This window comes from Bradyrhizobium sp. USDA 4454 (assembly GCF_054822705.1).
The window spans coordinates 8,412,875-8,468,268 of sequence record NZ_JBTRCN010000001.1 but is presented as its reverse complement, the minus strand read 5'-3'; the positions used below and the strand labels follow the sequence as shown (position 1 = coordinate 8,468,268).

Sequence of the window (55,394 nt, the reverse complement as noted above, 5' to 3'; positions counted from 1 at the left end):
GGCCAACGCGGCCGAGGACAAGAAGCGGCGTGAGGCCGTCGACGCCAAGAACCATGCCGATGGCCTGGTTCATTCGACCGAGAAGGCTCTCGCCGAACACGGCTCGAAGATCCCGGATACCGATCGCCGGGCGATCGAAGACGCCGTCAGCGACCTCAAGGAAGCGCTGAAGGGCGACGACGCCGAGGCGATCAAGGCCAAGACCAACACGCTGGCGCAGGCTTCGATGAAGCTCGGCGAGGCCATGTACAAGCAGCAGGCCGAGGCCGATGCGGCCAAGGACGCTGCCAAGGATGACGTTGTCGACGCGGAATTCACCGAGGTCGACGACGACAAGAACAACAAGAAGTCTGCTTAAGCGGATTTGCGATCATGACCCTCACACCAATGAGCACGCCAGGCGTCTCGGAGGAGTGGGGGTCATTTTTCTTTAAGGCGATCGCGGCATCTTCCAGACATGCGCGATCCTTGACGCAATCGTTGGCAATCGCGACGAACTTCGGACGGAATTGAAGGATGTCCACCAAGCGCTGCTATTACGAGACCCTTGAGGTCGATCGCAATGCGGACGAGACCAAACTGAAGTCGGCTTTCCGCAAGCTCGCAATGAAGTGGCACCCGGATCGCAATCCCGGCGATTCCCAGAGCGAGATGCGGTTCAAGGAAATCAACGAAGCCTATGAGGTGCTGAAGGACGGCGACAAGCGCGCTGCCTATGACCGCTTCGGCCATGCCGCCTTCGAGCAGGGCATGGGCGGCGGCGGCCCGGGCTTCGGTGCCGGCTTCGCTTCGTCGTTCTCCGACATCTTCGAGGATCTGTTCGGCATGGCCGGGCAGCGCCGCAGCGGCGGCCGCGAGCGCGGCGCCGACCTGCGCTACAACATGGAGATCACGCTCGAGGAGGCCTTCCAGGGCAAGACCGCGCAGATCGAGATCCCGGTCTCGGTCACCTGCGAATCCTGCTCGGGCACCGGCGCCAAGGCCGGCACCAAGCCGAAGACCTGCTCGCATTGCGGCGGCGCTGGCCGGATCCGGCAGGCCCAGGGCTTCTTCACGCTGGAGCGAACCTGCCCCGGCTGTCAGGGCCGCGGCCAGATGATCGAGGATGCCTGCGCCTCCTGCGCCGGTTCTGGGCGGGTGACGCGCGAGCGCACGCTGTCGGTCAACATCCCTCCGGGAGTCGAGGACGGCACCCGCATCCGTCTCGCCGGCGAAGGCGAGGCCGGCGTCCGCGGCGGGCCGCCCGGCGATCTCTACATCTTCCTGTCGCTGACCACGCACCAGTTCTTCCAGCGCGACGGCGCCGACCTGCATTGCCGCGTGCCGATCTCGATGGTCACCGCAGCCCTCGGCGGCGAATTCGAGGTGCCGACCATCGACCAGGGCAAGACCAAGGTGAAGGTGCCGGCCGGCACTCAGTCCAGCCGACGATTCCGCATTGCATCAAAAGGCATGCCGGTGCTCCGCTCGCGCCAGACCGGCGACATGTATGTCCAGGTGGTGGTCGAAACCCCGCAGAATCTGACCAAGAAGCAGCAAGAATTGCTGATGGAGTTCGAAAAACTGTCGTCCGGCGCAACCCAGCCGGAGGCAGCGGGTTTCTTCTCTAAGGTCAAGGACTTCTTCGGAAGCCGCTCCGTCTAGCCGCAGTCGTTCTGCTTGACCGTAACGACTTCGATCTATACGTGTTTATGACTGTTTTCTGACAACCGCTCGATCGTGCGCGCGGTCCCGCCTGGTAGCGACATGCCTCTGCAATCGTCCGTGCGTGCGTCGAAGAAGCCCCTCCGTCTCGACGACGAGGTTCGTTTTCTCCGTTCATGGATCGAGAAGCCGCTGCACATGGGCGCAGTGATGCCATCCGGCCGGCTGCTTGCGCGCACCATGGCGCAATATGTCGATGCTGACGCCGAAGGTCCTGTCGTCGAACTTGGACCCGGCACCGGTGCGATCACCAACGCGCTGATCGAGCACGGCGTCGATCAGAAGCGGCTCGTGCTGGTCGAATACAATCCCGGCTTCTGCGCCCTGCTGCGCGAGCGCTATCCGCAGGCCAAGGTGGTCCAAGGTGACGCCTACCGGCTGCGCGATACGCTGTGGGATGTCATGAAGTCTCCGGCCTCCGCCATGGTCTCGGGCCTGCCGCTGGTCACCAAGCCGATGCTGACCCGCCTGAAGCTGATCCGCGACGCATTCCTGGCGCTCGCGCCGGGCGCGCCCTTCGTCCAGTTCACCTATTCGGTGGCGCCCCCGATTCCGAAGTCGCTGCCGGGCGTGTCCACAGAGGCCTCCGAGCGGATCTGGATGAACCTTCCGCCCGCGCGGGTCTGGGTGTATCGCAAGGGCTGACGCGTATTCCGCAAAAGCGGGTACCGGTTTTGCGCATGGAATACGCGCAGAATCTTAGCTAAGAGCATTTTCAAGGAAAATGCTCGCCGGCGCCGTCGCGCTGGGTGCGCCCTCCACCTGCGATGTCGAAATGTCCGCGCTGAAAATCCTCGTGATCCCGGGATCGCTTCGATCAGGCTCGCTCAATGCGAAGCTGGCGGCCGTGCTGACGCATGAATTGGCGCAGTTGGGCGCCGACGTCAGTCGCATCTCGCTCGGCGATTTTCCGCTGCCGATCTATGACGGCGACCTGCAGGCGAAATCGGGCGTGCCGCAGCACGCCGTCAACCTGAAGCGGATGATCGGCGCCCATCATGGCGTGCTGATCGTGACGCCTGAATATAATTCCTCGGTGCCGGCCTTGGTGAAGAACACCATCGACTGGGTCAGCCGCGTGCAGGACCCGCAGGAAGCCCGCGGCCAGGTGTTCCACGGCCGCGCCTTCGCGATCGCAGCCGCATCCGGCAACCGGCTCGGCGGCACGCGCGTGCTCGCGGCGCTGCGCCTGATCCTGACGGCGTGCCACGCCACCGTGATACCGAACCAGCTCGCGCTGTCATTCGCCGAGCAGGCCTATGACGATATGGATCGTCTGAAGCACCAGGGCGATATCGACGCGATGCGCGCGCTGGTGCGGCAGCTGATCGACCATTCCCAACGCATGATGTGAGGTGACATGCAGCCGGCCAAGATCGCACCCAGAGACCGGTTGATCGCGGCGCTCGATTTGCCGTCGGTCGCGAGCGCCGAGGCGATGATCGACAGGCTCGGCGACAGCGTCACCTTCTACAAGATCGGCTACCAGCTCGGTTATGCCGGCGGCCTAACGCTCGCAAAGCGGCTTGCCGGCGATGGCAAGAAGGTCTTCCTTGACCTGAAGATGCATGACATCGGCAACACGGTCGCGCGCGGCGTCGAGAGCGTCGCCGGTCTCGGCGCGACCTTCCTCACCGTGCATGCCTATCCGCAGACCATGAAGGCAGCGGTCGAGGCCCGCGCCGGCTCCGGTCTGAAAATCCTCGCGGTGACCGTGCTGACCTCCTACGACGACGCAGATCTTCATGCCGCAGGCTATCGCCTCAGCGTCTCCGAGCTCGTCGAGGCGCGCGCCAGGCAGGCCCAGGCACTCGGCGTCGACGGCCTCGTCAGCTCGCCCGAGGAAGCCGCAGCGCTACGCAAGATCGTCGGCGAGCAGATGAGCCTGGTGACCCCGGGCATCCGCCCGGCGGGCTCGGCGACCGGCGACCAGAAGCGCATCATGACGCCGGCCCGCGCCATTGCCGCCGGTGCCGACTATCTGGTGGTCGGCCGTCCGGTGATGGAGGCCGCCGATCCGAAGGCGGCGGCCGAAGCCATTCACGCCGAGATCGCCCAGGCGCTCGCCTGAACCAACAACAAGGGAGGACAGAGATGGCGAAGGGATACTGGATTGGACGCGTCGACGTACATAACGAGGAGGGCTACAAGCCCTACATGGCGGCCAATCCGGCCATCTTCCAGAAGTTCGGCGGCAAATTCATTGTCCGCGGCGGCAAATTCGCCGGCGTGGAAGGTCAGAGCCGCTCGCGTAACGTCGTGATCGAATTCCCGGACTACGACACCGCGCTCGCCTGCTACAACTCGCCGGAATACCAGGCCAACATCAAGGTGCGGCAGCCGCACTCGATCGCCGACCTCATCATCATCGAGGGCTATGACGGCCCGCAGCCCTGATCGGCGACGGCCGGTTCAGTCGCTGGAACAGCCGCCAATGGCCGCTATTTGAGCATGATCCCGCGCCGGAAATCCGGTTTCCCCTTTGCCGGATCATGCTTTATACGGCGGTGAGAGGTGAGCCATGGCTGACATGCGTCTGATTGTTGCGGGAGCCGGCGGCCGGATGGGCCGCACGCTGACGCGGGTGATTTCCGAAACGCCGGGGGCGGTGCTGGTCGGTGCGCTGGAAGCGCCGGGCTCGGAACTGCTCGGCAAGGACGCCGGCGTGCTCGCCGGCCTGCCCGAAAATGGCGTCAAGCTGTCGGCCGATCTGTGGTCGATGTCGGCCAATGCCGACGGTATCCTTGATTTCACCGTGCCGGCCGCGACCATCGCCAATGTCGCAATCGCGGCCGAGCGCGGCCTCGTTCATGTCATCGGCACCACCGGCCTGTCACCGTCCGACGATGCGGTGATCCGCAGCGTCACCGATCGCGCCATCGTGGTGAAGTCGGGCAATATGAGCCTCGGCGTCAATCTGCTTGCTGCACTGGTCAAGCGCGTCGCGCAGTCGCTCGACCAGAGCTTTGACATCGAAATTCTCGAGCTGCACCACAAGTCCAAGATCGATGCGCCGTCCGGCACCGCCTTGATGCTCGGCGAAGCGGCGGCCGCGGGACGCGGAATCGCGCTCGATCAGCATTCGGCACGCGGCCGCGATGGCCTGACCGGCGCGCGGCGCGCGGGCGATATCGGCTTTGCCTCGCTGCGCGGCGGCACCGCGGCCGGCGATCACAGCGTGATCTTTGCTGGGCCCTCGGAGCGCATCACACTGTCGCACCATGCCGAGGATCGCGCGCTGTTTGCGCAGGGCGCGCTGAAGGCGGCGCTGTGGGCGCATGGCAAGAAGCCCGGCATGTATTCGATGACCGACGTCCTCGGCCTGAGCGACTGAGACCGCTCGACGAGATCAAATCCAGCCAAGCGAAAACGGAATCTGAAATGAGTGATCGTCTTCTTGTGCTCGTTCGTCACGGCCAGAGCGAATGGAATCTGAAGAACCTGTTCACCGGATGGAAAGACCCCGATCTCACCGAGCAGGGCATCGCCGAGGCCAACGAGGCCGGCCGCAAGCTGAAGGCGCAGGGCCTGTCGTTCGATGTCGCCTTCACCTCCGATCTGACGCGCGCGCAGCACACGCTGAAGTTGATGCTGGAGCAGATCGGCCAGACCGGACTGCCGACCACGAAGAATCTGGCGCTCAACGAACGCGACTACGGCGATCTCTCCGGCCTCAACAAGGACGACGCCCGCAAGAAGTGGGGCGAGGATCAGGTCCTGATCTGGCGCCGTTCGTACGACGTACCGCCGCCCGGCGGCGAAAGCCTGAAGGACACGCTGGCGCGCACGCTGCCCTATTACGTGCAGGAGATCCTGCCCGGCGTGCTGCGCGGCCAGCGCACCCTGATCGCCGCCCACGGCAATTCGCTGCGCGCGCTGATCATGGTGCTGGAAAAGCTGACCCCGGAGCAGATCCTCAAGCGCGAGCTCGCGACCGGCGCGCCGGTGGTCTACCGGCTCAACGCCGATTCCACTGTGGCATCGAAGGTCGATCTGGCGGCTTAAAGAATGCTCAACCCGTCATCCTGAGGAGCGCGAAGCGCGTCTCGAAGGATGAATCGGCCACCAGCCGGGCCGTCGACCCTTCGGGACGCCGCTGCGCGGCTCCTCAGGGTGACGGGTCCGCTTTTAATGCAATCCGATCTGGCCTGCTTCCCAGCCAAGCATCGCCTGCTTGCGGGTGATGCCCCAGTGATAGCCGGTCAGCGCGCCGCTCTTGCCGAGTGCGCGGTGGCAGGGCACCACGAACGACACCGGATTGCGGCCGACCGCGGCGCCGACGGCGCGCGAAGCCTTTGGATTGCTGATCTTGCAGGCGATGTCGGAATAGCTCACCGCACGTCCCATCGGGATCTTGAGCAGCGTCTCCCAGACCCGCACCTCGAAGTCGGTGCCGATCAGCACGACGCGCAGCGGCTGGTCCGCCCGCCACAGCTTCGTGTCGAACACGCGCTGCGCCAATGCGGTGGTGCCGTCGGTGTCCTCGACATAGGTCGCGTTCGGCCAGCGCCGCTTCATGTCGGCGAATGCGGTCTGCTCGCCGCCAGGATCGGCGAAGGCTAGTCCTGCGAGTCCGCGATCGGTTGCGATCACGATCGCGGTGCCGAACGGCGAGGGGTGGAAGCCGTAGCGCAGCGTCATGCCGCCGCCACCGGCCTTCCATTCGCCCGGCGACATCGCCTCGTGGGTGACGAACAGATCGTGCAGCCGTCCCGGCCCCGAGAGGCCGGAGTCGAGTGCCGCGTCGAGCACGCTGGCGGAATCGCGCAACAGGTTCTTGGCGTGATCAAGCGTCAGCGCCTGCATGAAAGCCTTAGGCGTCAACCCGGCCCAGCGCCGGAACAGGTGGTGCAGTTCATCCGGCGTGACGGCGGCGGCATCGGCCATCGCTTCGATGGTCGGCTGTGTGCGCCAATGCTCCGAGATGAACGCGATGGCGCGCCGCACCGAGTCGTAGTCGCGCAGGGCGGCGCTCTGGAAGCCCGGCTTGGCCAGGCGCTGGTCATGGATCGCGAGTGTCATCATGGTGTCTGATTTAGGAGCCATGGCGCGTCCAAACCACCCGATTTCCGACAAGCTGGCCTAAGGGATTGGGTTGTAGGTCGGGCCTCGTTTCGCGGCGTTGAGCGCCGCGGTCAAGGCCTTGGAAAAACTGGCCTTTTCGTCCGGTCCCAGGAAGCTGCCGACGCTGACCCGGTGGCCCCGGGACACCAGGTAAAGCCGCTCGATGCCGAACTCCTCATGCGCGATCTGCTCGAACCGGACCCAGAGCGGATTGAGCACCCATTCCGTGACATGGCCGCGGTGGCTGACACGGCGGATCCTCAGTTCCGACGGCGTCACGGTGATCTCCTCGCTCGCTTTGGCGGTACGGAAATTGACCTTGAACGCCCAGTAGATCACCAGCACGTCGAGTCCGAAGAAACCGAAGATCGGCCAGGCGCCGAGCCACCAGAACACCGCGCCGGCAATGAAGCTGATCACGGTGACGAGCGACATCAGCACGATGAAGCCGGTGCGGTTCAGCGAGCGGTGCGGCGTCAGCAGCGCCGAGAACAGCTTTGGCTCGGCCTCGGCGTCATCAGCCTCGAGCTCCTTCTCGAGCTCCTTTTCGAGCTCCTTGGCCCTGAGGTCGTCGCTCGGATCAAAGTCGTTGCCTGCGGTCATGACGTATCAGTATATCCCGTTCATGGCCAAAATCATCCGCTCACAACGCGCCAGCGCGCCTAGCGTTCGGTCCGCGCCCAAGAAGAAGGCCGCGAAAGCGGCAAAGCCGCTGCCCAAACGCGCGGCAAAGAAGCCGGCGACCAAGGCCGCCAGGAAGGTCGCAAAGCCAAAACCATGGACCGCCGAGGAGGTCTACGAGGCCTTCGACCGGTTCCGCAAAGCCAATCCCGAGCCGAAGGGCGAGCTCGAGCATCTCAACCCCTACACGCTGCTGGTTGCGGTGGTGCTATCGGCACAGGCGACCGACGCCGGCGTCAACAAGGCGACGCGGGCATTGTTCGCGGTCGCCGACAGTCCGGCGAAGATGCTTGAGCTCGGCGAAGACAAGGTGCGCGAGTACATCAAGACCATCGGGCTCTATCGCAACAAGGCCAGGAATGTCATCGCGCTCTCCGAAAAGCTGATTGCCGAATTCGGCGGCGAGGTGCCGCGCACCCGCGCCGAAATCGAATCATTGCCCGGCGCCGGTCGCAAGACCGCGAATGTCGTGCTCAACATGGCGTTCGGCGAGCACACGATGGCGGTCGACACCCATGTTTTTCGCGTCGGCAACCGCACGGGCCTGGCGCCTGGCAAAACACCGATCGAGGTCGAGCTCGGGTTGGAGAAGGTGATCCCGACCGAGTTTAAGCTGCACGCCCATCACTGGCTGATCCTGCATGGCCGTTATACCTGCCTCGCCCGCGGGCCGCGTTGCGAAGTATGTCTGATCAATGATCTCTGCCGGTGGCCGGAGAAGACGGTCTGAGCCATGATCGTCATCATGTGCTACTAGGTTCGTCCGGCATTTCGGAGTGTGGGTAAGGGGAGTGTGGCTTGGCAGAGCAGGTTCAAGACGGTCCGTCGCCCGCCAATCAGACTGCTCCTGCTCCAGCGGCAACGCCGGCCAAGCCACAGTCCGCGGCAAGCGGCTTCTGGGGCCGCTTCGCGATCCCGCTGTTTGCCGTGCTCGTCGCGCTGGTGTTCGTTGCGATCGCGACCGGCCGTTGGAACGCATGGGTCGGCGGCGCCACGATCCAGGCCACCGATGATGCCTATGTGCGCGCCGAGCTGACCCAGCTCTCAAGCCGCGTCTCCGGTGAAGTGCTGACAGTCGCCGTCTCCGATTTCCAGCGCGTCAAGGCCGGCGATCTCCTGGTGCAGATCGATCCGGCCGACTACCAGGCGCAGGTCGCCCAGGCCGAGGCCGGCGTGGCCGGCGCGCAGGCCGCGCTCGATAACCTCAACAACCAGGTCGAGCTGCAATATGCGACCATCGCGCAGGCCGAGGCCTCGCGGCTGTCCGCGGAGGCGCAGCAGACCCTGGCGCGTCAGGAGGAAGAGCGTCAGCAGTCGCTGTCGCAAACCGATGCCGGCACGCGGCAGCGTCTCGAGCAGGCCACCGCATCCTACGCCAAGGCAGAGGCGGATGTCAGCGCCAGCCGCGCGGTGATCGCGGCGCAGCGTCATCAGCTCGAGGTCCTGCAGGGCACCAAGAAGCAGCGCGCGGCCGATCTCGACGCGGCCAAGGCGCTGCTCGCGTCCGCCAAGCTCAAGCTCGGCTACACCAAGATCGTTGCGCCGTTCGACGGCGTGACCGGCGAGCGCCAGGTGCAGCCGGGCGACTACGTCAACATCGGCACCAATCTCGTCAATGTCGTGCCGCTGCCGAACGTCTATGTGATCGCCAACTACAAGGAGACCCAGCTGACCAATGTCAGGCCGGGCCAGCCGGTCGAGGTCACCGTCGATACATTCTCGGGCCAGAAGCTGCGCGGCGTCGTCGAACGCGTCGCGCCGGCGAGCGGATCGCAATTCGCGCTGCTGCCGCCCGACAACGCCACCGGCAATTTCACCAAGGTGGTGCAGCGCATCCCGGTGCGGATCCAGTTCGACAAGGGCCAGCCGCTGCTCGAGCGGCTGCTGCCCGGCATGTCGGTGGTGACGCGGATCAACACCGGCGAGGCGGCCAGCAATGGCGGAAAGTGACGACCGCGAACGCGGGCCAGTCTCGCGCGGCGACGTCGCGCGCTATCCGCTGTTTGCCGTCGTCGCCGTGCTGCTCGGCGCGTTCCTGGCGAATTTCGACAGCCGCTTGACGTCAGTTGGACTGCCCGATTTGCGCGGCGCCTTCTCGCTGACCTTCGACGAGGGCGCCTGGCTCTCGACCGCGGCGATCGGCTCACAGATCTTCATCGCGCCGGCCGTGGCCTGGCTCGCCACCGTGTTCGGCCTGCGGCGCGTGCTCGGCATTCCGAGCCTCGTCTATGCCGTGATCTCGTTGCTTATCCCGTTCGTGCGCGACTACACGGCGTTGATCGCGCTCAGCATCGTACATGGCATGCTGCTCGGCACCTTCGTGCCGGCGACCCTGATGATCATTCTGCGCAATTTGCCGATCCGCTGGTGGCTGCCGGGGATTGCGATGTATTCGATCCGCGTCGGCTTCGCGCTGGACTCGTCGAGCTCGCTGGTCGGTTTCTATGTCGATCACCTCGGCTGGCAGTGGCTGTATTGGCAGGGCGCGGTGATCGCGCCGCTAATGGGGTTGATGGTCTATCTCGGCACCCCCAAGGAGCCGATCAATCGCGACCTGCTGCACCACGCCGATTGGGGCGGCATGCTGCTGCTCGGCGCCGGCGTGGCGATGATCTATGCCGGGCTCGATCAGGGCAACCGGCTGGACTGGCTGTCGTCAGGCACCGTGATGGCGCTGCTGATCGCGGGCGGGGTCCTGATCATCGCCTTCATGATCAACGAGATGGTCGCGCGGCGGCCCTGGGCGCATTTCAATGTGCTGTTCTCGCGCAATATCGGGCTCTCTCTGGTCGTCATCCTCTTGTACACGCTGACCAGCCTGTCGAATTCGTCGCTGGTGCCGAATTTCCTCGGGACCATCGGCGCGCTGCGGCCGGAGCAGTCGGGCGTGCTGCTGTTCACTTATGGCGCGCTGCCGATGTTCGTGCTGGTACCGATCTCGATCCTGCTGCTCCGCCATCTCGATCCGCGCATCGTCGTGGTGCTCGGCTTTTCGGCGTTCGCAGCAGCCAATCTCTGGGGCACCCAGCTGAGCCATGTCTGGGCGCGCGAGGACTTTGTCGGCATCGTGCTGCTGACGTCGGTCGGGCAGGCCTTCACGCTGCTGCCGATCATCATCATGGCGCTGGCGAACTCCGATCCGTCGCGGGCCACGGCGTTCGCGGCCTATATCCAGATCATGCGGCTCGGCGGCGCCGAGCTCGGCGTCGCATTGATGGGCACCTGGCTGCGCGTCCGCGAGCAGATCCATTCGAACTATCTCGGACAGCACGTGCAGAATGGTGATGTCGACGTCGTGAACCTGCTGAAGCGGCTGGCGGGTGAATTCTCCGGCCACGGCATCGGCGCGGCGATGGGCCGGGCCGTCGGCACGCTCGCGGCGCTGGTGCAGCGCGAGGCCAACACGCTCGCCTATATTGACGGCTTCTGGCTGTGTTTCTGGCTCGCGATCCTTGCGTTATTCCTGGTCGCCCTGATCACGCGTGCGCCGCAAGGGCCGCTATCGCCGGTGCCGTTCGGCAGCCTGAAGAATGTGATGCGCAGGATAGGTCTGGCGTCGACCTGACGGTACAAATCACCGCGTCGAGATTCCCTGACGCGGTGCCGGGTCGATCAATTCGCGGCGCGGGCCGGACAGCCGCTTGTACATGTGCACCATGAAGGCCATGCCGAACAATGGCGTCGCCAGGTTGACGATCGGGATCGAGACGAAGGCCGCGATGAACAGGCCGGCGGTGAACACGGTCGCCGCATTCTCCTTGCGCATCGCCTTGGCGTCATCAGGCGAGCGGAACCGCATCGCCGCGAGCTCGAAATATTCGCGGCCGAGCAGCCAGGCGGTCGCGATGAAGAAGATGATGAAGCCCGCCCCCGCGAACAGCACGAACGGCAGCGCGATCAGATAGACCAGGATGGTCAGCAGCGCCGTCTTGACGCCCTCGATGGTCGCGATTGTGACCGGCAGCGCCACACCGGGATGGTCGGCCGGATAATGCTCGCGCTCGACATGGTCGGCGACATCGTCGACGAACAGGCTTGCCACCAGCGAGGTGATCGCCGGCATCAGGAAGATGCCGCCAAGCACGACGCCGAGGCCGGCCGAGATCGAAATGATCCAGGACAGCACGTGCAGCGTGGAATGGAAGTTGGGGCCGAGCATGCCTTCGGCCCAGACCTCGCCGGTATCGGCAAGCCAGCTGAGCAGCCGCTGCAATCCGATTGCCAGCACGGTGATCAGCACCAGCGCAAGTCCGATCGAGCGCCACAGGATGGTGCGCATCGGCGGCGACAGGATTTGCGAAAGCGCCTTGACGGCGGCGTCGAACATGACCGGGTTACCTCTGCACAATGACCTGCGAGAGGTAGCCACCCAATATGGCTTCGGCAAGTGCCGAAGATTTTAGGCGTCGAGCGGTTTGCCGCGGACCGCAGGTCCCCAGACACCGATAGCAATGATCACGATGACCATCGCCGCGGTGATCAGGCCGAACACCCCGATGACGCCGGCCTCCTTCAAGGTGAACGCCACGATGAAGCCGGAGAAGGTCGCGCTGAGCCGGCTCATCGAATAGACCAGCCCCGCCGCGCGGGCCCGGATCGCGGTCGGGAACACCTCGGTCTGGTAGGCGTGATAGGCATAGGACAGCGTCATGTTGGCGCCGGTCACCAGCACGCCGCTGATGATCAGCAGTACCGGTTCGGTGAGTTGCGCGAAGGCGAGGCCGAACACCGAGATCGCGGCGGCTGCGCCGCAGATGATCGATTTGCGCTCGAAGCGGTCGGCGAAGGCTGCGGCCAGCAGCGGCGCCAGCGGATAGGCGACCGCGATGATGAAGGAATATTGCAGGCTCTTGGTGACGTTGATGCCCTTCTCGACCAACAGCGCCGGAACCCAGTTGGAGAAGCCGTAGACGCCGAACGCCTGGCACAGATTGAAGATCATGAAGAGCACGACGAGCGACGCATAGGGCGGCCGGAACAGGTCGGCATAGCCGGTCTCGACCGCGCCGCGTGCCGGCATGATCGTGGCTGTTGAACCAGGTCGCGGTGTAGTGGTGCCTGATGCGGCCTCGAGGGTCCGCATGATTTTTTCAGCCTCGGCAGCGCGACCGTGGCGGGCGAGCCAGAGCGGGCTTTCCGGAACTAGAGCCGGAGCACCCAGATGATCATGCTGGCGGCGGCGCCGATCAGCACCACCCAGCGCCAGCCGTCGATGCCGTAAGGCGAGAGCGGCACCAGCCACCACGACAGCGCGGCGACGATTGGGACTGCCGACAGCATGACCGCTTGGTTGATCGCAAAGGCCCGGCCGCGCATCCAGCTCGGCACCAGCTCGGTGATGTAGGCATCGATGGTGATGACCTCGATGCCGATTCCTATACCGGCGATGAAGCGCCATAGCAGCAGGCCGCCCGGCGTGGTCTGGCACGCCATGATCACCGACGCCGCGCTGTAGAACAGCAGCGACCAGGTGAAGACGGCCTTGCGCCCGTAGCGGTCGGCGAGGAAGCCGAGGCAGAACGTGCCGATGAACAGGCCGGCGAAGGTCGCCGCGACGAAGGCGCCGATCCCGGAAAAGCCGAAGAAGGCCTGCGTCGTCGTGGTCATCAGCCCGCTGCGGGCGAGGCCCGGCGCGATATAGCCGGTGAAGAACAGGTCGTAGATCTCAAAGCAGCCGCCGAGCGAGAGCAGGATCACCAGCCGCCAGACATAGCCGGACGCAGGCAGCGCCTCGAGCCGTCGCGAGATCTCGTCGGGCCTGCTTGTCGTCGTGGCAAGATCGATCGCAGAGCCGACATCGACGGCGCTCATTCCGCTCCTCCCAGGTGCGCTGGCGGCAGCCTTTTTTGGGAAGGCCTACCGTCCGGCCATGTTTGGCAGCCGCGAGCCAGAAATCCAGACGAACATATCGAAGGGATCGTTCGATATTTTCGATGGGACTGTCCGGGACGCGCGATTTAGATCAGAAGCGTCGCCTCCCAGTCGCTGCGGCCCACCTGGTCTGCGATCAGCGCTCGGATCAGCCGGCACATTTCCTCCATGACGTAGGTCATCGGGCGATTGCGCAAGCGGCAGAGATAGAGCGTGCGGGTCAGCTTCGGTTCGACCACCTCGCGGGCGACCATTAGTCGGGCCTTCAACTGTTCCTTGACGAAATGCGTCGTCGCGATCGTGCAGCCAAGGCCCGCGGTCAACGCGCCGATCATACCGCTGGTGGAATTGAGGTGCATGATTGCATTGGCTTCCAGCCGCTTCAGCGGCACCGGATCGTCCAGCAGCGCACGCGCCGACAGCCCATGCCGCAACAGGATCAGCGGCAGCCGCGCGACCTCCTCGAAGCTGATCGGTGCATTCTTGCCGAGCAGCTTCTCGGTCCCGACGCAGAACATCTGCTCCTCCAGCACGGGCTCTGCGATCAGGTCCTTTTCCGACGGCGGATTATAGACCAGCGCGAGATCAACTTCGGAGCTCATCAGGTGCAGCAGTGTCGCGCCGGACAGGCTCTCGGTCAGCGACAGCTTCAGGTTCGGATATTTCGTCAGCACGGTCCGCATCAACGGCACGCCGATCGCCTTCATCGCCGAATTGGCCATGCCGATCGAGATATCGCCGGCGATGGCGCTGCCGCCTTCCTTGATCTCGCGCTCGGCCGCCGCCATCGCGCGCAGGATGATGCGGGCATGTTCATAGAGCCGCTCGCCCGCCGCGGTCGGTTCCATGCCGCGCGGCTTGCGCTCGAAGAGTGGCGTGGCGAATTCGGCTTCCAGATTGGCGATGTGGTGGCTCAGCGCGGATTGCGCGACATTGGCCTGATCCGCCGCCCGCGACAGATTGCGCTGCTCGTAAACCGCGATGAAATAGCGAAGCTGGCGCGAATCCATGGCCGTTTAGCGTTCTAGAACCGCGAATGCACTATTCGACAGATTATATTTTTCAGATAGCGTGCGGAAGCCTAACCTGCGCCAGACCATTCAAAACGAGCGCAACGAGCACGGAGAAACCGATGACCGGGAGCGGACTGCCGCTGGAAGGCGTGAGGGTCATCGAGATGACCCACATGGTGATGGGGCCGACCTGCGGCATGATCCTGGCGCAGCTCGGCGCTGAGGTGATCAAGGTCGAACCCCCGTCAGGCGACAAGACCCGCTCGCTCGGCGGCATGGGCGTCTCGTTCTTCCCGCTGTTCAACCGTGGCAAGCGCAGCGTCGTGCTCGATCTCACCAAGGCGGAAGATCGCGACACGATGCACCAGCTGCTCGCCGGCGCCGACGTGTTCCTGGAGAATTTTCGCGATGGCCAGCTCGACAAGCAGGGGCTTGGCGTAGACGAGCTGCGCGCAAAATATCCGCACCTGATCATCGCCGGCCACAAGGGCTTTCTCTCCGGCCCGTACGATCATCGCCCGGCGCTCGACGAGGTCGTGCAGATGATGTCGGGTCTCGCGACGATGACCGGCACGAGCGACAAGCCGCAGCGCGTCGGTTCTTCCGCCAACGACATCATGGGCGGCATGTTCGGGGTGATCTCGATCCTTGCCGCGCTCTATCAGAAGCGGGGCGGCAACAGGAACGGAGCCGATATCCGCATCGGCCTGTTCGAGAACTGCCTGTTCCTGGTCGCCCAGCACATGGTCGAGTACGAGATGACCGGGCGCAAGCCGCGCTCGATGCCGGAGCGCGAGCATGCCTGGCCGATCTACGATATCTTCGATACCGCCGGCGGCGACCGCATCTTCATCGGCGTCGTCACCGAAGGTCATTGGCAGAGTTTCTGCCGCGAGTTCGGTCTGACGGAGTTTGCCGACGATCCGACGCTGCGCTCCACCACCGACCGCATCATGGCGCGGGACCGGATCATTCCGCGCGTTGCGGAGGTGATCAAAGGCTGGAACGTGGCCGACCTTTCAGCGCGGCTCGACGCGCTCAACATCTGTTTCTCGCCGATCAATCGGCCGGAGGATCTGCTCAGGGATCCGCATGTGCTGCGGCCCGGCGGGCTGGTCAACAATGTCAACGCCGACGGCAAGCCGTTCCGCGTCCCCGCGCTCCCGGTTGAATGGAACGGCCACAATATCGGCGAAGGTCTGACAGTGCCGGTGCTCGGCGCGGATACCGATGCGGTGCGCGCCGAGCTCGCCCAACGGAAGATGTCATCAACCGGAAACGCTGCGTGAGGCTGACATGACCCGTGTCCACGATATCTATCCCAACGACAAAGTGAGCCTGCGCGAAGTCGGTCTGCGCGACGGCCTGCAACTGGTGAAGACGTTCCCATCGACCGCGGCGAAGCAACGCTGGGTGCGTGACGAATATACCGCCGGCGTCCGGCATTTCGAGGTCGGCTCGTTCCTGCCGGCGAAAACCTTCCCGCAATTCGTCGATGTCCGCGATGTCGTCGCCACCGTCGCATCGCTGCCCGGCGCGCATGGCGTCGCGCTGGCCCTGAACGAGCGCGGCGTCAACGAGGCGCTGGCCTCCGGCGTCGCGGAGATCGCTTCGGTGGTGTCGTCGACCGAGGAGCACAGCCAGGCCAATGCCAACCGCTCGCGCGAGTCGGCAATCGAGAACATCAAGCGGCTATGCGAGCTGCGCGATGCCTCTGCGCACAAGCCGCTGGTCAATGCCGCGATCTCCATGGCGCTGGGCTGCTCGATCGTCGGCGCCGTCGATCCGCAGGAGGTGCTGCGCCTCACCGAGAAGCTCTACGGGGTCGGCGTCGACATGGTCGCGATCGCCGATACCGTCGGCTATGCCGGGCCGAAGGCGGTCGGCGAATTGACACGCGGCGCGGTGAAGATTGCTGGTTCCAAGCCGGTCTGCGTGCACCTGCACGACACCCGCGGCATGGGTATCGCGAACGCGTCCGCCGCGCTCGACGAAGGTGCCCGCGTGCTCGACGGCTCGCTCGGCGGCCTCGGCGGCTGCCCGTTCGCGCCAGGCGCCACCGGCAATGTCGTGTTCGAGGACCTCGTCTTCCTGTGCGAGAGCAAGGGATTTCCGACCGGCATCGATCTCGACCGCTTGGTCGAGGTGCGCGCGATCCTGAAATCAGAGATGCCGAACGAGCAGCTCTACGGCGGCCTCGCCCGCGCCGGTCTGCCGCGCGGCACGAAAGCGAAGGCGGCGTAACTCTCTTCTCCCTCGCCCCGCTCTTGCGGGGAGAGGGCTGTCGTGAGGGGCTCTTACCGCGAGCGATCTGCTGGGAACGACCTGTACCCCCTCACCCGGATTGCATCTGGCGATGCAATCCGACCTCTCCCCGCAAGCGGGGCGAGGTAAGAGTCCTCAATCATGCGTGTGCCCTTGCCCGCGCTTGCGCGGCTTCTTGTCCGCCGCCGTCGGGATCATCACGACGCGGCCGTAGCGCACGCCGCGCTCGGCGATAACGTGGTCGGCGAGATGGCGGACCTCGCCGCTCGGGCCCTTCAGCGCCGTCACCTCCATGCAGCTGTCGTCATCGAGATGGACATGCAGCGTCGCGAGCGACAGGTCGTGATGGCCGTGAAAATTCTGCACCAGCCGCTTCGACAGGTCGCGCGCGGCGTGGTCGTAGACATAGACCAGCGCGGCGACGCATTGCCCTGACGGCGCCTCCTCCGCGCTCTGCTGCAGGCCAGCCCGCGCGAGATCCCGGATGATCTCGGAGCGGTTCTGATAGCCGCGCGCCTCGGCGGCGGCGTCGATCTCCGCGAGCAGATCATCCTCGATGGTGATGGTGATGCGTTGCATGGACTATCCGTGTTGCTGGGCGCCAGTATGATATTTATATTGTAACGTCATACTACGTTTGCTAACGTTCGCTGGCCGGGATTGGTTGGACTGGTGCGGTCGTCGCGTGACTGTAACAGGTATCATGCGGGGGCATGGGCGTTGCGTCGTACTGCATGGCGGATATTTCCGGCCGCCGCATCCATTGCAGCTTTTCTGCCCGCTGCCGAAGCGCAAATCGCCGCCGCGCCCGGCCAGCTGCCGCCGGTCACGGTGACGTCGCCGGATCAGGCGCCGCCGAAGCGCGCCAAGCCGTCTCAGCGTCCGCACCATGCAGTTGCCGGCGGCGGTCGCAAACCAGCCGCGCCGGTGCCGAGCCAGTCCACGTCGACAACCGACGGAATCACTGGCGGGTCCGCGACGGTGTCTTCCAGTCTGCAACCGACCGCCGCCAGCGCCCGGCAGATCAGCGGGGACGAGGTGAATGCGCGGCCGGTCTCGCGGGTCGGCGAAGTCCTGGAGGCGGTGCCGGGGCTGATCGTCACCCAGCATTCCGGCGAAGGCAAAGCCAACCAGTATTTTCTGCGTGGCTTCAATCTCGACCACGGCACCGATCTCGCCATCACCGTCGACGGCATGCCGGTCAACATGCCGACCCATGGCCATGGCCAGGGCTATGCCGACATCAACTTCCTGATCCCGGAGCTGATCCAGTCGATCGACGTCCGCAAGGGTCCGTACTACGCCGACAAGGGCGACTTCGCCTCCGCCGGCGCGGTCGACATCAATTATCTCGATCGGCTTTCGAAAAACATCGTGGAGCTGACCGCCGGCAGCTTCGGCTATCAGCGCGCGATGGCCGCGGGCTCGACCAAGGTCGGAGACGGCACGCTGCTCGCCGCCTTCGAGGCCAACAAATATAACGGCCCGTGGGATGTACCTGACGATATCCGCAAGCTCAACGGCGTGCTGCGCTACAGCCAGGGCACCGCAACCGATGGCTTCTCGCTGACTGCGATGGCCTATTCCAACGGCTGGAATTCGACCGATCAGCTCGCGCAGCGCGCGATCGATCAGGGACTGATCGATCGTTACGGTTCTCTCGATCCGACCGATGGCGGCACCTCGAGCCGCTTCAGCCTGTCGGGCAATTGGGCGCAGTCGAGCGACTACGGGCAGACCAAGCTCAACGCCTATGTGATCCGCTCCTCGCTGCAGCTCTACAACGACTTCACTTATTTTCTCGACGACCCGGTCAACGGCGATCAGTTCAGCCAGATCGACCGACGCACCGTCTACGGTTTCGATGCGAGCCACGCCGCCGATATCCGCATCGCCGGCATCGAGACCCAGACCCGGTTCGGGGTGCAGACCCGCTACGACGACATCAATGTCGGTCTGTTCAAGACCGCGCAGCGCGAGATCCTGTCCACCGTGCGCAACGACCAGGTCCAGGAAGGCAGCGTCGCCCTATGGGCCGACACAACGGCGCGCTGGACCGACTGGCTGCGTACCACGGTCGGCATCCGCGAGGACTATTTCGCCGGGCACGTTCTGAGCGACACGCCGCAGAATTCCGGCAACGCGCAGGCGGCGATGACGAGCCCGAAGGCAGGAATTGTGCTCGGCCCGTGGGCCAAGACCGAGTTCTACGGCAATGCCGGCCTCGGCCTGCATTCCAACGATATCAGGGGCGCGACCATCACGGTCGATCCCAACGACAAGGTCACGCCGCTCGATCGCGTGCCGTTGCTGGTGCGCTCGAAGGGCGCCGAGTTCGGCATCCGCACTGGGGCGGTCGACGGTCTCACCTCGTCGCTTGCCATGTTCGTGCTCGACTTCGATTCCGAACTGCTGTTCGTCGGCGATGCCGGCACCACCGAGCCGAGCCGGCCGAGCCGGCGCGTCGGCGTCGAGTGGACCAACCAGTACAAACTGCTGCCGTGGATGAGCCTCGATTTCGACCTCGCCTATACCCACGCCCGCTTCACCGACTATGATCCGGTCGGCAATTTCATTCCGGGCGCACCTGGCTGGGTCGCCAGCGGCGGCGTCAGCTTCGGCCACTACACCGGCTGGTTCGGCAGCCTGCGCGCCCGCTACTTCGGCCCGCGTCCCCTGATCGAGGACGACAGCGTCCGTTCGCTGTCGTCGTTCATCGTCAACGCCCGCGCCGGTTACAAATTCGACAACCGAATGCGGTTGCAGCTCGATGTGCTCAATCTCTTCAACGCGCAGACCAACCAGATCGAATACTATTATCTGTCGCGGCTGCCGGGCGAGCCGATCGACGGCGTCGCCGATCGTCATGTGCATCCCGCCGAGCCGCTCGCCGTCCGTCTGACGCTGGCGGCAACGTTCTGATCAGTCGTACACGCGGCGGCTCGAGCTGAAATCCTCGACATCGGGGTGCACAGCGGGTGCTTCGCGATAGGGCGGCACGATCAACATCACCACCCGCCGGGTCTGGCCCGGCCTGCCCAGCAGCATCGCCCTTGCATCGAACTCGGAGCGAATGACATCCGTTGCGCGCAACGTGGTGCGCGCCATCCAGCTCAGGCAATCCGGCTGGTCGGCGAAGCACAGCGCGGCCCAGCCGCGGTCGAGCGTGGTCTTGCGCGGCAAGCCCCAGGTGTACTGATAGGCAAACGGCCGAGCATAGAACGGATGATCCGGACTGTAGAAGGCCGCAGCGAAGGCGAGCGCATCGTCGCCGCTGACGGCGGCGAGCGGCGTCCCCGCCGCGTCGTGCCATCGCGCGGTGAGCTCCGCTGCGACCGCGTGATAGAAGCCGCGGCCTTCGCCATAGCCGTAGACGTTACGATAAAGCGCGTGGAGCGGAGCGCCGACGACGGCTGCGAGAATGGCGAACCCTGCCACCATGACCGTCAGGTTCACGGTGTAGAAGCGCTCGATCGGGTAGCGCGTTGCGCACACGATCAGGACGATGAACAGGAACAGGCCCTGCACCGCCCAGAGCGAAGGCAGGTCGGTGCCGACCGCGAGCGAAACGATCGCCGGGAACAGGATGGTGCCGATGGCGACCAGCAGCAGCAAACGGAGCCCGCCGTTCATCGCCCTGAAATCCGCCGGCAGCCGCAGCAGCCGCCGGCCGGCGATGAACACCCAGGTGACTGCCGCGATCGAGATGGCCGCGATCAGCCCCATGATGAAGTACGAGACTTCCCACAGCGCGCCGACACGATCGGCGCCGGCGTGCGCGAGCGCATAATCGAACGTGGTCGCGCCGGTCGTGGCGAGCCAGTGCAGATGCGGGCCGAGCGCGAGCATTCCAGCCAGCGTCGAGATCCAGGGCGAGGCCGACAGCAGATAGCGGCGGCGACCCGGATGCAGCACGGCGGCGAACACGAAGCTTGCGATCAGGAACATCGAATAATATTTGCCGAGCATGGCGAATGCGCAGGCGACGCCCGCTGCGATCGCCCAGCCGGGCTGCCTTGGCGCCTCGAACGCGCGCAGGAAGCAATAGGTCGCCAGCGGCCAGGCGGCCAGCAGCACCGTGTTGGCGTTGAAGCGCTGGGCGTGGAATTGATAGACCGGCAGCAACATCGCCAGCAGCAACACGATCACCCGCTTCTCGCCGCGGACGAAGCGGCGCGAGATCAGGTCGACCGCACAGAGCGCCACGGCTGCGTTGACCATCGCCATCAATTGCAGCGACCAGTCGGCCAGCGGGAAGATTGTGGTCCATCCCCGCGTGATCCAGCCCATCAACGGTGGATGCTTAGGGTACCCCCATGCGAGGCGACGGCCGAGCGTCCAGGTTTCGAGCACGTCGGGATGCAGGCCGGCGCCGAGATAGGCGATGACGAGATACGCTGTCCAGATCGCGATAAAGGAAGCGAGCAGCAGCGGGATCGACCATCCGGTCTCGATCCCCTCGAGCCATGTGATGAACGGACGGCGCCACCGCGCCGGCTCTTTCTCCGACGCTGCAGCCATCGCCGAGAAATCGATCAACGAAAACACCGTAAAACTACCGAATGAGGCAAAACAGAAGCGCGCGCACTCTAGTGACGCAGCCGCGAGAACTCAACGACGAAGCCGGGTGCTAAGACGGATTCCAGATCATGGTTGACGCGGCCGAGGTCCGACAGATCGAGGCTGCCAGCGGTGCCGGTCACGCCGCCGCGGTCATTTCCGCAACCGGAAGCGCCGTCTCTTCGTCAATCGCTTCAGGAACAAGCGGCGGCGATTCTGGAAACACACCGAATTCGCCCGCTACCTCCTGGAGCGGCTTCTGCTTGTCGGCCCAGTGCAGGGCCGTGTAGTCGAAACCGTGCACGATGGTGGGTTTGACGATTTCGAAATAGGGCGAGATGTCGAAGTCGCGCGGCATGTAGAGCGAGGAGTCGCGGATATGCAGGATCTCGCGGCGCGCCTTGCGGCTCGCGGCCCGCGTGATCTTGGGCAGGATCGGATAGCGCACGGCGTCGAACGCCTGCGCGATCAAGGCCGAGCAGATGATCTTGGTCGGATCGCCGGAGCCGAACGCGATCATGCGGCGGCGCCAGCGCTGCGGGATCGGCAGCGGAAACAGATAGCGCGCGAGATCGACGATGTTCTTGGTGTCGTAGCCGAAGCCGATGCGATTGATGGCATAGCGGCACACCGTGGTGCGGTCCTCGAACGACAATCCGACCGGACGGCAGAGGCGGGTATGATAGGCGAGATATTTCGACAGCGGCGCGGAGGTCACGCCTTCGCCGATATTGGCCTCGATCAGCACATGCTGTTCGCCGTCAGGCTCGAACGCACCGTCGATCTGTCCGACGAACAGCGCGGCATGCGACCACGTCGATTGCGTGAGGTACTTGATGATGCCGGAAATGCGGTTGTTGCCTTCGACCAGTAGCACATCGCCGGGTTGCATGATGCTCCGCAGATGGTCCGGGTCGCTCGGCGTGAACGGTTCGTAACCAGGGACCTCCTTCTGCAGGTACCCCGCAATCCATTTACCGACGGTATCGAGCATTACGCCCATGGATTCCCCCCAGCGGTTCTACGACCGCTTCATTCGACTTAATCATGGTCGTAAGCCGTTGCAATTTGGTTCATGCCTGCAACCGATCAATCATGATTGATTTACCATGAGTGTTGCTGCGGTCGGTGAGATGCGGCACAGTTCGCGAAGCGTTCCCATACCCTGCAAGCCTCCGGAAACCATGCCAGAAGCTAAGTCATGACAGTGACCCGCCGCGATTTCCTGTCGGCGTCCGCAGGACTGGCGCTGGCGCCGGTGTGGGGTAGCCGGGCTGTTGCTGCGCCGCCGCCGCGCGAGGCTGACATCGTCGTGATCGGCGCCGGTGCCGCAGGCATCGCCGCGGCGCGGCGGATCGCCGCCGCAAATCGCAAGGTGATCGTGGTGGAAGCGTCCGGCCAGGTCGGCGGACGCTGCCAGACCGATGCGTCGACCTTCGGCGTGCCGTTCGACCGTGGCGCGCGCTGGATGCACAATCCCGAGACCAATCCGATGATCCGGCTGGCGCGCTCCGCCGGCCTCGACATCGTCACCGCACCCGCAGGCCAGAAGATTCGCATCGGCCGCCGCTACGCCCGTCCCGGCGAGACCGAGGAGTTTCTGGCGGCGCTGGTGCGCGCCAATCGCGCCATCGACGACGCCTCGCGCAAGGTCGATATGGCCTGCGCCGCGGCCATGCCGAAGGATCTCGGCGATTGGGCGGGCACCGCGGAGTTCCTGCTCGGCGCCAATTTCAGCGGCAAGGATCTGAAAGACCTCTCCGCTGTCGACAAGGTGCGTGCGCAGGATCGCAATACTGCGATCGCCTGCCGGCAAGGGCTCGGTGCGCTGATCGCAAAGCTCAGCGAGGGGCTGCCGCTCGTGCTGTCGACACCGGCGCAGCGTGTTCTGTGGAGCAATCGCGACGTGATGGTCGAGACGGCATCCGGCAAGATCACCGCGCGCGCCGCCATCGTCACGGTGTCGAGCAACGTGCTCGCGAGCGGCAATCTCAAGTTCGCGCCCGAGCTTCCGAAGCGCGCGCTGGACGCCGCCGCCAAGCTGACCCTCGGCAGCTACGATCGCATCGCATTGCAGATCCCCGGCAATCCGCTCGGGCTGTCGCGCGATGACGTCATCATCGAGCAGAGCAATTCGACCAGGACGGCGCTGCTCTACGGCAATATCGCAGGCTCCTCGCTGTGCACGATCGACGTTGCCGGCTCGTTCGGCCGCGACCTGTCCGCGCAAGGCGAGCAGGCGATGTCGGCGTTTGCGGTGGAATGGCTGACCAGGCTCTACGGCAGCGAGGTCGGCGGTGCCGTGAAGAAGACCAGCGTGACGCGCTGGAATGCACAGCCCTTCATTCAAGGCGCGATGTCGGCGGCGGCACCCGGCGCGCAATTCTCGCGCAAGATCCTCTCCGAGCCGATCGGCGCGATGTATCTCGCGGGCGAGGCCACGCACGAGACGCTGTGGGGCACCGTCGACGGCGCCTGGGAAAGCGGCGAGCGTGCCGCCGACGCCGCGCTGCGCAGGATCGGCGGGGCCAAGGATGCGACGCCGGAGCCCGCCGCGTCCGCCGCAAAACACAAGCGCCGCGCACCGCGATCCGCGGGGCCGATGAATTGATGGTGGGGGTGGACTGGGCATCGCAGGGAGATGTTCGGGTAATAGGTCGCCGCACAACCGTTGTTGTCCCTGCGATAGCATGCGAAAGCAGGGACCCATAACCACTGAACCCAATTGCAGAAGCGAGCTGTGGCCCCAGCGTTGCGCCGCAATGATCGCCTGTGGTTATAGGTCCCGGGTCGCGCTTCGCTTGCCCGGGACGACGGCGGGTTTGTTGCGGCGCCTCACACCGGCAATCTCAGCTCCATCAGATCCTTCGCCACCACGATCCGGCCCTTGAAATTCGTCTTCACGTCCCGCGTCCAGTCGTCGTCGGTGACGCCAGGATCGTCGCCGGGGACGAAGTGGCTCAGCACCAGCATCTTGACGCCGGCGGCGGCGGCGATGCGGCCGACGTCCTCGGTCGACGTGTGGCTGTCGAGCAGATGCTTCTTCAGCGTCGCGCCGTTCTTGGTCTTTACCACCAGGCGGTCGACCGCGGGGACATAGAGGCACTCGTGCACCAGCACGTCGGCGCCCTTGGCGAACTCGGCGAGCTTCGGATTGTAGGCAGTGTCGCTGGAGAACACGATCACGCCGTCCGGCGTCTCGAACTTGTAGGCGAAATTGTCCGTGATCGGCGGATGCGGCGTGCGGAACGCGGTGACGGTGACGTCAGGCGTCTTCAGCACCACGCCGTCTTTGGTGATGTCTTTGGCGATCAGGAGCTTGCGCGGGTCGGGGCGACCTTCGTCCTCGATCCGGGTCTCGACGTCGAATTTGTTCAGCTCCCAATACTCCTTCGTCATCGCCTCGATGCCCTTGGGACCGAACGAATGGATCGGTGTCGAGAGGCCGGCCGCCCAGGCGTTGTAGAACAGATTGCCGTATTCCAGATTGTGATCGGAATGGTGGTGGCTGATGAGGATGTACTTCACCGACGGGATCGGCATGCCGGCGCGCACCAGCTGGCGGCTGACGCCTATGCCGCAATCAATGACAAACGGCGTGTCGTTGACGACGACGAGGTTGGCGGGGTTGGAGGCGCCATTGCCGACGCGCGGGCCGCCCTTGGTGCCGAGGAACACGATGCGGGTGTGCGGTTTTGCATCTTGCGCGTGCAGGCTGGGCGCTGCGAGCACGGCGCCGCCGCCGAGCGCCAGTTTCAATGCATTGCGCCGATCGATCATCGGTTCCTCCCTGAATTCTTTGCGGCGACCCTAGCCGCCGCGCAGGATGCCATCAAGCGCCGGCAGGCCGACGATGACGGCGGCGGCGATCAGCGCGTAGCAGATCGCACGAAACACCTGCTCGCTGGCCTTGCCGAACAGCGAGGCGCCGAACCAGACGCCGATGCCATAGACCGGACCCACGATCAGCGAGAGCTTGATCGATTCAATCGTGATCAGTCCGGTGAACCAGTAGCTCACCAGCGAGAAGAAATCCGAGGCCCCGAAGAACAGCACGATGTTGGCGCGCGAGATCACCGACGAGATCGGGCGTCCAAGCCAGTAGGCGACGATTGGCGGGCCGCCGGTCTGCGCGAGGCCGCTGCAGAATCCGGAGAGGCCGCCGACGCCGATCGAGAACGCAGCGTGATCCTTGCCGTGGTAGCGCCAGCCCGACAGCAGCAGTGCGAGCAGCGCCGCGACAAAGCAGGAGATGATCCAGCGTGTCGTCACCGGCTCGAGCACGGTCAGGAAATAGGTGCCGATGGGAACGCCGACCAGCGCGCCGGCGACCATCACCGCGGTGGCCTTGCGGTCGGCGTGTCTCCAGGCGTTCGGCAGCAGCGGCGCGGCGGCGACGAAGTCGATCACGAGCAGCAGCGCCGCCACCAGCCGCGGTCCCGCAACGCTGCTCGCCAGCGGCATGAAGATCAGCGCCGAGCCGAACCCGGAGAAGCCGCGCGCCGTGCCCGACACGAACGCGATCGCACAGATCGCAAGCGCGATGCTGGTCGAGATGTCGGAGGGGATCAGGCTGAAGGAGGTCATGGGAGGATAGCGAGATCCAACTAGCTGGCAGGCAAATGAACTCAGACCCGTCATCCTGAGGTGCGAGCGGAGCGAGCCTCGAAGGATGCACGGCCCCGCCGGCGGCCGTCGACCCTTCGAGACGCGCGCAAGGGCGCGCTCCTCAGGGTGACGGTGATAGGTCCGCGTACATTCCCGATCCGCGTCCCCGAAGCGAGAGAGGGAACGCAGCAGCGGCGCACGCGGCCCGACTACCCCCGCAGCGTGCCGCCCGTCTTCTTCGTCACCTCGGCGACGACCTTGGCCGCAACCACGTCGATCTCCTGGTCGGTCATCGTCTTCTCACGCGGCTGGATCGTCACCGCGATCGCGATCGACTTCTTGTCGGGATCGATGCCCTTGCCTTCGTAGACGTCGAACACGGTCACATTGGTGATCAGCTTCTTGTCGACGCCCTGCGCCGAACGGACGATGTCGCCGGCCTTGACGCTGCGATCGACGATGAAGGCGAAGTCGCGCGACAACGGCTGGAATGCAGAGAGCTCCAGCACCGGCTTGGCGCGCGTCGCCCGCTGCTTGCCCGCCGGAATCCGCTCGAGGATCACCTCGAACACGATCATCGGGCCGTCGGCGCCGAGCGCCTCGGCCGCACGCGGGTGCAGCTCGCCAAAATATCCAAGCACGTTCTGCGGGCCGATCTGGATGGTGCCGGAACGTCCCGGATGCAGCCACGCCGGGCCGCCCGGGACGATCTGCAGCGCCTGCATCGGTGCGCCGGCAGCCGCCAGCACGGCGAAGGCGTCGGCCTTGGCATCCATTGCCTCCGCCGCAGCCGCGCCGGTCCAGTGCCGCCCGATCCCCTGCGACGAGGCGTAGCCATGGCGCACGCCGGAGGCGGCGACGAGCTGATCCTCCGGCTTGTCGCCGCGGAACACCTGGCCGACCTCGAACAGCGCGACATCGGGAGTGCCGCGGTTGATGTTGGCCTGAGTGGCGGCGACCAGGCCGGGCAGCAGGCTCGGCCGCATGTCAGAGAGATCGGCTGCGATCGGGTTGGCGAGCACGAGCTCGCTCTGGCCGCCGCCGAACAGTTTTGCCGCATCGTTGGTGATGAACGACCAGGTCACGGCCTCCACCATGCCGCGGACGCCGAGCGCGCGCTTGACGCGGCGGGTGCGCAGCTGCATCGGCGTCAGCACCGGCTTGCGCGGCTCCTCGCCACGCTCGAACGGCGTCATCGGCACCTTGTCGACGCCGACGATGCGCACGATCTCCTCGACGATGTCGGCCTTGCCCTGCACGTCGGTTCGCCACGACGGGATCGCGATCTTCACCACCGGGCCGTTGCCGGCCAGCATGAAGCCGAGCCGGGTAAGGATCAGCTTCATCTCGACCAGCGGCACCTCGATGCCGGCGAGGCGCTTCACTTCGGTGAGCGGGAAGTCGATCACGCGATCCTCGCCGAACTGCTTGCCGACCACGACGTTCTCGGACGGCGTGCCGCCGCAGAGATCCAGCACCAGCTTGGTCGCGAGCTCGAGCCCGGGCACCATGAAGGCCGGGTCCACGCCGCGCTCGAAGCGATAGCGCGCATCCGAATTGATGCCGAGCTTGCGGCCGGTCTGCGCGATGTTGATCTCGTTCCACAGCGCCGATTCGATCAGCACATCGGTGGTGTTGTCGTCGCAGCCCGAGGCCTCGCCGCCCATGATTCCGGCGAGCGATTCGACGCCGTGCTCGTCCGCGATCACGCAGATATTGCTGTCGAGCGTGTAGGTGCGGCCGTCGAGCGCGAGCAGCGTCTCGCCGTCCTTGGCGCGGCGAACGGTTAGGTTGCCCTGCACCTTCCTGGCGTCGAACACGTGAAGCGGGCGGGCGCGGTCGTAGGTCATGAAGTTGGTGATGTCGACCAGCGCGTTGATCGGACGCAGGCCGATCGAGGTCAGCCGCTTCTGCAGCCATTCCGGGGACGGACCGTTCTTCACGCCGCGCACCAGCCGCAGGGCGAAGCCCGGGCACAGCGTGGCGTCTTCGACCTTGACCTCGACCGGGCAGGGGAATTCGCCCTTGATCGGCCTGATGCCGGGATCCTTGAACTTGCCCATGTCGGCGGCGGCGAGATCGCGGGCGATGCCGTGCACGCCGGTGCAGTCCTGCCGGTTCGGCGTCAGATTGATCTCGATCGTGGGATCGCCGAGCCCGGCCCAGTCGGCATAACCCTTGCCGAGCGGCGCGTCCGCCGGCAGCTCCATGATGCCGTCATGGTCTTCCGAGATCTGCAACTCGGCCGCCGAGCACAGCATGCCGCGGCTCTCGACGCCGCGGATCGTGCCGACGCCGAGCGTGATGTTCTTGCCGGGGATGTAGGTGCCGGGCGGCGAGAACACGCTGATCAACCCGGCCCGCGCATTCGGGGCACCGCACACCACCTGCACTGGCTCAGCCCCGTCGCCGGTGTCGACCATGCACACCCGCAAACGATCCGCATTCGGATGCTGCTCGGCCGAGATCACGCGCGCGATGGTGAACGGCGAAAGCTGCTTCGCCTTGTCCTCGATGTTCTCGACCTCGAGCCCGATCATGGTGAGCTTGTCGGCGAGCTTGTCGAGCGGCTCGTCGGTCTCGAGATGTTCCTTCAGCCAGGAGAGGGTGAACTTCATGGCTGCATGCCTCGGTTCTTGTTGGTGTCCATTGCGATACTTGCGACGGCGGCAGGGCTCCCTCCCCCACGCAACCGGGGTCTACCCCGGTTGCGCATCATAAATTTGCGCAAGTCGGGCAAGCCCGACTTGCGGCGGGGGAGGGTTGGGGAGAGGGGTACGCCGCTTGCTCGGAACGACGTTGCGTTGCGGGCAGCGCCAGCAACATCGAAGCAAAAAGGACTCGCGGAGATGTACTGCCTAGCGACTGCGATCAGCGCCCGCGGCCACCCCTCTCCCTGAGCCTCCCCCGCAAGGGGGGAGGGAACGGAGAGAGTCTTTGCAACGTCGTTTGCGCGCAGCGACATCACGTGCTCAGCCCGCCCGCGATCGTCGGGATGTCGAGCGGCTTGAAGCCGTAATGGTTGAGCCAGCGGATGTCGTTCTCGAACAGCTGGCGGAGATCGGCGATGCCGTATTTCAGCATCGCGATGCGGTCGATGCCCATGCCCCAGGCGAAGCCCTGGTAGACGTCGGGATCGATACCGCAGGCGCGCAGCACGTTCGGGTGCACCATGCCGCAGCCGAGGATCTCCATCCAGTCCTCGCCCTCGCCGAAGCGGATCTCGCCCTTGTCGCGGCGGCACTGGATGTCGACCTCGAGCGACGGCTCGGTGAACGGGAAGAACGACGGCCGGAACCGCATGTTGATGTGGTCGACCTCGAAGAACGCCTTGCAGAACTCGTGCAGGATCCATTTCAGGTGACCGAGATGCGAGCCCTTGTCGATCACGAGGCCTTCGACCTGGTGAAATTGCGGCGTGTGGGTCGCATCCGAGTCGATGCGATAGGTGCGGCCCGGGCAGATCACGCGGATCGGCGGTGTCTGGCTCAGCATCGTGCGCACCTGCACCGGCGAGGTGTGGGTGCGCAGCAGCATGCGCGAGCCATCCTGCTTCGGCTTGAAGAAGAAGGTGTCGTGCATCTCGCGGGCCGGATGGCCCTCGGGGAAGTTCAGCTTGGTGAAGTTATAGTCATCGGTCTCGATGTCCGGACCTTCGGCGACCGCAAAGCCCATGTCGGCGAAGATCGTGGTGAGCTCGTCCCACACCTGGCTCAGCGGATGGATGCGGCCGGTCTCCGCCGACGTCTCGCGCAGCGGCAGCGTGACATCGATGGTCTCCGCGGCAAGGCGCGCATCGAGCGCGGCGGCTTTCAGAACGTCGCGCCTGGCCGCGAGCGCCTGCGTCACCGCGTCCTTGGCGAGGTTGATCTTGGCACCCTCGGTCTTGCGCTCCTCCGGCGACATCTTGCCGAGGGTGGCGAGCAAGGCCGAGATCGCCCCCTTCTTGCCGAGCGCGGCGACCCGCACCGCCTCGAGGGCGGCCTCGTCACCGGCCGAGGCGATCTGGTCGAGGATGGATTGTTCGAGCGTTGCGAGGTCGGACACGGTCAATTCCTGCGCTTGAGCGGAGCATGATCTGGAGGGAAGAACCGGAAGCGGACCGGGCCCCGACTTGCGGACCATGCGCGAAAATTCGGCTGGGTTGTCGCCGCCCGAAGGCCGTAACGTCAAGCAAAAAGCCGGTCATTTCGGGCCCAAGTCGTTTTCGGGTTTATGGCGGGCTGCGTTGAACCCGGCGCGGAGGCCGCGCTACCCAAGGGGAGTTGGAGGAGACCCACGCGATGTTGCTGCGATCCTGCCTGGCCGTTCCAGCGGTCCTGTTGATGCTCGGAACAGCGGATGCCGCGACCGAGGCATGCCCCGCCAAATCGACCCAGATGGACGACATCATCACGGAGCTCGAGAAGGCGCCGAGCTGCAACCGCGCGATGAAGGTCTTCGAGGCGTGCGAATACGGCGCCAGCGGGGACATCCAGTTCGGCGAGGTGGTCGAGAAGAAATGCGAGGCAGACTTTCTGGCCGGCCTCAAGGGCGCGCCGAAGAAGGCCTATACCAGCCAGCTCAAACGCTGTGACCACAAATACGACAACGAAAGCGGCACCATGTACCGCTCGTTCACAGCGTTCTGCAGGGCGATCGTCGCCCAGCGCTTTTCGCAGAAGGCGCTGAAAGCGGGCCCCAAGGCCCGCTAGGCCTTATTTGAGCATGATCTGATCGGAAAACCGGTAGCCACTTTTCCGGATCATGCTCTGATCAGGCCGCCAGCGCCGCCTTGGCCTTCTCGGCGATCGCCTGGAACGCCACCGGCTCGTGGATCGCGAGATCCGACAGCACCTTGCGGTCGACCACGACGCCCGACTTGGACAGGCCGTTGATGAACACGCTGTAGGTCATGCCGAACGGACGGACCGCGGCATTGATGCGCTGGATCCAGAGCGCGCGGAAGGTGCGCTTCTTGCGCTTGCGGTCGCGGAAGGCGTACTGGCCGGCCTTTTCGACCGCCTGCTTGGCGATCCGGATGGTGTTCTTGCGGCGGCCATAATAGCCCTTGGCGGCCTTGTAGACTTTCTTGTGCTTGGCGTGAGCGGTCACACCGCGTTTGACGCGAGACATGACGGAAATCCTTGATCTGGAAGAGGTGACGGGGCGCCGCGCAGCCGCGGCGAGGGTTCAAGCGGATCGGCGCGATCAGGCGTTCGGCAAGAAGTACTTCTTGACGTTGTCGCCGTCGGTCTTGAACAGCACGCGGGTGCCGCGGAGCTGACGGATCTGCTTCTTCGTCCGCTTGATCATGCCGTGGCGCTTGCCGCGCTGGGCGTGCATGACTTTGCCAGTGGCGGTCACCTTGAAGCGCTTTTTGGCGCCCGACTTGGTCTTCAACTTGGGCATTTGGCTCTCCTGTCGCACAGCACGAAGACCGCCCCGAGAGGCGTCCGGCCGGCTAAAATGCTCGTTAGAGCGTTGAAAGTGCTAAGGTTTTTTCCGAATTGAAAGAACCTGCACTGGACGTCGCCACGGCAGCCCTTGATCAGCCGGGCGGCGAAGGCCCGGCTTATGACAGAGGATCGGCGGTTTTGCAACGTTTGAGACAGCCAAACAGGCCGGGAACCGGGTAGCCCGGATGGAGCGAAGCGCAATCCGGGGCAGCTGCCGCCGCGGATCCACTTCCCGGATTTCGCTGCGCTTCATCCGGGCTACGGGTTCGAAATAGAAGTGGCCCGCCAGATCGCCTGACGGGCCGCTTCACAGAAGCTACAAACCAATTCGAAACTAGCGCGGCGCCAGCACCATCACGACCTGGCGGCCTTCGAACTTCGCGTCCTGCTCGACCTTGGCGAACTCGGCCACGTCGGCCTTCACCTTGTCCAAGAGCTTGGTGCCGATCTCCTGGTGCGCCATCTCACGACCGCGGTAGCGCAAGGTGATCTTGACCTTGTCGCCTTCCTCGAAGAAGCGCTGCATCGCGCGCATCTTCACGTCATAGTCGTGATCGTCGATCATCGGGCGGAGCTTGATCTCCTTGATCTCGACGACCTTCTGCTTCTTGCGGGCCTCGGCGGCCTTTTTCTGCGCGGAATATTTGTATTTGCCGTAGTCCATGATCTTGCAGACCGGAGGACTGACATTCGGCGAAATCTCGACGAGGTCCATGCCGGCTTCCATGGCCATTTTGATGGCCACCATGGTCTCGACGGTGCCCTTGTTGACACCATCGGCATCGATCAGCTGGATCTGCGCGTTGCGAATCTCATCATTGGTGCGCGGCCCGTCTTTGGCGACTGTGGGCGGGGCTCTATTGGGACGGCGAATGGGTAACTCTCCAAAGTTGTGAAAGGGAAGGCGGATATTTTGAAGCAAGACGCTGCGACGGGCAAGCGAACTCGCTCCCTTACGCGGCAAAACCGCCAATTGCGAGGCATTTTGGCCACGCCCGGCACATATAGCGGGTGCATCCGCTCCGCAAGGCGTCGCGTGCTGCCGTTGACCGTTGCCGCGCGACGATTGAAAACCAGATATCTGACACGCGAGTGACCGAACCATGAGCCAAACCGCCGCAACCGGACAGGAACCCGCCTTCATCGAGGTCGGCGAGGGTAGCGGCGCGCGCCGGATCGCGGTGCGCGCCCGCGCCGGCGGCGCCCCGGGCAGCACAAGTGGTGCGCCCGGCAGCACAAGTGGTGCGCCGGGCCTGTTCTGGCTCGGCGGCTTCAAATCCGACATGACCGGCACCAAGGCGATCGCACTCGACGCGTGGGCCGCCGAACACGGCCGCAGCTCGGTCAGGTTCGACTATTCCGGCCACGGCGAATCCGGCGGGGAATTCGTCGACGGCACCATCGGGCGCTGGCTCGAGGAGAGCCTGGCGGTGTTCTCGCAGTTCTGCAGCGGGCCGCAGATCGTGATCGGCTCCTCGATGGGCGGCTGGATGGCCCTGCTGCTGGCGCGCGAGTTCGCAAAGCGCGGCAAGGGCGCCGCCTCGCTCGCCGGCCTCGTTCTGATCGCGCCGGCGCCCGATTTCACCGAGGAATTGATGTGTGAAAGGTTTCTCGCCGGAAATCCGCGCCGAGATCGAGACCAAGGGCCTATGGCTCAGGCCGTCGGAATATGGCGACGGCTCGCCCTATCCGATCACCCGCAATTTGATTGAGGAGGGCCGCAACCATCTGCTGCTCGGAACCCAAATCGATGTCGGCTGCCCGGTGCGCATCCTGCAGGGCGCGCAGGATCCCGACGTGCCGTGGAAGCACGCCTTCGCGCTGGTGCACCGGCTGCCGGCCGAGGACGTGGTGCTGACCATGATCCAGGACGGAGATCACCGCCTGTCGCGGCCGCAGGACATCGCGCGCATCATCGCCGCGGTGGCGGAGTTCGGCTAAGCGCTTTCATCTTGCACGATGTCATCATCCGCGAAAGCGGATGATCCAGTATGCCGCGGCCTCTCGATCTAAGGCAACCGCTCTGGAATACTGGATGCCCCGCCTGCGCGGGGCATGACAGAGTGGCTGGGAGCAACGCCAATGGACACCACAATGATGCTGCGCGCGTTCTGCGACGCGGTCGAGCAGCGCAACGGCAAGGCCTTTGCCGATCTCTTCACCGAGGACGGCATCTATCACGACGTGTTCTACGGCGCGTTTGCGGGCCATGCCAAAATCGCCGAGATGATCGACGACTGGTTCTACCGCACCGCGACCGATTTCCGCTGGGTGATGCACGATCCCGTCAGCGACGGCACGACACTCTACGCGCGCTACACGTTCAGCTACCGCTCGACCCTGCCGGAAGCCAGGGGCGCACGGGCGATGTTCGAGGGCGTCGCGATCATGCGGCTGCGCGCCGGCAAGATCGCGGAGTACCGCGAAGTCGCCAACACCGCGCCCGCCTTCGTCGATCTGAACTTCGCGCCGGAGCGGATTGCCAAGATCGTCGGCAAGCAGGGCACGGCGTTGAGGGCTCGGCCGGAGATGCAACGGCATTTGGCTTGAGCTGCGCGACGGACTTCTCCGTCGTCATTCCGGGATGCGCCGTCCGGAATCCATCAGGCCGCAGCGCAGGTGGTGAAATGGATTCCGGGCTCGCGCTTCGCGCGCCCCGGAATGACGGCGGAGAGACTTACGGCGGCGGCGGATTGGTCATCGGCTTGCGCTGGGCGAGCGCAGCCACAGTCGAGGTGCCGATCGGGCCCTGCTCGTCATACAGCCAGCATTCGCCGATCGCGATGCCATCGGTGGCGTGGTGGTTGACGACCTCAAAGCCGATCCAGTTGGTCACGGGCAGGCGGTGCAGATAGATCGTGACGTCGCTGTTGATGTAGCCGAGGCCCTGGTCGCCGGCGTTCGCAAAGGGGCTGGCGAAGTCCGCGCCGGTGGCGACATGGACGAACGGCGTCATTGTCACGCCTTCGACGAGCTCGCGGACCTCGCTCATCCAGAGCCTTCGTTCGCCGAGCGAGCCCATATGGCCTGTGATCGGCCGCGTCTCCCATTTGCCGTTCATGCCAAGCCTCGGATCGGCCGGCTTCGGAATGTCTGCCGGTGCCGGCACGCTCCAGTTCGGCGGCGACCACACATTGCCGGGGGCATTTTCCGTCCTGCGCAACAACTGGCAGGAGGCGCGCGCCATGCTGGTGCCGCCGGAGACAAACTCGGCCTCGACCATCTTGATGCGCATGCCGTCGCGGACGAGCCTGGTCGTCACCTCGATCGGCGTCGTGATGTTGGGCAGCCTAAACATGTCAACGGTCAGTCGCGCGGGCACGAACTCGTCGGAGCCGTGGCGCTCCTCGATGACGAAGGCGAGCAGGCCGATCACGACGCGGCCGTGCAGGGACTCCGGACTCCACGGTCCGTTGGCAACTGATGTCGGCATGAAGCCGTCGCCGTGCCTGGTGAAGAAGGGCTGGTTTGTCATGGCGTGAGACCATGACGGGAACGGCGCGCCGAAATCAAGAGGCCGCCGCGCGCCACTCCTGCTGCACGGTGATATCAGGCTCGCCGCCGGCCCGTGACGCCAGCGCCGCGAACGCGTCGTGCGGCATCAATTGCGACAGCGCCCACACCGCAGCGCCACGCACCAGCGGGCTTGCATCGTCGAGCAGGCGCCGCGCCTCGCCGGCAAGGTTGGCATCGCCGGAGTTGCCGATCGCGATCAGCACATTGCGGATGAAGCGATCGCGGCCGATGCGCTTGACCGGCGATTTCGTGAACAGCGCGCGAAACGCGGCGTCGTCGAGCCGCGCGAGGTCGGCGAGCGCTGGTGCCCGCAACGCATCGCGCGCCGCAAGCTTCTGCTCGCGGCTTTCTTGCGCGAACTTGTTCCACGGGCATACTGCGAGGCAGTCGTCGCAGCCATAGATGCGGTTGCCGATGGCCTTGCGAAATTCGTGCGGGACCGGGCCCTTGTTCTCGATCGTCAAATAGGAGATGCAGCGACGCGCATCGAGCTTGTAGGGAGCGGGAAACGCCGCGGTCGGGCAGATGTCCTGGCAGGCACGGCAGCTGCCGCAATGATCGACTTCGCCTTCGTCGCGCGGCAGCTCGGTCGCGGAATAGATCGCGCCGAGGAACAGCCAGGAGCCGAATTCGCGCGACACGAGATTGGTGTGCTTGCCCTGCCAGCCGATCCCTGCGGCTCGCGCCAGCGGCTTCTCCATGACGGCGGCGGTGTCGACGAACACCTTCACCTCGTCGCCGGTTTCCGCGGCGAGCCAGCGCGCTAGAATCTTCAGCCGCTTCTTGATGACGTCGTGATAGTCGTCGCCCTGCGCATAGACCGAGATCGCGCCATGCGAGTGGCGCGCGAGAATATCGAGCGGATCATCAGCGGGCCCGTAATTGACGCCGAGCATGATGATCGAGCGCACGCCAGACCACAGCACGCGCGGGTCGGCACGCCGTTGCGGATTGGCTGCGAGCCAGTCCATGTCGCCATGCCCGCCGCTGCCGAGGAATTCGAGGAAGTATTTTCCGGCTTCACTGGTCGCATCAGGCGCGGTGAAGCCGATGGCATCGAAGCCGAGCGCGCGCGCCTCGCGCCGAAGCGCCGCCTTCAGATCGGATGGTGAGAGCGTGACTGCAGGGTTCAGAAGTCGAGGTCCACATAGGTGCGCGACGCCGGCACCCCCGCCAGCCATTCGCTGAGCAGCGGGCGGAACGACGGGCGGGATTTCACCCGCGCGTACCACGCCTTTGCCGCGTCGTCCTCGCCCCATGGCACATCGCCCAGATAGTCGATCGCCGAGAGATGCGCCGCGGCGGCGAGATCCGCGTAGGTCAGGCGGTCGCCGGCGAGATAGTTCCGCGTCTTCGCCAGCCAGCCGATATAGCTCAGATGATAGCGCACATTGACCTTGGCGGCGCGCATGATGTCGGGCGCCGGCGGGCCGCCGCCATTATCTTCGCTCATGAAGCGCTTGTAGATCCGTTCGGTCACCAGCGGGTTGGAGGCTTCCTCGAAGAATTTCTCGTTGAACCATGCCATCAGCCGGCGCACCTCGACGCGCTCGGCCGACGACGTCGGCAACAGCCGCCGCTCGCCGGCATCCAGCCCATGCGTCTCGTCGACATATTCGGCGATAACAGGAGCGCCCGGAATCGGCGGAAAACCCTCAGCGATCAGGACCGGCGTGGTCGCCGCCGGATTCAGCGCCAGGTACGCCTCGCGCCGCTCCCACACCCGTTCCTCCACCAGACGCAGATCGAGACCATACTCGCCGAGCACGAGGCGGATGAAGCGCGAATGCGGACAGAACGGATGGTGATACAGCGTGTACATGAAGCCCTTGGTAGATTCACGGCGATTAAGAAACCATCAACCTGTGCGGTCCGGACCCGTGCCTTGGCCAGACCAGTTCCGGTCGTCTCTATGTCGCGTCAGCACACAAACCGGTAGCCACCCTCGCAGATGGCGCGGGTCACAAAAACGCTATAGCTCAGCAAATCGGCCGGGTAACCCATTGTTTGACGATTTTTTGCGATTGCGGCCAATGTGCGAATAAGCGAGAAGAATCCCGTTTTCCACACAGGACAGGCCACATCATGATGACGGATATGCTGCGGGCAGTGATTCTCGGCATCGTGGAGGGCGTCACCGAGTTCCTGCCGGTCTCGTCCACCGGCCACCTGCTGCTCGCGGAGCGCTTCTTCAATCTCGGCGAAGGCAATTTCTGGAAGAGCTTCGCGATCCTGATTCAGCTCGGCGCGATCCTGGCGATCCTCGTGCTGTACTTCACCAAATTGTGGCGCGTCGCGCTCGGCATGTTCTCCAATCCCGACGACCGCCGCTTCGTGATCGGCGTGCTGGTGGCGTTCCTGCCCGCCGTCGTGATCGGCCTGATCGCCGGCAAGTACATCAAGGAATTCCTGTTCAATCCGTGGGTGGTCTGCTTCACGCTGATCGTCGGCGGCGCCGTGCTGCTCTGGGTCGATCAGCTTGACCTCAAGATTTATGAGGACGATGCGACCCGGTTCCCGCTGCTGATGTATTTCTGGATCGGCGTCGCGCAGTGTCTGGCGATGATCCCCGGCGTGTCGCGCTCCGGCGCCAGCATCGTCGCTGCGATGCTGCTCGGCGCCGACAAGCGCTCGGCCGCGGAGTTCTCGTTCTTCCTGGCGATCCCGACCATGATCGGCGCGTTCGCCTATGATTTCTACAAGAACCGTGCCGACTTCACTTCCGACGGTCTCAGCGTGATTGCGGTCGGCTTCGTGGTGTCGTTCATCACGGCGATGATCGTGGTGCGGGCGTTCCTCAACTTCGTCACCCGCCGTGGTTTCACCTTCTTTGCCTGGTGGCGTGTGATCGTCGGCACGCTCGGCCTGATCGCGCTGGCGATGGGGCGATAAGACTCACCTCGTCGTCCCGGCGAAGACCGGGACCCATAACCACGAGTCGTTGTTGGTTACGCGAGATGGGGCCACAGCTCTGCACAAAGCAGAGAATCGTGGCTATGGGTCCCGGCCTTCGCCGGGACGACGAGGATAGAGCCTACGCGCTCTTCTTCTGGAACTGGCCGGTGGCGCGGAAGCGCCAGAGATATTGCGGGGCGACCGCTTCCATCGAATCCGGCGTGATGCCGAGGCCGGCAAACGTCAGCCCGGCGGCCTTGGCGGCGTCGGACACCACATTGTCCGACCGCAGCATCGCGACCTGGTCGGGCGTCAGCGTGAACGGGCCCGGCGCGAACTGCAGGACATAGGATTGCAGCTTGGCGAGGCCGAACGGCAGCGGCGCTAGCATGCGATCGCGTTGGGTGATCTGGAGGATGATCTGCATCACCTCGCGCATGGTCAGCACCTCAGGCCCGCCGAGCTCGTAGGTGGCGCCTGCCTTCGCCTTGCCGTCCACGGCATCGGCCACCGCGTCGGCGACGTCAGCGACGTAGGCCGGCTGCAACTTGTTGACCCCGCCGCCGACCAGCGGCAGCACCGGCGACATCCGGGCCAGCGCGGCAAAGCGGTTGGTGAATTGATCCTCGGGCCCGAACAGCAGCGACGGCCGCATAATGGTGGCCTGTGGCGCGGCCGCCAGTACCGCCTGCTCGCCCTCCGCCTTGGCGCGGTAATAGCTCGACAGCGAATCCTTATCGGCCCCGATCGCCGAGACATGGACCATCCGGGCGCCGGCGGCGGCGGCCGCCTTGGCGATCGTCTCGGCGCCCTTCACCTGCACGGCGTCGAAGCTCTGCCCGCCGCCCTCGGCCAGGATGCCGACCAGATTGATGACGACCTGCGAATCGCGCATCGCCGCCTCGACCGAGGCCGGGTAGCGCACATTGGCCTGAACGGCATGAATCTGCCCGACGCGGCCGAGCGGCTGCAGATGGAACGCCAGTTCGGGCCGCCGCACCGCGACTCGCACGCGGTAATCGCGCTTGCACAGCGCCCGGACCACGTTCCGTCCCAGAAAACCCGATCCGCCGAAGACTGTGACGAGCGTTTCCAGGTTCGATGCCATGAGGTCCATTCCTGCCGGATTCGAGAGTGATTGAGCGCATTTAGCGCTTCTCGCGATACGCCATCAGCCCAATCCTGTACAGGCTATTTGAATTTTCAATCGCGAATTTGACAAGCGCGTAACCGATCCTTACTAAGCCGCTCCACATGCCCAGGTGGCGGAATTGGTAGACGCGCTGGCTTCAGGTGCCAGTGGCTTAACGGCCGTGAAGGTTCGAGTCCTTTCCTGGGCACCACCCCCTTTTTAAGCGATTGGAATCGCTGAGCATCCGGAGGATGGATGCGGCGAGGCCGTGACCCCGGAGGCGGGCGGGGTCGCGTCTAGATCCGCCGACTGGCGCCTGCCTCACACCATCCGCTTGCCGGCCCGCCGCGCGATCGGTTTCTGCACAAAATACATCGCGATCAGCGAGATCATCGAGCTCGCCACGACGACGTAGCCGATCCGGTCGAAATGCAGCAGCGAGCCGTCCGCATTCTCGGCGACGATCGCGGCCGCGACCACCGAGCCCAGTCCGCCCGAGAGCTGCTGCACCGAGGCCGAGACCGCGCTGAACGCGCCGCGCTGGCTGGCGTCGGGGATCGCCGACATCAGCGCCTGCGAGGGGATCATGCGCGAGAAGATGCCGACGAACATCAGCACGTTGACGATGATCGCGGTCAGCAGCGAGACGTGGCCGAGATGGGTGTAGATCAGCACCATGATGACGGAGACCACGCAGCCGAAGATGAAGGTCGGATATTTGCCGAATGCATCGCTGGCGCGGCCGACCAGCGGCCCGATCGCGATGCTGAACAGCCCGGAGACCAGATAGATCGTCGGCAAATGGACGATGTCGATGCCGAGATTGTGCACGGTGAAGGCGCTGCCGAACGGCATCAGCATGAAGCCGCCGGTCGCCAGCAGCGTCGTCACCAGGAAGGCCAGCGTGTAGCGCGGCTGCGTCACGGTTGAGAACAAATGCTGGAACGGGTTGCGGTCGTGCTGCAGCTTGAGATGGCCGTCGACCGGCTCCATGAACAACGCGATGGCGGCGATTGCCGCGAGCGACAGGCCGACGATGGCGACGAAGCAGATGTGCCAGTTCCAGTGGTTGGCGAGGAAAAGTCCGGCGGGCACGCCGAGCACCTGGCTCGCCGCGAATGCGGTCTGGATGAAGCCCATCACCCGGCCGCGCAGCTGCAGTGGGAACAGGTCGGTGACGATGGCGAGCACCACGGAGCCGATCACTCCGCCGAACAGGCCGGTGACGATGCGGCCGAGCAGCAGCACGTGGAAATTCTGCGCCAGCGCGCACAGTACCGTGCCAAAAGTGAAGCCGACATAGAAGAACAGCAGCAGTCGCTTGCGATCGAAGCGATCGGCAAAGCCGGCGGCGAGGATGCCGGAGATGCCGGCCGCGAAGGCGTAGGCTGACACTGCGACGCCGAACTGTCCGGCCGTGATGTTGAGCGACGGCATCAGGATGGCACCGAGCGGCGACATGATGATGAAGTCGAGGATCAGGGTGAACTGCGTGAAGGCCAGCAGCGCGATGAGGAACGTTTGATAGCGCGAAAAGCCGCGCTCCTGCTGGTCGTCATCGATCGGCGCGGCGATGGTCTGTTCCGACATGAGGCTCATTTCTGAAGATGAGTAGGACGTGCGAGCGGCTGGGCACAGATAGGGCCCCGTTCGTGGATTTCATCGGCGCGGACACGCAAAAAATGCGCGGAAGTGTCATCAAGAACCGCGAAATTTCCGCTCGTCTATATGGGTATTGCGAGGCCTCGGGTCATCCCGTCACCAATCGTTTGAATTGCAGCGTGATCCAAATGCAACAGAGCTCAAGCGATACTGGGCAGCCGTGTCGGGATGTGGCAAGAGCGGGGCGTAACCCCGGGCTGGGCCGCCTGGCGACCGCCTATGCGCTCGCATCCCCGGCGTTTGGGGGTTACTGTCGTCTGTCGAATCGACCCGAGACCCGAGGCCTTATTTCATGACCATCCGCCTGCATCGCGGCGATCTGCCCGATCTCACGCGCTACACCGATTCCGTTGCGATCGACACCGAGACCATGGGGCTGCATCCGCATCGCGACCGGCTCTGCGTGGTGCAGATGTCGAACGGCGACGGCACCGCCGATGTGATCCAGATTCCGAAGGGTCACACCGATGCGCCGAACCTGAAGGTGCTGCTCGCCAATCCCAACATCACCAAGATCTTCCATTTCGCGCGGTTCGACGTTGCGGTGCTCTACAACACTTTCGGCGTGATGCCGACGCCGGTCTATTGCACCAAGATCGCCTCGCGGCTGTCGCGCACCTACACCGACCGCCATGGCCTGAAGGATCTGGTGCGCGAGGTGCTCAACGTCGAGTTGTCGAAGCAGCAGCAGTCGAGCGACTGGGGCGCGCAGAGCCTCAGCGAAGCCCAGCTCGCCTATGCCGCGTCCGACGTGCTGCACCTGCATGCGCTGCGCGACAGATTGAATGTGATGCTCGCGCGCGAAGGACGCACCGACCTGGCCCAGGCCTGCTTCGGTTTCCTTCCCGCCCGCGCCAGGCTCGATCTCGACGGCTGGGAGGCCGAGGACATCTTCGCCCATTCATGATTTCGCCGTTCATGATGGGCGCCGAATTCGTCGCGGCAGGGGCCGTTCCGCCCCGTTTCGGCCAAACTGTTCACGCGTGGTCCCTTGCGGGGGGCGCGACGCGAGGTCCGGGCTGCATATTTGGGCGGCTCCGGCTAGAATAGGGGCGATTTCGCGCCTCTGGAGCTCAGGTGAATTCGATTCAGAATCCAGCCCAGAATCCCGGTTATGTCACGGGCCTCGAGGCGCGCTTTGCTGCCGCCGCGCGGCACAGCCGCATGGTGCGGATCCTGCGCGTTGCGGTGCCCGCGGTGGTCGGGCTGTCGATGGCTTCGATCATCTTCGTCTCGGTCTACAATCCATTCCGCGAACTGATCCCCAAGCTGCCGGTCGAGATGGACAACCTCGTGGTGTCGGGCACCAAGATCACGATGGAATCGCCGCACATCGCCGGCTTCTCGTCCGAAGGACGGCCCTATGAAATGTGGGCCAAGGCGGCGATCCAGGACGTCACCGATCCTGATCATGTCGAGCTCAAGACGATCCGCGCCAAGGTGGCGCAGCAGGACGACTCGACCGTGACGATGGATGCGCGCACCGGCTTCTTCGACAACAAGAAGCAGCTGCTCGATCTGCGCCAGGATATCTTCCTGCAATCCTCCACCGGCTATGAGGCGAAGCTGACGCAGGCCTTTGTCGACATCAACAAGGGCAACGTGTCGTCGGACGAGCATGTCGACGTCAAGCTGCTCCAGGGCACGCTGACATCAGACCGGCTCAGGATCTACAACAGCGGCGAGCTCGTGCGTTTCGAAGGCAATGTCGTGATGTACCTCGACAAGCTTGGCGACAACAATCCGAGCCCGCAAGCCGAGCCCGCACCGCCACCTCCTCCTCCGGCGCCGCCGAAGGCGCGCAAATCCGCCAACCCGAAATGATTTTGATGATGAGACGTTTTCCGTACGGCACGGCAATTGCGGCCTTCCTGCTTGCGCTGCTCGCAACCGGCGCGGCCTCCGCACAGGGCTCGATGAGCGGCGTTCCCAACGCCATGCAGGGCTTTTCGCAGAACCGCGACCAGCCGATCCAGATCGAGGCCGCCGCGCTCGAAATGCGCGACAAGAAGAAGGAGGCGACCTTCTCCGGCAACGTGAAGGTGGTGCAGGGCGACACCACCATGACCTCGAAGATCCTGGTGGTGTTCTATGAGGACAAATCGACCCAGACGCCGGCACCTGCGCCGGCCGGCACCAAGGCCGCTTCCGCCAAGGGGACCGCTCCGATGCAGTCGGCGACGCCCGGCCCCGGTGGCGCGTCCTCGATCAAGCGGCTCGAGGCGAAGGGCAATGTCGTCGTGACCCAGAAGGACCAGGTCGTCACTGGCGAGACCGCGATCTTCGACACCAAGACCAATCTGATCACCATGCTTGGCGGCGGTGGCGGCCAGGTGGTGCTGACCCAGTGCCAGAACGTGCTGCGCGGCGATCGTCTGCTGGTCGACATGACCACCGGCGTCTCACGAGTGGAATCCGATAGCGGCAAGGTGCAGGGCCTGTTCATCCAGTCGCAGGGCGGCCAGAGCGGCAAGGGCGGCTGCGGAACGCCGGCCGCGCCCGGCGCGGCGCCTGCCGCCCCGTCGCCGCTTCAATTGATTCCCGGCAGCAAGCCGAAATAGCCGATCGGTGATGCGCGGATGGCTATGGGGCGCGGCGCGCGCGGCCAGTTCCGTAAGCTCCCGTCAGCTTCCGCCAGACCACCAAAAGCAAGATAAATCAAAGAATTAGATAATATTTCGCGGCCGCGAGGTTGAAGCGTGCGGGGCGAGACTGTATCTACTGCTGCGGCCCGGCCGAACGATGCGCCTTGAGGGGAAGTCTTGTCGGCCGGAGGGGCATCCATCATTCAAGGCGCGGGCGATCGCGCTTTGCCGTGCTATTTGAGCATGATCTTCGCCGCAAACGCGTCCGCTTTTGTTGCGAAGGAAGGCCGGTGTTCAGTTTTCCGGCTCATGCTTGCGCCTTCGCATGCGAATCGATTGGTCAGCAGGCAAAAGTCGCGGGATCCGTGAAAGGCTGAAGCGAAGCGGGGATGGTGGATTTTCTCGGCATGTTCCGGCGGCGCCCTGCGAAACGCAGATCCGGATTTGCGCGCGCGCATGACGACATCACGGCACTCGGCGACCAGTTCGGCGAGATGCTGACGTCTCCGGTGCGTGATGCGCCGCCGATGGCGCGCGCCGCGTCGGCTCCCGCGGTCGAGCTGCGACCCCAGCCGGCCGCAGCACCCGCCCCGGCGCGTGCGCGGCCCGCCCGCAACAACACCGCGGCCGCGCCCCAGCTGATCAAGCGGCCGGGCTACCTGGCTGTGCATAGCGTGGAAAAGAGCTTTGGCAGCCGCCAGGTCGTGCGCGGCGTCAGCATCTATGTGCGCCGCGGCGAGGCGGTTGGCTTGCTCGGACCCAACGGTGCCGGCAAGACCACCGTGTTCTACATGATCACCGGCCTGATCAAGGCCGATCGCGGCGCGATCGAGCTCGACGGCCACGACGTCACCAAGCTGCCGATGTACCAGCGTGCACGCCTCGGCATCGGCTATCTGCCGCAGGAAGCCTCGATCTTCCGCGGCCTGTCGGTGGAGCAAAACATCCGCGCCGTGCTCGAGGTCGTTGAGCCCTCGAAGAAAAAGCGCGAGCACGAGCTGGATTCGCTGCTCGACGAGTTCAACATCACGCGGCTGCGCAAAAGCCCGTCGATCGCGCTGTCCGGCGGCGAGCGGCGCCGCGTCGAAATCGCCCGCGCGCTGGCGACGCGGCCAAATTACATGCTGCTCGACGAACCGTTCGCCGGCATCGACCCGATCGCGGTCGGCGACATTCAGGACCTGGTGCGGCACCTCACCAACCGCGGCATCGGCGTGCTCATCACCGACCACAATGTCCGCGAGACGCTCGGCCTGACCGACCGTGCCTACATCGTCTATGCCGGTGAGATCTTGACTGAGGGCAGTCCGGAGGACATCGTTAACGACCCGGATGTGCGCCGACTTTACCTTGGCGAGGAATTCCGCCTTTAGCCCAAATTTTGCTTCCGTCAAGCCGTGTACAAGCTTCACGGACTAAGATAAGCAAGAATCGAGCCAACTTTTAAGGTCGATCTTGCCTCCATGGCGCTGACGCAAAGACTAGAGTTCCGCCAGTCGCAGTCGCTGGTGATGACGCCGCAGCTGATGCAGGCGATCAAGCTGCTGCAACTGTCGAACCTGGATCTGTCGACCTTTGTCGAGGAAGAGCTGGAGCGCAACCCGCTGCTGGAGCGGGCGGCCGACGGGCCGGAGCCCCCGGTGGCCGGCGAGCCGGTCATGGAGCGGGCGGACTACGGCGATTCCGACGGTTCCAGCAGCTACGGGGATGAGGGCGACTCGTCCGACATGGCTGCGGGTTCGGGTGGCGAGGCCGCTTTCGAACCAGGCCAGGAGGAGTGGCTGAACCGCGACCTCGGCACCCGCGCCGAGATCGAGCAGACGCTCGATACCGGTCTCGACAACGTGTTCTCCGAAGAGCCGGCGGAAGCCGCCGCGCGCGCCGCGCAGGACGCGGCGCCGTCGGTCTATACCGAATGGGGCGGTGGCGCCTCCAGCGACGACGAATACAATCTCGAAGCCTTCGTGGCCGCCGAGCTGACGCTCGCCGACCACCTCGCCGAACAGCTCGCGGTGGCGTTCTCAGCGCCGGCGCAGCGCATGATCGGGCAGTACCTGATCGACCTCGTCGACGACGCCGGCTATCTGCCGGCCGATCTCGGCCAGGCTGCCGAGCGGCTCGGCGCATCGCAGCAAGCGGTCGACGAGGTCGTCGCGGTGCTGCAGAAATTCGATCCGCCGGGCGTGTGCGCGCGTAACCTGAGCGAATGCTTGGCGATCCAGCTGCGCGAGCTCGATCGCTACGATCCGGCCATGCAGGCGCTGGTCGAGCATCTCGACCTGCTCGCCAAGCGCGACATCGCGGCCTTGCGAAAGCTCTGCGGCGTCGACGATGAAGACATCACCGACATGATCGCCGAGATCCGCCGGCTCGATCCAAAGCCCGGGCTGAAGTTCGGCACCTCGCGGACCCAGACCATGGTGCCCGACGTCTATGTGCGTCCGGGTCCTGACGGCGGCTGGCATGTCGAGCTCAACAGCGACACTCTGCCGCGCGTGCTGGTCAACCAGACCTATTACTCTGAGCTGTCGAAGACGATCCGCAAGGACGGTGACAAATCGTACTTCACCGACTGCCTGCAGAACGCGACCTGGCTGGTCCGCGCGCTCGATCAGCGCGCCCGCACCATCCTGAAGGTCGCGACGGAGATCGTCCGCCAGCAGGACGGGTTCTTCACCTATGGCGTCGCGCATCTGCGGCCGCTCAATCTGAAAGCGGTCGCGGACGCGATCCAGATGCACGAATCGACGGTGTCGCGCGTCACCGCCAACAAATACATGGCGACTAATCGCGGCAGTTTTGAATTGAAGTATTTTTTCACCGCGTCGATCGCGTCCGCCGACGGCGGCGAGGCGCATTCGGCCGAAGCGGTGCGTCACCACATCAAGCAGTTGATCGATGGCGAGGCGCCGTCGGCGATCCTGTCCGACGACACGATCGTGGAACGTTTGCGCGCTTCGGGCATTGATATTGCCCGGCGCACCGTCGCGAAATATCGCGAGGCGATGCGGATACCATCCTCGGTGCAGCGCCGCCGTGACAAACAGAGCATGCTTGGTAATGCCCTCTCGGCTCCTGCCTCCGCGCCCGACCGCTCGCGCGATACGGCCTCCGTTTAGGTTACTCCTTGAGCATGCCCGTCCGAGTACGGAGCGGGCCATGCGCTCGTTGCGTTCGCGCCAAATCGGATTAGTCTCAATCGTCCAGGCGAAGCGTCGTCCAGCAAGGGAGGTGACCGGAAGCCAGCAAGCACCATGCTCCAGCAAGAGTGATCGAGGCATCCAGCAATCGAGGCATCAAATGACCCTTCGTATCTCGGGAAAGAGCATCAGCATCGGCGAGGCGCTTCGCGCGCGCGTCAGCGAGCGCACCGACGAGGTCCTGCGAAAGTATTTTGATGGCAACTATTCCGGTCACATCACGCTGAGCAAGGATGGCTTCGGCTTCCGAACCGACTGTGCGCTGCATCTGGATTCCGGCATCACGCTGGAAGCCGAATCCAACGCCGCCGACGCCTATGCCAGCGCGGATGCCGCGCTCCTGATGATCGAGAAGCGCCTGCGCCGCTACAAGAGCCGGCTCAAGGACCGCTCCGCGCGCAAGGCCTACGCCGCAACCGCAGCGCTTGCCGAGTTGAACGGCGCAGGCCTCGACGCGCCGAGCTATGTGATCGAGGCGCCCGAGAACGAGGACGAGGTCACCGAATACAGCCCCGTGATCATTGCCGAGGCAACCACCGCGTTGAAGCGCCTGTCGGTCAGCGAAGCCGTGATGGAGCTCGACCTGACCGGCGCCTCCTGCCTGGTGTTCCAGCATGGCGGCAGTGGCCGGTTGAACATCATATATCGCCGCACGGACGGCAATGTCGGCTGGGTCGACCCGCCCGCGGTGAGCCCCTGAGGATAGTTGACCGATGGCATTGACGTTCGAAGCCAGCCCTGCTTATGGTCCGCCGCCTCCAGGAATAAGGCGGCGGAACAGGGTTCGCAGGTGTTGGCACCGCCGCTACGTTGGAGTAGAAGCCCTGCCAGCCGGACCCGGGCTAAGCCCGCATCCCACCTCAACTTCTTGTCGCCGCCGCTGTAAAGCCCATTTCGCAACCTGACGGTCATTCACCTCGGAACGTCCCAATGCCGATTACCGATCTGGTCGCACCCGAGGCGATTCTCCCGGCTTTGAAAGTCATCAGCAAGAAGCAGGCGCTGCAGGAACTCGCCGCGCGTGCATCGGCATTGACCGGGCAGAACGAGCGCGCCATTTTTGAAGTGCTTCTGCAGCGCGAGAAGCTCGGCACCACGGCGGTCGGCTACGGCGTTGCGATTCCGCACGGCAAGCTGCCGAAGCTCGAGAAGCTGTTCGGCTTCTTTGCCCGTCTCGAGCGCCCGATCGATTTCGAGGCGATGGATGGCCAGCCGGTCGATCTGATCTTCCTGCTGCTGGCGCCCGAAGGCGCCGGCGCCGACCACCTCAAGGCTTTGGCGCGCATCGCCCGCCTGCTGCGCGACCAGGACGTCGCCAAGAAACTGCGAGCCTCGCGCGACGCCCAGGCGATCTACTCGGTACTCGCGCTGCCCCCGGCGAGTGCGGCGTAATTGTCGTCGGCGAACTCGTTCGCGCAACTGTCATCAAGCCATAGCCTGTTCGTCACACGATGGCGCATGCCACCGCGTCGTCGATGTTGTCGATCGCTGCGTCTCCGTAGCCCGGATGACGCGCAGCGTAATCCGGGAAAGTCTCGCCGCCGGCACGAACCCCGGATTTCGCTGCGCTTCATCCGGGCTACGGAACATGATCGGAGCCACAGATCTATCTTCTCCTTCCCCCTGAAAGAGGGAAGGTCGGGATGGGGGTCAGCGGCAGGCGACGCTGCATGTGGAGGGAGCAGATCCCACCCGCTTTGCTCTTGCGAGCAAAGCGAGCTCCCCCTTTTCAAGGGAAGGTTGGAGCCACTCTGCGATCGCAGCGTAGCCCGGATGGAGCGAAGCGCAATCCGGGAAAATCTTACGGCTGGCACGAATCCCGGATTTCATCCGGGCTACGAAGCATTCCCAACGTCTCAGCAGATCGTCGGCAGCAGACGGCGGACTTCGTCGAGCAGATCCGGAACGGCCTTCTTGTCATCTGCGAGATGCCTGAGCAGCGCGCTCTGGAACAGGCCGTCGAACAGCGCGTAGAGCGCCGCCGGTGACGATGCCGGGCGCTTGTTGCCGAGCTCGGCATAGCGCGTGGCGATGCGCCAGATCATCGCTTCCAGGCTCTTGTCGATCTCGAGCACGTCCTTGCGAAACGCCGGCTCGAACATCGCCTGCGAACGCAAATCGTACCAGAGCCGATGCATGCGCGCTTCATTCTCGAGCGTGGCCGCGAGCTTGGCGAGGAAGCCTTCGGTCAATTCGTCGCGGCTCCGTGCCGTCGTCACCACCTCGTCATAGCGCGTCACGCATTTCGCCTTGTAGTGACGCACGCAGCAGCAGATCAGATCGAGCTTGTCGCTGAAGTAGTAGTGAAACACGCCGTGCGTGAAGGCGGAGTTCTGCGCGATCTCGCGCAAGCTGGTGCGCGCGAAGCCGAGCTCGCCGAGCGTCTCCAGCGCGGCCTCCGCAAGCTCGATGCGCCGCGCGTTGAACTTCTCGTCGCGTAGCGTCTCGGCCGCTACGGCGACCCGCTGGGCCGCTCCTGTCGCTTGCCGCGCCATCCGGTGCTTTCCCTCTTCTTCCCTTCAGCAACTTATACCGCGGCGCCCGCGGTGCGCTGCATCCCTTCACAGCATCCTCTTTGACGCTTGTCAAATTGAGGCTTGACAAGTGTCAAGTTCGTGGACGAGGGTTGCTCCAATAATTTGGACAACCGTCAAGACGGCTGACCAATCGACAAAACAGGAGGAAATGCCCCGCCGGGCGCGCCAACGCTGCGCCCCGCCGACGCCGGCCGCGACCACCAATACGCGTCAATGCGCAAGGCCACGCGCCGCGCTGCCCCAGTCCGCAGCACCATCAATCAGCAAGCAAAGGGAGGACTACGTCATGAGTGGGAAGAGCCTTGAAGGCAGGAAAGCCCTGGTCACCGGCGGCGCCCGGGGGATTGGCGCGGCGATCGCACAGGCGCTGGCGCGCTCCGGCGCTACGGTCATGATCGGCGATATTCTCGAAAGCGTCGGAAAAGACACCGCCGGCGAGATCGCCAAGGCCGGCGTGAAGACCGGTTTCGTCAAGCTCGACGTCACCGATGACGCGCAGTGGGAGCGGGCCGCCGCCGCGACGGTCGAGACGCTGGGCGGCTTCGACATCCTGATCAACAATGCCGGCATCGAGATCACCTCGCTGGTCGCCGACATCAAGGCCGAGGACGCGCGGCGGATGTGCGACGTCAACATCGTTGGCACCGTGCTCGGCATGAAGCACGCCTTCCGCGCGATGCGGCCGGGCGGCGCCGCGGGCAAGGGCGGTGCGGTGGTCAACATCGCCTCCGTCGCGGCGACGATCGCCTTCCCGAGCATCGCCGTCTATTCCGGCACCAAATCCGCGGTCGACCGCATGACCCGTGTCGGCGCCATGGAAGCCGGCAAGCTCGGCTATGGCGTGCGCGTCAACTGCATCTACCCCGGCCTGATCCCGACCGACATGGGCCTGCAGCTCGCCAATGACATCGTGAAGATCGGCCTCGCCGCCGACGTCGATGCCGCGGTCGGTTCGGTGGTCGAGCAGACGCCGCTCGGCAAACTGGCAGAGGTTACCGACATCGCCGACGCAGCGGTGTTTCTGTGCTCGAACGATGCCCGCTTCATCACCGGCATCGGCCTGCCGGTCGATGGCGGCATGGGCATGTAGCAACAAGCCGACAACAGGCATTTCGGAGGAACGCAATGAGCGAGAAGAAGCCCGTCATCGTCTACGGCGCGTCCGGCTACACCGGCCGGCTGGTCTGCGAATATCTGCGCGAATACAACATCCCCTTCATCGCCGCCGGCCGCAGCGCCGACAAGCTCAACGCCGCGATGAAGTCGAACGTGGCCGGCATCGAAACCGCCGACTATGAGGTGGTGACGGTGCCGCACACCGCGGCCGCGCTGACCGAGTTGTTCAAGGGCGCTTCGGTGGTGCTCAACACGGTGGGCCCGTTCGCCAAGTTCGGCATCGAGGTGGTGCAGGCTTGCTTCGCTGCCAAGTGCCACTACACCGACACGACCGGCGAGCAGGACTGGCTGATCACGCTCGAGCAGGAGTTCGGCACGAAGTTCGGCAATGCCGGCCTGCTGCTGGCGCCGGGCATCGCGCAGATGTACACCACCGGCGAGATCGCCGCACAGCTCTGCCTGGAGACGCCCGGCCTCGACACGCTCGATATCGCCGTGTTCTGGGGCGGCAGCCCGACCATCGCGTCGACGCAGACCATCCTGGTCAACGCCGCGATGGCCAAGGCCTATTACCTCGAGCAGAACAAATACGTCGAGCATCAGCCCGATGCGGGCCTCACCAGCCTCGCCATCCCCGGCCAGCACGAGCTGGCGCTGGCGCTGCCCTGGGGCGGCACCTCGCACCCGGTGTGGTTCAAGCGCGATCCGCGCGTTGCCAACGTCAAGGTGCTGGGCGGCGTGTTCAATCGCGCGTTGATGCTGGGCGTGCCGCAGATCGTCGCCGCCGCGCTGGAGGCGACCAAGGACATGAAGCCCGACGAGCGTTACGCCGCGCTGGCGCAGACCGCGGCCGGCGTGATGAATACCATGCCGCCGCGCGAGAACCCGCGCGTCAACAAGTCGCTGGATTCGGTGTATGCCTCCGGCCCGCTCGGGCGCGCGCACTGCGTCATCTACGGCAACAGCAACTACAAGCAGACCGGCATGCTGCAGGCCTTTGCCGCTGCGTATCTGCTGCAGCAGCCGCCCAAGCGCGTCGGCTTCGCCTCCGGCTGCCAGGCGTTCGGCCATCACGAGCTGCTCGGGCAATTGCGCAGCTTCGGCCTGGTCGGCAAGCCGGTGCTGACCGTGCACGACTAAGCGTGAGCCCCGATCGGATCGGGGCTCGGCAATCGGTTCCCTGAAGCGTTTTCGTCAAGCGGACGGGTATCCGCCTTGCTCGAAAACGCACTGCGGGTGACGCAATCGCGCGTCACCCGCCTCTCTCGTGAGACCCGCCATGCGCTTCATCGACTATCTCGACAAAGGTGCTTCGCTCGGCGCCGACGCGCCGTGCCTCACGATGGACGGACGCGACCTCAGCTATGGCGACGTGCAGCGGCTGAGCTATCGGATCGCGCGCGGGCTCGAGCGATCCGGCATCACGCCCGGCGAGAAGGTCGCGATCCTGTCCGGCAACGATCCGCTCGCGTTTGCCTGCGTATTCGGCATCTCGCGCGCCGCGGCCGTGTGGTGCCCGATCAATCCGCGCAACGAGGCGGCCGAGAACAAGTTCATCCTCGATCAGTTCGACTGCAGCCTGCTGCTGTTTCATTCCAGCTTCGCTCCGATGGTCGAGGCCGTCAGGCAGGATCTGCCCAAGCTGCGCGCGCTGGTCTGCGTCGATACCGAGCTGCCGTTTGCGCCGTCGTTCGACCGCTGGCTCGACGGGCTCGCCGGCGATGTCTATCAGCGCGAGGTGATCGACGATCTCGCGATGATCCCGGGCACCGGCGGCACCACCGGCAAGCCGAAGGGCGTGATGCTGTCGGGGCGCAACATCGAGGCGATGACCGCGCTGACCCTGATGGGTTATCCGTTCAAGGGACGTCCGATCTATCTCGCGCTGGCGCCGCTGACGCATGCCGCCGGCGTGCTGTGTTTTCCGATCATGACGCTGGGCGGCCGTATCGTGATCATGCACCACCCCGACATCGGCGAGTTCCTGACGCTGATCGAGCGCTACGGCGTCACCCACACCTTCCTGCCGCCGACCGTGATCTACATGCTGCTCGATCATCCCGGGCTCGACGCAACCGATCGCAGCTCGTTGCAGTGCTTCTGGTATGGCGCGGCGCCGATCTCGGCGACCCGGCTTGCCGAAGCCGTGCGGCGGATCGGGCCAATGGCGCAGCTGTTCGGCCAGACCGAGGCGCCGATGATGATCTCGATGATGGCACCGGCCGACCACTACAATGCGGACGGCACGATCGCGCTGGAGCGGCTTGCGTCCGCGGGGCGGATCGGCCCGCTGGTGCAGGCCGGCATCATGGACGGCGACGGCAAGCTGTTGCCCGCGGGATCGCGCGGCGAGATCGTGGTGCGCGGCTCGCTTGTCATGCAAGGCTACTACAAGAACCCTGAGGCCACGCGCGAAGCATCAGTGCATGGCTGGCACCACACCGGCGACATCGGCTACATCGACGCCGACGGCTATCTCTACATCGTCGACCGCGCCAAGGACATGATCATCACCGGCGGCTTCAACGTCTACTCGATCGAGGTCGAGAACGCGTTGCGCGCTCACGCAGCGGTGCAGGATTGTGCGGTCATCGGATTGCCCGACGAGAAATGGGGCGAACGCATCGTCGCAGTGGTGCAGCCGCGCGCCGGCCACTCCATCGATGCAACGGCGCTCGCAGCTTTCGGCAAGCAGCAGATCGGCAGCATCAAGACGCCGAAGCAGATCGAGGTCTGGGACGACCTGCCGCGCTCCAAGGTCGGCAAGGTGCTGAAGCCGGACATCCGCGCGCGATTGACGGAGCGCTAGCTCGCTTTCACCTCTTTCCGTACTCGGTGAAGACGTAGTCACGGTTCTGCACCACGGTGTGGCACGCATAGCCGCACTTGGCATCGTTCTCCTGTGGCGGATTATCCGTCGTATTGGCAGGCCTGAATACATCTGACGCAGCGTCATATTCGAACGCGCCATATCCCCATCCGCCGCTGTCTGCGAACCGCTTGCTGTCCTTTGCCATGAAGTCGACGTCGTGCTGGGCGCCAGGCACCGTGGGCTGACCGGGATACGCCTCCTGCTTTTTTGGGAGCCAATGGACCTTCGCCATCTTGGCGCCATCCGGGAACGGCTTGCCATTGCCAGGTATACCCTCGCGGTAAGCGTTGATCATCGCAGGATTGCCAAGGATCACGGCGATGACGCCTTCGTTTTCGCTGATCGCGATCACGGGCCAGTCCTCGTATCCCCTGAACTCGGAGAATGCGAGCCCGTTCGGCACTTGCAGACTGTATCTGTCCTGCGCGGAAATCGCGACACCAGTCGCTAGAACGGAAATCGACATCGAAGCAACGAGATTGATCAGCAAGCCCTTCTGCATGGTCACATCTCCTTCAATCGAGTTGGCGGCGGATAATTCTTGCTGGATATTCCCTTTGTCACATTGCCTTTCACGGGGCGGATTACAGCACGGAATTGCACAAAGCGAAATGGAGCCACGGTTCGCAGCTTGAAGCTATGCAAAAAACTCCTGAAACTGAGCGGTCTGCGCTTGCAGTGATCGAAGCCGTGAGCGCCTATTGACAACCGGCTGATGACGCCAGAAGACGGACCGTGCGCAACATTGCGCATGCGACCCCAGGGATCGCTGATGTCCCGTGACTTTCGCCTCGACCGTGTTCCCATCGACGTTCTCGCTTACGAGCTCGCCGAAGAAAGTGCGAGCGCGCTTGGGCGCATGGGCCGCGCGCTGGAACAGGCGCTCGCCAAATTGCGCGAGTTCGACGCCGCGCATCCGCCCACTGAAGCAAGGCAGCAGGCCCGGCGCATGCTGGTGCGGGAAGCCGGCCATGCGCTCTGGATGTTCGTGGTGCAGCGAGAGGCCTGCGGGCTGCGCAACAACCGGATGCTGATGCGCGACTATAACGTGCCCGGCGAGGTGCAGCTCAGCATGGGCCCGATGCTCGCCTCATCGACAACATCGTCATAAAAAAATGCGCGGGCCGCCTCGGTGTCAAGGCAGCCCGCGCATTGTATCACCGGATGCTAGTTAGCCGCGCGTCAGTGGACGCTGACGGCCTGCAACTCGTTGCTCCAGGCGTTGGCGATCGCGGCTTCGCGGCTGTCGGTCAGCATGATCGGCGTGCCGTCGGCGGCATGCAGTGCGAACAGCTTGAGGCCCGGCGCGATCTTCGGCGCCTGTGGAAAGAGGTCGGGCACGTCCTCGGAACGGACCTGCTTCACATAGGCGATATGACCCTCGCCCAGATGGGCCAGCGCTTCCGGCGTGACGCTGTCGGATTGGAAGATGGTACTCACTTCACTCATGGTCTCGACTCCTCAGTCAGATAAGCGGTCGAGTCCGCTCCTTGTTTCTATTATTCGTGCTCATTGATAGCGATTGTCTTAATGACCCGTTCAGGTTCCGGCCTGGCGAGGTCGATCGACAACAGCCCGTTCTTCAGATCCGCGCCCAGCACCTGCATCCCCTCCGCCAGCACGAAGGTGCGCTGGAAGTGGCGCGCGGCAATGCCGCGATGGATGTATTGCCGAGCCTTGTCGTCCTGCTGGCGGCCGCGGATGACGAGCTGATTTTCCTCAATAGTTACATCGAGTTGGTCGCGGGTGAAGCCCGCCACCGCCAACGTGATGCGCAGCTTTTCAGGCTGCCCGTTGGTACGGTCGCACCGCTCGATATTGTACGGAGGATAGCCGTCGGCGCCCTTTACGACGCGGTCGAGCGCACGCTCGATCTCGTCGAATCCCAGAAGGAACGGACTGGACAACGATGGAACACGAGACATTACAAAGTCCTCTCGAAGCGACTTTGAGGGGCCCTTGCGGCGCCCCATGCAACCGGTGGGCCGTCGGCCTCCGGTCAGTGAGGGATATGGGGGTGATCTGGATAGCGTTCAAGCAGCCCCGAAACCAGCCTAAACGCCCGCAACATGAGGGCAAATTCTTCTCGATCGGTTACCCCGCAACCCGCTTGCGGCCATCGGCGGTAAAAAGATGCAGTTTGTCGCGCGGGGCGACCGCCCGGATCCGCTCGCCGATCGCGGGGCCGGTGGCGCCGGGAACCCGGACGATCACCTCGCCCGGCGGCAGCTCGCCCGGATTGGCGGCAATGCCGTGCTCCTCGCGCTGGCGGCTGCCATAGACGAAGGTCTCGGCGCCGACATGCTCGATTGCCTCGACCGTCAGGTCGAGGGCAACGCCGCCGGAAGCGGCCTCACCGGTGATGACGAAATCCTCGGGCCGGATGCCGACAATGCCGGCACCGTCAGTGCCTGATACCTGGGAGGTCAGCTCGTCCGAGCGCAGCGGCATCAGGTTCATCGGCGGCGCGCCGATGAAGGAGGCGACAAATGTGGTCGCCGGCTTCTGGTAGATCTCCAGCGGATTGCCGATCTGCTCGACCTGGCCGCCATTCATGACCACGAGAATGTCGGCCAGCGTCATCGCCTCGAGCTGGTCATGGGTGACGTAGATCGAGGTGGTGTTGAGCCGGCGCTGCAGCTTGCGGATCTCGACCCGCATTGCGATGCGCAGCT

The 55,394-nt window shown here is 64.5% G+C and carries 55 protein-coding genes, 1 tRNA gene and 1 pseudogene (2 of these 57 running past the window's edge); 31 read left to right on the top strand and 26 right to left on the bottom strand.

The window, feature by feature from the left end:
• From dnaK to ACVIW0_RS39355, 8 genes are all read left to right on the top strand, one after another.
• Positions 1–358 carry the 3' end of a molecular chaperone DnaK gene (dnaK, locus tag ACVIW0_RS39390; RefSeq protein ID WP_461357125.1) on the top strand. It extends 1,544 nt beyond the left edge of the window, so the window shows 358 of its 1,902 coding nt (coding positions 1,545–1,902); the start codon falls outside the window, past its left edge; it ends in the stop codon at positions 356–358.
• 158 nt (positions 359–516) lie between these two features.
• A complete protein-coding gene (gene dnaJ, locus ACVIW0_RS39385) occupies positions 517–1,644 on the top strand; it encodes a molecular chaperone DnaJ (RefSeq protein WP_461357124.1) in 1,128 nt (375 codons plus the stop codon).
• 102 nt (positions 1,645–1,746) lie between these two features.
• A complete protein-coding gene (locus ACVIW0_RS39380) occupies positions 1,747–2,349 on the top strand; it encodes a class I SAM-dependent methyltransferase (protein ID WP_461357123.1) in 603 nt (200 codons plus the stop codon).
• A 130-nt stretch (positions 2,350–2,479) separates the two neighbouring features.
• Positions 2,480–3,058 (top strand): NADPH-dependent FMN reductase, encoded by a 579-nt coding sequence (locus ACVIW0_RS39375; RefSeq protein WP_461357122.1) that lies wholly within the window; start codon positions 2,480–2,482, stop codon positions 3,056–3,058.
• 6 nt (positions 3,059–3,064) lie between these two features.
• Positions 3,065–3,775: an orotidine-5'-phosphate decarboxylase gene (gene pyrF / locus ACVIW0_RS39370; protein ID WP_461357121.1), complete on the top strand. Its 711-nt coding sequence runs from the start codon at positions 3,065–3,067 to the stop codon at positions 3,773–3,775.
• A 23-nt stretch (positions 3,776–3,798) separates the two neighbouring features.
• On the top strand, positions 3,799–4,101 hold the full coding sequence (locus tag ACVIW0_RS39365) for a DUF1330 domain-containing protein (RefSeq protein WP_461357120.1): 303 nt from the start codon (positions 3,799–3,801) through the stop codon (positions 4,099–4,101).
• A gap of 124 nt (positions 4,102–4,225) precedes the next feature.
• Positions 4,226–5,038, top strand: coding sequence for a 4-hydroxy-tetrahydrodipicolinate reductase (gene dapB, locus ACVIW0_RS39360; protein ID WP_461357119.1), 813 nt, complete (start codon positions 4,226–4,228; stop codon positions 5,036–5,038).
• Positions 5,039–5,085: 47 nt separating this feature from the next.
• Positions 5,086–5,709 carry a 2,3-bisphosphoglycerate-dependent phosphoglycerate mutase gene (locus ACVIW0_RS39355; RefSeq protein ID WP_461357118.1) on the top strand — a complete coding sequence of 208 codons (624 nt, stop codon included), beginning with the start codon at positions 5,086–5,088 and terminating at the stop codon, positions 5,707–5,709.
• Positions 5,710–5,832: 123 nt separating this feature from the next.
• On the opposite strand, the gene ACVIW0_RS39350 is transcribed toward ACVIW0_RS39355, so the two are convergent.
• Positions 5,833–6,729, bottom strand: coding sequence for a methylated-DNA--[protein]-cysteine S-methyltransferase (locus ACVIW0_RS39350; RefSeq protein ID WP_461357551.1), 897 nt, complete (start codon positions 6,727–6,729; stop codon positions 5,833–5,835).
• A gap of 57 nt (positions 6,730–6,786) precedes the next feature.
• Complete coding sequence (locus tag ACVIW0_RS39345) at positions 6,787–7,371, bottom strand: DUF2244 domain-containing protein (protein ID WP_461357117.1); 585 nt, start codon at positions 7,369–7,371, stop codon at positions 6,787–6,789.
• Between the two features lie 22 nt (positions 7,372–7,393).
• Between ACVIW0_RS39345 and nth the strand changes: the two genes are divergently transcribed.
• The 3 genes from nth (at position 7,394) to ACVIW0_RS39330 (ending at position 11,014) form a co-directional block, all read left to right on the top strand.
• Positions 7,394–8,179: an endonuclease III gene (nth, locus tag ACVIW0_RS39340; protein ID WP_461357550.1), complete on the top strand. Its 786-nt coding sequence runs from the start codon at positions 7,394–7,396 to the stop codon at positions 8,177–8,179.
• 68 nt (positions 8,180–8,247) lie between these two features.
• Positions 8,248–9,399: an HlyD family secretion protein gene (locus ACVIW0_RS39335; protein WP_461357116.1), complete on the top strand. Its 1,152-nt coding sequence runs from the start codon at positions 8,248–8,250 to the stop codon at positions 9,397–9,399.
• Positions 9,386–11,014, top strand: coding sequence for an MFS transporter (locus ACVIW0_RS39330; RefSeq protein WP_461357115.1), 1,629 nt, complete (start codon positions 9,386–9,388; stop codon positions 11,012–11,014). Before ACVIW0_RS39335 ends, ACVIW0_RS39330 begins: the two co-directional genes overlap by 14 nt.
• A gap of 9 nt (positions 11,015–11,023) precedes the next feature.
• Here the strand turns inward: ACVIW0_RS39330 and ACVIW0_RS39325 are convergent, their stop codons facing one another.
• The 4 genes from ACVIW0_RS39325 to ACVIW0_RS39310 all read right to left on the bottom strand — a co-directional run bounded on the left by ACVIW0_RS39325 (position 11,024) and on the right by ACVIW0_RS39310 (position 14,330).
• The gene (locus ACVIW0_RS39325) at positions 11,024–11,776 is read right to left on the bottom strand and encodes a sulfate transporter family protein (protein ID WP_461357114.1); all 753 of its coding nucleotides are present in this window, start codon (positions 11,774–11,776) and stop codon (positions 11,024–11,026) included.
• 72 nt (positions 11,777–11,848) lie between these two features.
• Positions 11,849–12,691 carry an MFS transporter gene (locus ACVIW0_RS39320; RefSeq protein ID WP_461357113.1) on the bottom strand — a complete coding sequence of 281 codons (843 nt, stop codon included), beginning with the start codon at positions 12,689–12,691 and terminating at the stop codon, positions 11,849–11,851.
• Positions 12,592–13,260, bottom strand: a complete 669-nt coding sequence (locus ACVIW0_RS39315; RefSeq protein ID WP_461357112.1) for an MFS transporter — start codon at positions 13,258–13,260, stop codon at positions 12,592–12,594. The genes ACVIW0_RS39320 and ACVIW0_RS39315 overlap by 100 nt, the downstream gene beginning before the upstream one ends.
• A 146-nt stretch (positions 13,261–13,406) precedes the next feature.
• Positions 13,407–14,330 carry a LysR family transcriptional regulator gene (locus ACVIW0_RS39310; RefSeq protein WP_461357111.1) on the bottom strand — a complete coding sequence of 308 codons (924 nt, stop codon included), beginning with the start codon at positions 14,328–14,330 and terminating at the stop codon, positions 13,407–13,409.
• 122 nt (positions 14,331–14,452) lie between these two features.
• Between ACVIW0_RS39310 and ACVIW0_RS39305 the strand changes: the two genes are divergently transcribed.
• Entirely contained in the window at positions 14,453–15,622 is a 1,170-nt protein-coding gene (locus ACVIW0_RS39305; protein ID WP_461357110.1) for a CaiB/BaiF CoA transferase family protein, read from the top strand.
• Positions 15,623–15,629: 7 nt separating this feature from the next.
• Entirely contained in the window at positions 15,630–16,577 is a 948-nt protein-coding gene (locus tag ACVIW0_RS39300) for a beta/alpha barrel domain-containing protein (RefSeq protein ID WP_461357109.1), read from the top strand.
• A 156-nt stretch (positions 16,578–16,733) separates the two neighbouring features.
• Here the strand turns inward: ACVIW0_RS39300 and nikR are convergent, their stop codons facing one another.
• Positions 16,734–17,177: a nickel-responsive transcriptional regulator NikR gene (gene nikR, locus ACVIW0_RS39295; RefSeq protein WP_461357108.1), complete on the bottom strand. Its 444-nt coding sequence runs from the start codon at positions 17,175–17,177 to the stop codon at positions 16,734–16,736.
• Positions 17,178–17,318: 141 nt separating this feature from the next.
• Between nikR and ACVIW0_RS39290 the strand changes: the two genes are divergently transcribed.
• Entirely contained in the window at positions 17,319–19,520 is a 2,202-nt protein-coding gene (locus ACVIW0_RS39290) for a TonB-dependent receptor (RefSeq protein ID WP_461357107.1), read from the top strand.
• Here ACVIW0_RS39290 and ACVIW0_RS39285 read toward each other — a convergent pair whose 3' ends face one another.
• Both ACVIW0_RS39285 and ACVIW0_RS39280 read right to left on the bottom strand, forming a co-directional pair.
• Positions 19,521–21,119, bottom strand: a complete 1,599-nt coding sequence (locus tag ACVIW0_RS39285) for a glycosyltransferase family 39 protein (protein ID WP_461357106.1) — start codon at positions 21,117–21,119, stop codon at positions 19,521–19,523.
• Between the two features lie 178 nt (positions 21,120–21,297).
• Positions 21,298–22,161 carry a YiiX/YebB-like N1pC/P60 family cysteine hydrolase gene (locus ACVIW0_RS39280; RefSeq protein ID WP_461357105.1) on the bottom strand — a complete coding sequence of 288 codons (864 nt, stop codon included), beginning with the start codon at positions 22,159–22,161 and terminating at the stop codon, positions 21,298–21,300.
• 198 nt (positions 22,162–22,359) lie between these two features.
• Between ACVIW0_RS39280 and ACVIW0_RS39275 the strand changes: the two genes are divergently transcribed.
• Complete coding sequence (locus ACVIW0_RS39275) at positions 22,360–23,769, top strand: flavin monoamine oxidase family protein (RefSeq protein WP_461357104.1); 1,410 nt, start codon at positions 22,360–22,362, stop codon at positions 23,767–23,769.
• Between the two features lie 224 nt (positions 23,770–23,993).
• On the opposite strand, the gene ACVIW0_RS39270 is transcribed toward ACVIW0_RS39275, so the two are convergent.
• The 4 genes from ACVIW0_RS39270 to pheS all read right to left on the bottom strand — a co-directional run bounded on the left by ACVIW0_RS39270 (position 23,994) and on the right by pheS (position 29,813).
• Positions 23,994–24,938 carry an MBL fold metallo-hydrolase gene (locus ACVIW0_RS39270; protein WP_461357103.1) on the bottom strand — a complete coding sequence of 315 codons (945 nt, stop codon included), beginning with the start codon at positions 24,936–24,938 and terminating at the stop codon, positions 23,994–23,996.
• 30 nt (positions 24,939–24,968) lie between these two features.
• The gene (locus ACVIW0_RS39265; RefSeq protein WP_461357102.1) at positions 24,969–25,745 is read right to left on the bottom strand and encodes a sulfite exporter TauE/SafE family protein; all 777 of its coding nucleotides are present in this window, start codon (positions 25,743–25,745) and stop codon (positions 24,969–24,971) included.
• 230 nt (positions 25,746–25,975) lie between these two features.
• A complete protein-coding gene (gene pheT / locus ACVIW0_RS39260; RefSeq protein WP_461357101.1) occupies positions 25,976–28,384 on the bottom strand; it encodes a phenylalanine--tRNA ligase subunit beta in 2,409 nt (802 codons plus the stop codon).
• 346 nt (positions 28,385–28,730) lie between these two features.
• Entirely contained in the window at positions 28,731–29,813 is a 1,083-nt protein-coding gene (gene pheS / locus ACVIW0_RS39255) for a phenylalanine--tRNA ligase subunit alpha (protein WP_461357100.1), read from the bottom strand.
• Between the two features lie 236 nt (positions 29,814–30,049).
• Here pheS and ACVIW0_RS39250 point away from each other — a divergent pair, with 236 nt between their 5' ends.
• Entirely contained in the window at positions 30,050–30,460 is a 411-nt protein-coding gene (locus ACVIW0_RS39250; RefSeq protein ID WP_461357099.1) for a hypothetical protein, read from the top strand.
• A gap of 61 nt (positions 30,461–30,521) precedes the next feature.
• Here the strand turns inward: ACVIW0_RS39250 and rplT are convergent, their stop codons facing one another.
• From rplT to infC, 3 genes are all read right to left on the bottom strand, one after another.
• Positions 30,522–30,881, bottom strand: a complete 360-nt coding sequence (gene rplT / locus ACVIW0_RS39245; protein ID WP_461357098.1) for a 50S ribosomal protein L20 — start codon at positions 30,879–30,881, stop codon at positions 30,522–30,524.
• Positions 30,882–30,956: 75 nt separating this feature from the next.
• The gene (rpmI, locus tag ACVIW0_RS39240) at positions 30,957–31,157 is read right to left on the bottom strand and encodes a 50S ribosomal protein L35 (RefSeq protein ID WP_008539890.1); all 201 of its coding nucleotides are present in this window, start codon (positions 31,155–31,157) and stop codon (positions 30,957–30,959) included.
• A gap of 381 nt (positions 31,158–31,538) precedes the next feature.
• Complete coding sequence (infC, locus tag ACVIW0_RS39235; protein WP_024584293.1) at positions 31,539–32,078, bottom strand: translation initiation factor IF-3; 540 nt, start codon at positions 32,076–32,078, stop codon at positions 31,539–31,541.
• A 229-nt stretch (positions 32,079–32,307) separates the two neighbouring features.
• Here infC and ACVIW0_RS39230 point away from each other — a divergent pair.
• Positions 32,308–33,145: pseudogene (locus tag ACVIW0_RS39230) on the top strand (alpha/beta hydrolase).
• 141 nt (positions 33,146–33,286) lie between these two features.
• Positions 33,287–33,754: a nuclear transport factor 2 family protein gene (locus tag ACVIW0_RS39225; RefSeq protein WP_461357097.1), complete on the top strand. Its 468-nt coding sequence runs from the start codon at positions 33,287–33,289 to the stop codon at positions 33,752–33,754.
• Between the two features lie 127 nt (positions 33,755–33,881).
• On the opposite strand, the gene ACVIW0_RS39220 is transcribed toward ACVIW0_RS39225, so the two are convergent.
• Genes ACVIW0_RS39220 through ACVIW0_RS39210 form a run of 3 tightly spaced genes read right to left on the bottom strand, consistent with a single transcriptional unit; the run spans position 33,882 to position 36,542 of the window.
• Entirely contained in the window at positions 33,882–34,679 is a 798-nt protein-coding gene (locus tag ACVIW0_RS39220; RefSeq protein WP_461357096.1) for an acyl-CoA thioesterase domain-containing protein, read from the bottom strand.
• A 34-nt stretch (positions 34,680–34,713) separates the two neighbouring features.
• Positions 34,714–35,901, bottom strand: a complete 1,188-nt coding sequence (queG, locus tag ACVIW0_RS39215) for a tRNA epoxyqueuosine(34) reductase QueG (protein ID WP_461357095.1) — start codon at positions 35,899–35,901, stop codon at positions 34,714–34,716.
• The gene (locus ACVIW0_RS39210) at positions 35,850–36,542 is read right to left on the bottom strand and encodes a glutathione S-transferase family protein (protein ID WP_461357094.1); all 693 of its coding nucleotides are present in this window, start codon (positions 36,540–36,542) and stop codon (positions 35,850–35,852) included. Before ACVIW0_RS39210 ends, queG begins: the two co-directional genes overlap by 52 nt.
• 263 nt (positions 36,543–36,805) lie before the next feature.
• Here ACVIW0_RS39210 and ACVIW0_RS39205 point away from each other — a divergent pair, with 263 nt between their 5' ends.
• Positions 36,806–37,612, top strand: coding sequence for an undecaprenyl-diphosphate phosphatase (locus ACVIW0_RS39205; RefSeq protein WP_461357093.1), 807 nt, complete (start codon positions 36,806–36,808; stop codon positions 37,610–37,612).
• A 142-nt stretch (positions 37,613–37,754) separates the two neighbouring features.
• Here ACVIW0_RS39205 and ACVIW0_RS39200 read toward each other — a convergent pair whose 3' ends face one another.
• Positions 37,755–38,723, bottom strand: coding sequence for a complex I NDUFA9 subunit family protein (locus tag ACVIW0_RS39200; protein ID WP_461357092.1), 969 nt, complete (start codon positions 38,721–38,723; stop codon positions 37,755–37,757).
• A 148-nt stretch (positions 38,724–38,871) separates the two neighbouring features.
• Here ACVIW0_RS39200 and ACVIW0_RS39195 point away from each other — a divergent pair.
• Positions 38,872–38,958: transfer RNA gene (locus tag ACVIW0_RS39195), tRNA-Leu, on the top strand.
• 110 nt (positions 38,959–39,068) lie between these two features.
• Here ACVIW0_RS39195 and ACVIW0_RS39190 read toward each other — a convergent pair.
• Positions 39,069–40,337 carry an MFS transporter gene (locus ACVIW0_RS39190; protein ID WP_461357091.1) on the bottom strand — a complete coding sequence of 423 codons (1,269 nt, stop codon included), beginning with the start codon at positions 40,335–40,337 and terminating at the stop codon, positions 39,069–39,071.
• 364 nt (positions 40,338–40,701) lie between these two features.
• Between ACVIW0_RS39190 and ACVIW0_RS39185 the strand changes: the two genes are divergently transcribed.
• The 7 genes from ACVIW0_RS39185 to ptsN all read left to right on the top strand — a co-directional run bounded on the left by ACVIW0_RS39185 (position 40,702) and on the right by ptsN (position 47,586).
• Complete coding sequence (locus ACVIW0_RS39185) at positions 40,702–41,316, top strand: ribonuclease H-like domain-containing protein (protein WP_461357090.1); 615 nt, start codon at positions 40,702–40,704, stop codon at positions 41,314–41,316.
• Positions 41,317–41,486: 170 nt separating this feature from the next.
• On the top strand, positions 41,487–42,233 hold the full coding sequence (gene lptC, locus ACVIW0_RS39180; RefSeq protein WP_461357089.1) for an LPS export ABC transporter periplasmic protein LptC: 747 nt from the start codon (positions 41,487–41,489) through the stop codon (positions 42,231–42,233).
• A 5-nt stretch (positions 42,234–42,238) separates the two neighbouring features.
• Positions 42,239–42,970 carry an LptA/OstA family protein gene (locus tag ACVIW0_RS39175; protein WP_461357088.1) on the top strand — a complete coding sequence of 244 codons (732 nt, stop codon included), beginning with the start codon at positions 42,239–42,241 and terminating at the stop codon, positions 42,968–42,970.
• Between the two features lie 413 nt (positions 42,971–43,383).
• Complete coding sequence (lptB, locus tag ACVIW0_RS39170) at positions 43,384–44,367, top strand: LPS export ABC transporter ATP-binding protein (RefSeq protein ID WP_461357087.1); 984 nt, start codon at positions 43,384–43,386, stop codon at positions 44,365–44,367.
• Positions 44,368–44,457: 90 nt separating this feature from the next.
• Entirely contained in the window at positions 44,458–46,113 is a 1,656-nt protein-coding gene (gene rpoN / locus ACVIW0_RS39165; RefSeq protein ID WP_461357086.1) for an RNA polymerase factor sigma-54, read from the top strand.
• 181 nt (positions 46,114–46,294) lie between these two features.
• Positions 46,295–46,894 (top strand): ribosome hibernation-promoting factor, HPF/YfiA family, encoded by a 600-nt coding sequence (gene hpf, locus ACVIW0_RS39160; protein WP_456751223.1) that lies wholly within the window; start codon positions 46,295–46,297, stop codon positions 46,892–46,894.
• A 230-nt stretch (positions 46,895–47,124) separates the two neighbouring features.
• Positions 47,125–47,586: a PTS IIA-like nitrogen regulatory protein PtsN gene (gene ptsN, locus ACVIW0_RS39155; protein ID WP_016843543.1), complete on the top strand. Its 462-nt coding sequence runs from the start codon at positions 47,125–47,127 to the stop codon at positions 47,584–47,586.
• Positions 47,587–48,050: 464 nt separating this feature from the next.
• On the opposite strand, the gene ACVIW0_RS39150 is transcribed toward ptsN, so the two are convergent.
• A complete protein-coding gene (locus tag ACVIW0_RS39150) occupies positions 48,051–48,689 on the bottom strand; it encodes a TetR/AcrR family transcriptional regulator (protein ID WP_461357085.1) in 639 nt (212 codons plus the stop codon).
• Between the two features lie 328 nt (positions 48,690–49,017).
• Between ACVIW0_RS39150 and ACVIW0_RS39145 the strand changes: the two genes are divergently transcribed.
• From ACVIW0_RS39145 to ACVIW0_RS39135, 3 genes are all read left to right on the top strand, one after another.
• Entirely contained in the window at positions 49,018–49,821 is an 804-nt protein-coding gene (locus tag ACVIW0_RS39145; RefSeq protein WP_461357084.1) for an SDR family NAD(P)-dependent oxidoreductase, read from the top strand.
• A 35-nt stretch (positions 49,822–49,856) separates the two neighbouring features.
• Positions 49,857–50,987, top strand: coding sequence for a DUF5938 domain-containing protein (locus ACVIW0_RS39140; protein WP_461357083.1), 1,131 nt, complete (start codon positions 49,857–49,859; stop codon positions 50,985–50,987).
• A gap of 139 nt (positions 50,988–51,126) precedes the next feature.
• Positions 51,127–52,656 carry an AMP-binding protein gene (locus ACVIW0_RS39135; RefSeq protein ID WP_461357082.1) on the top strand — a complete coding sequence of 510 codons (1,530 nt, stop codon included), beginning with the start codon at positions 51,127–51,129 and terminating at the stop codon, positions 52,654–52,656.
• Between the two features lie 7 nt (positions 52,657–52,663).
• Here the strand turns inward: ACVIW0_RS39135 and ACVIW0_RS39130 are convergent, their stop codons facing one another.
• Positions 52,664–53,221 (bottom strand): cytochrome P460 family protein, encoded by a 558-nt coding sequence (locus tag ACVIW0_RS39130; protein ID WP_461357081.1) that lies wholly within the window; start codon positions 53,219–53,221, stop codon positions 52,664–52,666.
• Positions 53,222–53,491: 270 nt separating this feature from the next.
• Between ACVIW0_RS39130 and ACVIW0_RS39125 the strand changes: the two genes are divergently transcribed.
• The gene (locus ACVIW0_RS39125) at positions 53,492–53,830 is read left to right on the top strand and encodes a DUF6665 family protein (RefSeq protein WP_461357080.1); all 339 of its coding nucleotides are present in this window, start codon (positions 53,492–53,494) and stop codon (positions 53,828–53,830) included.
• Between the two features lie 71 nt (positions 53,831–53,901).
• Here the strand turns inward: ACVIW0_RS39125 and ACVIW0_RS39120 are convergent, their stop codons facing one another.
• The 3 genes from ACVIW0_RS39120 to ACVIW0_RS39110 all read right to left on the bottom strand — a co-directional run.
• On the bottom strand, positions 53,902–54,168 hold the full coding sequence (locus ACVIW0_RS39120) for a BQ00720 family protein (protein ID WP_461357079.1): 267 nt from the start codon (positions 54,166–54,168) through the stop codon (positions 53,902–53,904).
• Between the two features lie 50 nt (positions 54,169–54,218).
• Positions 54,219–54,644 carry an Hsp20 family protein gene (locus ACVIW0_RS39115; RefSeq protein ID WP_461357078.1) on the bottom strand — a complete coding sequence of 142 codons (426 nt, stop codon included), beginning with the start codon at positions 54,642–54,644 and terminating at the stop codon, positions 54,219–54,221.
• A gap of 169 nt (positions 54,645–54,813) precedes the next feature.
• Positions 54,814–55,394: the 3' portion of a sn-glycerol-3-phosphate import ATP-binding protein UgpC gene (locus ACVIW0_RS39110; RefSeq protein ID WP_461357077.1), read on the bottom strand. Its footprint extends 502 nt past the window's final position; only the last 581 of its 1,083 coding nucleotides appear in the window; its start codon lies beyond the right edge, outside the window; the stop codon is at positions 54,814–54,816.

What these genes read in the sequence shown, in the direction of transcription:
- lptB (WP_461357087.1), top strand. Translation starts at nt 43,384, where the DNA reads ATGGTGGATTTTCTCGGCATGTTCCGGCGGCGCCCTGCGAAACGCAGA.
- ACVIW0_RS39265 (WP_461357102.1), bottom strand. Translation starts at nt 25,745, where the DNA reads ATGACCTCCTTCAGCCTGATCCCCTCCGACATCTCGACCAGCATCGCG.
- ACVIW0_RS39250 (WP_461357099.1), top strand. Translation starts at nt 30,050, where the DNA reads ATGTTGCTGCGATCCTGCCTGGCCGTTCCAGCGGTCCTGTTGATGCTC.
- ACVIW0_RS39315 (WP_461357112.1), bottom strand. Translation starts at nt 13,260, where the DNA reads ATGAGCGCCGTCGATGTCGGCTCTGCGATCGATCTTGCCACGACGACA.
- ACVIW0_RS39225 (WP_461357097.1), top strand. Translation starts at nt 33,287, where the DNA reads ATGGACACCACAATGATGCTGCGCGCGTTCTGCGACGCGGTCGAGCAG.
- ACVIW0_RS39380 (WP_461357123.1), top strand. Translation starts at nt 1,747, where the DNA reads ATGCCTCTGCAATCGTCCGTGCGTGCGTCGAAGAAGCCCCTCCGTCTC.
- ACVIW0_RS39355 (WP_461357118.1), top strand. Translation starts at nt 5,086, where the DNA reads ATGAGTGATCGTCTTCTTGTGCTCGTTCGTCACGGCCAGAGCGAATGG.
- pyrF (WP_461357121.1), top strand. Translation starts at nt 3,065, where the DNA reads ATGCAGCCGGCCAAGATCGCACCCAGAGACCGGTTGATCGCGGCGCTC.
- ptsN (WP_016843543.1), top strand. Translation starts at nt 47,125, where the DNA reads ATGCCGATTACCGATCTGGTCGCACCCGAGGCGATTCTCCCGGCTTTG.
- ACVIW0_RS39125 (WP_461357080.1), top strand. Translation starts at nt 53,492, where the DNA reads ATGTCCCGTGACTTTCGCCTCGACCGTGTTCCCATCGACGTTCTCGCT.
- dapB (WP_461357119.1), top strand. Translation starts at nt 4,226, where the DNA reads ATGGCTGACATGCGTCTGATTGTTGCGGGAGCCGGCGGCCGGATGGGC.
- ACVIW0_RS39200 (WP_461357092.1), bottom strand. Translation starts at nt 38,723, where the DNA reads ATGGCATCGAACCTGGAAACGCTCGTCACAGTCTTCGGCGGATCGGGT.
- ACVIW0_RS39350 (WP_461357551.1), bottom strand. Translation starts at nt 6,729, where the DNA reads ATGATGACACTCGCGATCCATGACCAGCGCCTGGCCAAGCCGGGCTTC.
- ACVIW0_RS39175 (WP_461357088.1), top strand. Translation starts at nt 42,239, where the DNA reads ATGATGAGACGTTTTCCGTACGGCACGGCAATTGCGGCCTTCCTGCTT.
- ACVIW0_RS39325 (WP_461357114.1), bottom strand. Translation starts at nt 11,776, where the DNA reads ATGTTCGACGCCGCCGTCAAGGCGCTTTCGCAAATCCTGTCGCCGCCG.
- ACVIW0_RS39345 (WP_461357117.1), bottom strand. Translation starts at nt 7,371, where the DNA reads ATGACCGCAGGCAACGACTTTGATCCGAGCGACGACCTCAGGGCCAAG.
- ACVIW0_RS39270 (WP_461357103.1), bottom strand. Translation starts at nt 24,938, where the DNA reads ATGATCGATCGGCGCAATGCATTGAAACTGGCGCTCGGCGGCGGCGCC.
- ACVIW0_RS39275 (WP_461357104.1), top strand. Translation starts at nt 22,360, where the DNA reads ATGACAGTGACCCGCCGCGATTTCCTGTCGGCGTCCGCAGGACTGGCG.
- ACVIW0_RS39120 (WP_461357079.1), bottom strand. Translation starts at nt 54,168, where the DNA reads ATGAGTGAAGTGAGTACCATCTTCCAATCCGACAGCGTCACGCCGGAA.
- ACVIW0_RS39220 (WP_461357096.1), bottom strand. Translation starts at nt 34,679, where the DNA reads ATGACAAACCAGCCCTTCTTCACCAGGCACGGCGACGGCTTCATGCCG.
- ACVIW0_RS39145 (WP_461357084.1), top strand. Translation starts at nt 49,018, where the DNA reads ATGAGTGGGAAGAGCCTTGAAGGCAGGAAAGCCCTGGTCACCGGCGGC.
- ACVIW0_RS39280 (WP_461357105.1), bottom strand. Translation starts at nt 22,161, where the DNA reads ATGGGCGTAATGCTCGATACCGTCGGTAAATGGATTGCGGGGTACCTG.
- ACVIW0_RS39115 (WP_461357078.1), bottom strand. Translation starts at nt 54,644, where the DNA reads ATGTCTCGTGTTCCATCGTTGTCCAGTCCGTTCCTTCTGGGATTCGAC.
- nth (WP_461357550.1), top strand. Translation starts at nt 7,394, where the DNA reads ATGGCCAAAATCATCCGCTCACAACGCGCCAGCGCGCCTAGCGTTCGG.
- ACVIW0_RS39300 (WP_461357109.1), top strand. Translation starts at nt 15,630, where the DNA reads ATGACCCGTGTCCACGATATCTATCCCAACGACAAAGTGAGCCTGCGC.
- hpf (WP_456751223.1), top strand. Translation starts at nt 46,295, where the DNA reads ATGACCCTTCGTATCTCGGGAAAGAGCATCAGCATCGGCGAGGCGCTT.
- queG (WP_461357095.1), bottom strand. Translation starts at nt 35,901, where the DNA reads ATGGCTGGCGGGGGTGCCGGCGTCGCGCACCTATGTGGACCTCGACTT.
- nikR (WP_461357108.1), bottom strand. Translation starts at nt 17,177, where the DNA reads ATGCAACGCATCACCATCACCATCGAGGATGATCTGCTCGCGGAGATC.
- rpoN (WP_461357086.1), top strand. Translation starts at nt 44,458, where the DNA reads ATGGCGCTGACGCAAAGACTAGAGTTCCGCCAGTCGCAGTCGCTGGTG.
- ACVIW0_RS39210 (WP_461357094.1), bottom strand. Translation starts at nt 36,542, where the DNA reads ATGTACACGCTGTATCACCATCCGTTCTGTCCGCATTCGCGCTTCATC.
- ACVIW0_RS39150 (WP_461357085.1), bottom strand. Translation starts at nt 48,689, where the DNA reads ATGGCGCGGCAAGCGACAGGAGCGGCCCAGCGGGTCGCCGTAGCGGCC.
- rplT (WP_461357098.1), bottom strand. Translation starts at nt 30,881, where the DNA reads ATGTCTCGCGTCAAACGCGGTGTGACCGCTCACGCCAAGCACAAGAAA.
- ACVIW0_RS39130 (WP_461357081.1), bottom strand. Translation starts at nt 53,221, where the DNA reads ATGCAGAAGGGCTTGCTGATCAATCTCGTTGCTTCGATGTCGATTTCC.
- pheT (WP_461357101.1), bottom strand. Translation starts at nt 28,384, where the DNA reads ATGAAGTTCACCCTCTCCTGGCTGAAGGAACATCTCGAGACCGACGAG.
- ACVIW0_RS39140 (WP_461357083.1), top strand. Translation starts at nt 49,857, where the DNA reads ATGAGCGAGAAGAAGCCCGTCATCGTCTACGGCGCGTCCGGCTACACC.
- ACVIW0_RS39185 (WP_461357090.1), top strand. Translation starts at nt 40,702, where the DNA reads ATGACCATCCGCCTGCATCGCGGCGATCTGCCCGATCTCACGCGCTAC.
- ACVIW0_RS39205 (WP_461357093.1), top strand. Translation starts at nt 36,806, where the DNA reads ATGATGACGGATATGCTGCGGGCAGTGATTCTCGGCATCGTGGAGGGC.
- ACVIW0_RS39305 (WP_461357110.1), top strand. Translation starts at nt 14,453, where the DNA reads ATGACCGGGAGCGGACTGCCGCTGGAAGGCGTGAGGGTCATCGAGATG.
- ACVIW0_RS39310 (WP_461357111.1), bottom strand. Translation starts at nt 14,330, where the DNA reads ATGGATTCGCGCCAGCTTCGCTATTTCATCGCGGTTTACGAGCAGCGC.
- ACVIW0_RS39135 (WP_461357082.1), top strand. Translation starts at nt 51,127, where the DNA reads ATGCGCTTCATCGACTATCTCGACAAAGGTGCTTCGCTCGGCGCCGAC.
- ACVIW0_RS39285 (WP_461357106.1), bottom strand. Translation starts at nt 21,119, where the DNA reads ATGGCTGCAGCGTCGGAGAAAGAGCCGGCGCGGTGGCGCCGTCCGTTC.
- ACVIW0_RS39375 (WP_461357122.1), top strand. Translation starts at nt 2,480, where the DNA reads ATGTCCGCGCTGAAAATCCTCGTGATCCCGGGATCGCTTCGATCAGGC.
- ACVIW0_RS39365 (WP_461357120.1), top strand. Translation starts at nt 3,799, where the DNA reads ATGGCGAAGGGATACTGGATTGGACGCGTCGACGTACATAACGAGGAG.
- ACVIW0_RS39190 (WP_461357091.1), bottom strand. Translation starts at nt 40,337, where the DNA reads ATGTCGGAACAGACCATCGCCGCGCCGATCGATGACGACCAGCAGGAG.
- ACVIW0_RS39330 (WP_461357115.1), top strand. Translation starts at nt 9,386, where the DNA reads ATGGCGGAAAGTGACGACCGCGAACGCGGGCCAGTCTCGCGCGGCGAC.
- rpmI (WP_008539890.1), bottom strand. Translation starts at nt 31,157, where the DNA reads ATGCCCAAGTTGAAGACCAAGTCGGGCGCCAAAAAGCGCTTCAAGGTG.
- dnaJ (WP_461357124.1), top strand. Translation starts at nt 517, where the DNA reads ATGTCCACCAAGCGCTGCTATTACGAGACCCTTGAGGTCGATCGCAAT.